Raw genomic sequence first — 56,672 nt, 5'->3', positions numbered from 1 at the left:
ACCCACGTCATCAGGGACCGCGCCCTCGCCTTCATCGACCGGTCGCGGACCGACACCCGGCCCTGGTTCGCGTACGTCGCCACCCGCAGCGCGCACGAACTCAACATCCCGGAGCGCAGGTACGCGCACGCGCGCGTGCCGGAGTGGCCCGGCCGGCCCTCCGTGTACGAGGGCGACAAGAGCGACAAGCCGCCGTTCCTGCGGACCGCGAAGCACACGTACGACCAGGGCAAGGCGCTGCGCGGGCGCCAGTTGCGCACCCTGCTGTCGGTGGACGACGCGATGCGGGACCTCCGGGACGAGCTGCGCGCGCTGGGGCAGCTGGAGAACACCCTCGTGCTGTTCACCAGCGACCACGGGCTGTGCTGGGCGGACCACGGCTGGCTGCGCAAGTCGGTGCCGTACCGGCCGAGCCTGGAGGTGCCGTTCTGGCTGTCCTGGCCCGCGCGGGGGCTGGGCGGGGGCACCGTCGACGACCGGCTCACCGGCCACGTCGACATCGCCCCGACCCTCCTGGACGCGGCCGGCATCACCCCGGACACCCCGCACGACGGCCACTCGCTCCTCGACACCCGCAACGACCGCGACCGCCTCCTCGCCGAGTGGTGGTGGAACCGGCAGGACCAGGAGCCGATCCACACCTGGGCCACCCACATCGGCAGGTCCACGCAGTACACCGAGTACTACCGCATCCGCCTCGACGGGCAGGGCCGGCCCACCCAGGGCGACGGCGCGGTCCTCTTCCGCGAGTTCTACGACCTGGCCGCCGACCCGTACCAGCTCACCAACCGCCTGCACGGCGCCACGGCCGCGCAGGAAGCGGCGCTCGGGATACCGGAGTCGGCGAAGGAGCTGGCGGCGGCGCGGCTCGGCTGAGAGCGCTCAGGGAGCGGCCGGGACGGCGGCGGGCAGGGCCTGGAGGCGCTCCCGCCGCCAGCGTCGTACCAGCGGCCAGAGCCCGGTGCCGATGCCCAGCGAGATCAGGTGGCCCCAGTTGGTCATCGGGTCCTGGAAGGCGATGAGGTCGGTGACGAGGCTGTAGCCGACCAGGGCGAGCAGCGGCCAGCGCAGCCAGGGGGCGAGGAGGCCGGAGAGCGCGCCGATGCTGGCGGCCACACCGAAGCTGATGCCGTAGTCGAGGCGGTGCAGCGAGGTGTCGGGAAGGTGGCCGGCCAGGACGGCGAGGCCGACCGGGACCTCGGTCGCGAGGGTGGCCAGGACGTGGCCCGTCAGGAAGACGAGGATCGCGCGGGCACCGCCTATCCGCCGCTCCAGCGCGGTCAGGACGAGCACGAAGGCCAGCGCGTACGGCGACAGCAGCCCGCCCGCGATCCACAGCGCGCTTGCCAGCAGGACGAAGACCGGGGTGCGCAGCAGGTGGGCGACGTCGGTGCTGGAGTCCTGGTAGAGCGCGTACCGGAGGCCGGGGCCGGCCCAGCTCGCGAAGAGCGAGGTGAGGGCCAGGATCGCCGTGTAGGCGAAGGTGACCGGGGTGCCGGTGGGGGTGGGGAGGAGCCGCCAGGGCAGCACGGGCCGGGGCAGCGGACGCGGCAGGCGCAGTTGGAGGGCGGTGCGCGAGGCGTCCGGGGCGGGTGCCGCGACCGGGCCGCGCTGGCGGGGTACGCCGTCGAGGAGGGCGGCGACGTCCCCGGCCGGAAGGGGCTCGGGCGTGGGTGTCGATGCGGCCCTCGCGGTCCGTTCCACGGTGAGGCGCTCCTTCCGTTTCACCCCACCCTTCGCCGTCCGGGGAGCCGCTGTCTATGACCGAGGCCACCCAGGGGACGATTCAAAGGATTTTCTGAAGAACCAAGAGGGGTCAGGAGGAACCATACGAGCCGCTTCCCGTCGCCCGCGGGCGCGAAGCGCCGGGCGGCCCCTCGAACGGGTGACACCCGTGCGGCTGCCCGACACCCGTAATTCGGGTGGCCGCAAAGCCCTGTTGGGGCAGGATGGCCGCCATGACGACCTCCGCCGCCGCACCCGACAGCCGCCCTGTGGTCCTGGACCGGCGCGACGGGCCGTACGGCGAGGTGGTGCTGCGCAGACACGGCGCGCTCCTCCAGATCATCGCCAACGGCTGCTTCCTGATGGACACCTCCGACGGACGCTCGGAACGGTTGCTGGTGGACGCCGCGTACCGGGCACTGGACGGACGGAGCGACCCGGCGGTGCTGATCGGCGGGTTGGGGGTCGGCTTCTCGCTCGCCCATGCCGCACAGGACGCCCGCTGGGGCCGGATCACGGTCGTGGAGCGGGAGTCGGCGGTCGTCGACTGGCACCGGGACGGTCCGCTCGCCGCGCTCTCCGCCCGCGCGTTCGCCGACCCGCGCACGGCGATCGTCCAGAGCGACCTCGTCACTTACGTCAATGAGACATCGGACACGTTCGACGCCCTGTGCCTGGACATCGACAACGGCCCCGGCTGGACCGTCGACAAGGCCAACGAGGGCCTCTACTCGGCGGCCGGACTCGCAAGCTGCGCAAGGGTGTTGAGGCCCGGCGGGGTACTTGCCGTATGGTCGGCACAGCCCTCTGCGGAATTCGAGGGAACCTTGTGGAATGCCGGTTTCCAACGGGTGCGTACCGAAGAGATCCCGGTTGCCCGGGGCGTTCCGGACGTCGTTCACCTTGCCGTCCGCCCTGGATAGCGAGTGCGCCTCCTGTCCCCGTAATGTGCATCCCTGACGCGGATCATTCAAGCGTCAATCGCAGTCATGGGATCACCCCACTGGTTCCGGAAAGCACACAGGGGCGGGCGATGGAGCAGACACACACCTCCCAGAACGGCGCGGCGACGGCGACTCAGGGCGCCCAGCGCCGGGTTCTGGTCGTCGAGGACGACCCCACGATCGTCGACGCCATCGCGGCCCGGCTGCGCGCCGAGGGGTTCCTCGTGCAAACGGCGGGCGACGGTCCGGCGGCCGTCGACACCGCCGAGGCCTGGCAGCCCGACCTGCTGATCCTCGACATCATGCTGCCCGGGTTCGACGGTCTGGAGGTCTGCCGACGCGTGCAGGCCGCCCGGCCGGTGCCGGTGCTGATGCTCACCGCGCGGGACGACGAGACCGACATGCTGGTCGGCCTCGGGGTCGGCGCCGACGACTACATGACGAAGCCGTTCTCCATGCGGGAGCTGGCGGCACGCGTGCACGTGCTGCTGCGGCGGGTGGAGCGGGCGGCGATCGCGGCCTCCACGCCCCGCTCCGGCATCCTGCGCCTCGGCGAGCTGGAGATCGACCACGCGCAGCGCCGGGTCCGGGTGCGCAGCGAGGACGTGCACCTGACGCCCACCGAGTTCGACCTCCTGGTGTGCCTGGCGAACACCCCGCGCGCGGTGCTCTCCCGTGAGCAGCTGCTCGCCGAGGTGTGGGACTGGGCGGACGCCTCCGGCACCCGCACGGTCGACAGCCACATCAAGGCGCTGCGCCGGAAGATCGGCGCCGAGCGGATCCGCACCGTGCACGGGGTCGGCTACGCGCTGGAGACACCGACGCCATGAACGCCGGGCCGGCCGGACCAAGAGGCCCCGGTGCTCCCGGGGGCCCGGGGGGCTCCGGGGAGGAGCCCTGGGGCGGGGTACGCCCGTTCTCGATCAAGACCAAGCTGGGCGGGCTGGTCGTCGTCTCGGTCCTGATCACCACCGGTCTGTCGATCGTCGCGGTGCACACCAAGACGGAGCTGCGCTTCATCACGGTCTTCTCGATGATCGCCACACTCCTGATAACGCAGTTCGTGGCGCATTCGCTCACCGCGCCGCTGGACGACATGAACGCGGTGGCCCGGTCGATATCGCAGGGCGACTACACGCGCCGGGTGCGCGAGAACCGCCGGGACGAGCTGGGCGACCTGGCCGAGACGATCAACGTCATGGCCGACGAGCTGGAGGCCCAGGACCGCCAGCGCAAGGAGCTGGTCGCGAACGTCTCGCACGAGCTGCGCACGCCCATCGCGGGACTGCGGGCCGTCCTGGAGAACGTCGTCGACGGGATCGCCGAGCCGGACACCGAGACGATGCGCACGGCCCTGAAGCAGACCGAGCGCCTCGGCCGGCTGGTGGAGACCCTCCTGGACCTGTCCCGGCTCGACAACGGCGTGGTGCCGCTGCGCCAGCGCCGGTTCGAGGTGTGGCCGTACCTCTCGGGCGTGCTCAAGGAGGCCAACATGGTCGCCGGGGCGCGCGGGAGTCTGGCCTCGGGCTCCGGGAACCACACGCGGACGGACGTCCATCTGCACCTCGACGTCTCGCCGCCCGAGCTGACCGCGCACGCCGACCCGGAGCGCATCCACCAGGTGGTGGCGAACCTCATCGACAACGCGGTCAAGCACAGCCCGGCGCACGGCCGGGTGACCGTGAAGGCGCGGCGCGGGCCACAGCCGGAGTCGCTGGAGCTGGAGGTCCTGGACGAGGGTCCCGGCATTCCGCGCTCGGAGTGGCACCGCGTCTTCGAGCGCTTCAACCGCGGCGCCGTACGACGGCCGCACGGTCCGGGCAGCGACGGCGGCACCGGGCTCGGTCTGGCGATCGCCCGGTGGGCGGTGGATCTGCACGGCGGCCGGATCGGCGTGGCCGAATCCGACCGGGGGTGCAGGATTATCGTCACTCTGCCGGGGCTTTCTTCCGTCCCAAGTTGACGTAAAGTTCGATCCGGAGCCTCAAGATCCACCTGTGGTCGGCACGGTCGTCCGCGCAGTCGGACACGTGTGATCAGGTGCGGCCCCCGCGCATGTCGCGCGGGGTGTTCGGCGTGAGGCGGTCGCCGGCGTGGCGGAGCCATGCCCGGTTGAGTCCGGTCACAGTGCAACCACGCTTGTTTCCCGCCATATCAAGCCCTGAAACACAGTTTTCGATGTGACATACGCGACGATGAACCGGCCCGACCTGACCTTCGCGGTCTTGGAGGCGTAGCCTTTATTCCCGCTGTCCATAACCTTGTGAAGCGGAAGAGGGCGGTTGCCGCCGTGTCGCCACAGTCCCCCAGTAACTCGAGCATCTCCACCGACGCAGACCAAGCGGGCAAGAACCCCGCAGCCGCGTTCGGACCGAACGAGTGGCTCGTCGACGAGATCTATCAGCAGTACCTCCAGGACCCGAATTCGGTAGACCGAGCCTGGTGGGACTTCTTCGCCGACTACAAGCCGGGGGCGCCCGCCGCCTCGGCTCCGGCGGGTACCGCGGCCGCGGGGGCCGCGGGCACCACCTCCACGACACCCGCGCCGGCCCAGCCGGCGGCTCCGGCGCCCGCCCCGGCCGCGCCCGCCGCCCAGGCGCCCGCAGCGCCCGCTCCGGTCACCCCGGCCGCGCCTGTCGCTCCGAAGGCCGCAGCGCCCGCCCCGGCGCCCGCGAAGCCCGCCGCCGCTCCGGCCCCGGCCGCCGCGAAGCCGGCCGCCGCGCCCGCCGCCGCTGCCCCGGAGGGCCCCGCGCTGGTCACGCTGCGTGGTCCGGCCGCCGCCGTCGCGAAGAACATGAGCGCCTCGCTGGAGGTGCCGACGGCCACCTCGGTCCGCGCGGTCCCGGTGAAGCTGCTGTTCGACAACCGCATCGTCATCAACAACCACCTCAAGCGCGCCCGGGGCGGGAAGATCTCCTTCACGCACCTGATCGGCTTCGCGATGGTGCAGGCCCTCAAGGCCATGCCGTCGATGAACTACTCGTTCGCGGAGAAGGACGGCAAGCCGACCCTGGTCAAGCCGCCGCACGTGAACTTCGGCCTGGCCATCGACCTGGTGAAGCCCAACGGCGACCGCCAGCTCGTCGTGGCCGGCATCAAGAAGGCCGAGACGCTGAACTTCTTCGAGTTCTGGCAGGCCTACGAGGACATCGTCCGTCGCGCCCGCGACAACAAGCTGACGATGGACGACTTCACCGGTGTCACGGTCTCCCTGACCAACCCCGGCGGCCTCGGCACCGTCCACTCGGTCCCGCGCCTGATGCCCGGCCAGTCGGTCATCATGGGCGTCGGCTCCATGGACTACCCTGCGGAGTTCCAGGGCACCAGCCAGGACACCCTGAACAAGCTCGGCATCTCGAAGGTCATGACGCTCACGTCGACCTACGACCACCGGGTCATCCAGGGCGCCGCCTCCGGCGAGTTCCTGCGCTCCGTCGCCAACCTCCTGCTCGGCGAGAACGGCTTCTACGACGACATCTTCGAGGCCCTGCGCATCCCCTACGAGCCGGTCCGCTGGCTCCGGGACATCGACGCCTCGCACGACGACGACGTCACCAAGGCCGCCCGCGTCTTCGAGCTGATCCACTCCTACCGGGTCCGCGGCCACGTCATGGCCGACACCGACCCGCTGGAGTACAAGCAGCGCAAGCACCCCGACCTGGACATCACCGAGCACGGCCTCACCCTGTGGGACCTGGAGCGCGACTTCGCGGTCGGCGGCTTCGCCGGCAAGGCGATGATGAAGCTGCGCGACATCCTCGGCGTGCTGCGCGACTCGTACTGCCGCACCACCGGCATCGAGTTCATGCACATCCAGGACCCCAAGCAGCGCAAGTGGATCCAGGACCGCGTGGAGCGCCCGCACTCCAAGATGGAGCGCGAGGAGCAGCTGCGGATCCTGCGCCGGCTGAACGCGGCGGAGGCCTTCGAGACCTTCCTTCAGACCAAGTACGTCGGCCAGAAGCGCTTCTCCCTGGAGGGCGGCGAGTCCGTCATCCCGCTGCTCGACGCGGTCCTGGACTCGGCCGCCGAGTCCCGCCTGGACGAGGTCGTCATCGGCATGGCCCACCGCGGCCGGCTGAACGTCCTCGCCAACATCGTCGGCAAGTCGTACGCGCAGATCTTCCGCGAGTTCGAGGGCAACCTCGACCCGAAGTCGATGCACGGCTCCGGCGACGTGAAGTACCACCTGGGCGCCGAGGGCACCTTCACCGGCCTGGACGGCGAGCAGATCAAGGTCTCGCTGGCCGCCAACCCGTCCCACCTGGAGACGGTCGACCCAGTCATCGAGGGCATCGCCCGCGCCAAGCAGGACATCATCAACAAGGGCGGCACGGACTTCACGGTCCTGCCGGTCGCGCTGCACGGCGACGCGGCCTTCGCGGGCCAGGGCGTGGTGGCCGAGACCCTGAACATGTCGCAGCTGCGCGGCTACCGCACCGGCGGCACGGTCCACATCGTCATCAACAACCAGGTCGGCTTCACGGCGGCGCCCGAGTCCTCGCGCTCCTCCATGTACGCCACCGACGTGGCCCGCATGATCGAGGCCCCGATCTTCCACGTGAACGGCGACGACCCGGAGGCGGTCGTGCGCGTCGCGCGCCTGGCCTTCGAGTTCCGCCAGGCGTTCAACAAGGACGTGGTGATCGACCTCATCTGCTACCGCCGCCGCGGTCACAACGAGTCGGACAACCCGGCCTTCACCCAGCCGCTGATGTACGACCTGATCGACAAGAAGCGCTCGGTGCGCAAGCTCTACACCGAGTCCCTGATCGGTCGCGGCGACATCACCCTGGAAGAGGCCGAGCAGGCCCTCCAGGACTACCAGGGCCAGCTGGAGAAGGTCTTCACGGAGGTCCGCGAGGCCACCGCGCAGCCGGCCGCCGCGCCCGCGCACGAGCCGCAGGACGGCTTCCCGGTCGCCGTGCCGACCGCGGTCTCCGCGGAGGTCGTGAAGCGCATCGCCGAGTCCCAGGTCAACATCCCGGACTACTTCACCGTCCACCCGCGTCTGCTGCCGCAGCTGCAGCGCCGGGCGGCGATGATCGAGGACGGCACGATCGACTGGGGCATGGGCGAGACCCTGGCCATCGGCTCGCTGCTGATGGAGGGCACCCCGGTGCGCCTGTCCGGCCAGGACTCGCAGCGCGGCACCTTCGGCCAGCGCCACGCGGTCCTCATCGACCGGGAGACGGGCGCGGACTACACCCCGCTCCTCTACCTGTCCGAGGAGCAGGCCCGCTACAACGTCTACAACTCGCTGCTCTCCGAATACGCGGTGATGGGCTTCGAGTACGGCTACTCGCTGGCCCGTCCGGACGCGCTGGTGATGTGGGAGGCGCAGTTCGGTGACTTCACCAACGGCGCCCAGTCGATCGTCGACGAGTACATCTCGGCGGCCGAGCAGAAGTGGGGCCAGACGTCCGGCGTCACGCTCCTGCTCCCGCACGGTTACGAGGGCCAGGGCCCGGACCACTCCTCGGCCCGTATCGAGCGCTTCCTCCAGCTCTGCGCCCAGAACAACATGACGGTCGCGATGCCGACCCTCCCGTCGAACTACTTCCACCTCCTGCGGTGGCAGGTGCACAACCCGCACCACAAGCCGCTGGTCGTCTTCACCCCGAAGTCGATGCTGCGCCTCAAGGCGGCGGCCTCGAAGGCGGAGGAGTTCACGAGCGGGCAGTTCCGCCCGGTCATCGGCGACGACTCGGTTGACCCGAACGCGGTCCGCAAGGTCGTCTTCTGCACCGGCAAGGTCTACTACGACCTGGAGGGCGAGCGGCAGAAGCGCGGCGTCACGGACACCGCGATCATCCGCCTGGAGCGCCTGTACCCGCTGCCGGGTGCGGAGCTCCAGGCCGAGGTCAACAAGTACCCGAACGCCGAGAAGTACCTCTGGACCCAGGAGGAGCCGGCGAACCAGGGTGCCTGGCCGTTCATCGCGCTCAACCTGATCGACCACCTGGACCTGGCGGTCGGCGCCGACGTCCCGGCCGGCGAGCGCCTGCGCCGCATCTCGCGCCCGCACTCCTCGTCCCCGGCGGTGGGTTCGGCCAAGCGCCACCAGGCCGAGCAGGAGCAGCTGGTGCGTGAGGTCTTCGACGCGTAGGCCTGCCGTCCCCTCGGGATCATCACGTTGATGGGCCCGGCCCCGTGAAGGGGGCCGGGCCCATCAACGTGTGCGTGGGATCAACTGGCCTGGGGCTCGAAGTCCCAGTACGGGCGGTTGCGGGCTCGGGCCGAGAAGGTGTGGACGTGCTGCTTGCCCAGCGTCGCCTCCAGGTCGGTCAGGACCTCCTGCTCGGTCTTCTCCGCCTGCTGCCGGGCCCGCAGGCCACGCAGGTCGGCCGCGTGGGCGACGCGAGCGGACAGGGTGAGCGGGTGGGTACGGCCGAGGGTCTCGGTGGCGCGGTCGATGGTCACCCTGCTCAGTTCGGCGGCGGACTCCGTCTCACCGACGAGGTTGCGCAGCGCGGAGGCGTTGATGGCGCAGCCCAGCGTGTAGGGGTGGTGCTCGCCGACGGCCTCGGCCATGTCGGCGAGCGCCTGCTCGGTCAGGACGTGGGCGTGCTCCCACTCGCCGACGTTGCGCAGGATCAGTGCCTGGTTCGACCGGGCGCCGATGATGAACGGGTGTCCCTCCGGCAACAGTTCCTCGTACCGGGCGACGACGGACTCGCTGGTCTCGCGGGCCAGGTCGAGGTCACCGTGCTCGCGGTTGAAGCAGCTGTGGCTGACGGACGCGGCGACCGTGTGGAGGTCGGTCTCGCCCAGCGTGCGTTCGTAGCCCTCCAGCACCTTGGTGAGGAGCTCCCCCGCCGAGGCGCGGTCGCCGTTCCACAACCGGCAGAGGGCCAGGTTGTGTTCGGCCCGCAGCACATCGGGGGTTCGTTTGCCGCCGACGTGGCCGTACACGCGGACGTTGTGGGCCTGGATGAACTCGGCTTCCGAATAGCGGCCCAGCAGCCTGAGGTCGATGGCGTAGGACACCTCGGAGAAGAGGGTTGTGAGGTGTCGGTCGGTCATCAGCAGGCGGCGCTGCTCAAGCGTCTTCCAGTCGATGGCCAGAGCTTCCCGGTACTCGCCGAGCAACCGGTGTGCGAAGGCCAGGTTGTTCAGAGCGCTCAGGGTCCGGGAGTCCTGCTCGCCCAGGAGGTTCCAGTACACCGGGTGGATCCACGAGTACAGCTCGAAGGCCTCCCTGTACCTGCCGAGGCCCCACAGGTCGGCGCCCAGCCCGTTGGCCACCCGGAGGTAGTCCAGGTCGCACTCGCCGCGTTCCTCGCGAAGCCGTGCCATGGCCGCCCGGTCGATCGCCTCGGTCTCTTCGAACCGCCCGGCCGACCGCAGCAGGTTGGCGTAGTGGTACGTGGCCTCCCAGACGCGCGGATGCGACTCACCGAGCAGTTCGCGCCACGCGTCGACGGTCCGTCGGGCGAGCTTCCAGCCTGAGGTGTACTCACCCGCCCACCACATGTACCGCAGGCAGTTGAGGACCAGAAGCTGGACCCGGCGATCCGTACTGTTGAGGACGTCGGCGTACTTCAGATGCGACACCAGCCCCGCGTACGCCTGCCAGTTACGGGTGTCGGTCGGGCGTCCGGGGTCCGCTTCGGCCAGTGCGCGCCGTACCACTTCGATGAACTCCCGCCGGCTCTCCTCGGGCATGTCCTTGCCGACGATCTGGTGGACCATCCGGTGCAGGTACACCGACTCACCGGGCGAGGGGGCCTCGTCCGCACCGACCTCCTGGGACTCCAGCCGGACCACGGAGTACTGCCGTAGCTGGTTGATCGCCTTGTTCCACAACAGCGGGTCGTCGAGCAGGCCGGTGAGCTGCTCGGGCAGATCGTCGTGGGACATCTCGCGCAGCATGCGGACGGGGATGAAGCCGGGTGCGAAGAACGTGCACAGCCGCAGCAGGTCGACTGACTCCGGGACAGTGTCGCGGAGCTTGTTCAGCAGTATCGACCACACGGTCTGGAAGGGCACCGGTAAGTCGGCGGAGACCCGTACGACGTCCTGGTCGACGCCGTCCTCCAGCAGGGCGATGTAGTCGTCGACGGTCAGGTCCGAGTCGTTGAGCCAGCCGGCCGTCTGGTCCAGCAGCAGCGGAAGGTCCTCCAGGGCCTCGGCGAGCTGGTCGGCCTCCTGCTCCGACAGCCGCGTCGCGCGACGCCGGATGAAGGCGACCGACTCGTCCCTGTCGTAGATCCGTACTTCGAGCAGTTTGCTGTTGTGCTCGCTCCACTCGGGGTTGCGGGAGGTGATGAGCACATGCCCGGAGCCGGACGGGACCAGGTCCCAGACCTGGTCGGGTTCATCCGCGCCGTCCAGGATCAGCAGCCAGCGCGAGAAGGGTGTGCCCCGGCGGAGGGAGTCACGGACCGCGCGAAGCCGCTCACCGTAGTCGTCACCGGTGGACAGGTGCAGCGCAGGGGCGAGTTCGGCGAGCAGGCGGCGACAGGCGCCCCGGCTTTCGGCGCCGACCCACCACACCACGTCGTAGTCGGAGGCGAATCGGTAAGCGTACTCGGCGGCCAACTGGCTCTTGCCCACTCCGGGCATGCCGTGCAGCGTGACGACGCGAGCGCCCGGTTCGCTGTCCTGGAGCAGTTGGTAGACCTCGTTCAGCACCGGCTCGAGGCCGGTGAAGCGGATGTTGCGGCGCGGCACACCGCCCCACACCTCGGGCATCGCGGCGGGGAAGCGTGGGACGCGAGAGCCGTCGGCCGACGAGCGCGCATCGGTCGGCAGGCCCAGCCGGTCCAGAAGACGGCGCTCCGCCTCGTCCGCTTCCATGCCGATGAGGTTGACCGGCGCGAGTACGGCGACGGCGGCGGGCACAGCGGTGTCGGTGACGGAGACGGCGGCGAACCGGGAGGGGTCCGGTGCGACCACCGCGCGCAAGGCAGCGTTCCACTCCTCGAAGGTACGGAAACCGAGTCGCAGGTAGTGGCCGCTGATCACGATCAGGATCCTGCCCTCCGCGAGCGCAAGACCGCGCAGAAGATCCTCCAGGCTCTCCTCGGCCGGGGAGTCCCAGCGTATGTGGACGACCCGGACGCCCCGCCGCTCCAGCCGGTCCCCGATCCACGCGGCCCAGGCCCGGTTGAATCCGGCGAAGCTGATCGTGACGGTCTGCCTCCCGGTCCCCCTCTCGGCCGACCTGACCGGCGTACGCGTCTCAGACATGCAGCGACCTCCGCACATAGCCATGAAGGAACCCAGACGACTCCTGGTCGGCCTCAGATGATCTGGGGCTCGAAGTCCCAGTAGGGCCGGGTACGGCAGCGGGCCGAGACCGTGTGCACGTGTTGCTTGCCGAGCACGGCGTAGAAGTCCGCCAGCGCCTCCCGCTCGACCTTCTCCGCCTGCTGCTGGTCTCGCAGCGCTCTGAGGTCGGCGGCATGGGCGATACGGGCGGACAGGGTGAGCGGATGCCTGGTGCCCAGGGTCTCGGCGGCCCGGTCGACGGTCACACCGCTCAGCGTGGCGGCGCTCTCCGGATCACCGACGAGGTTGCGCAGTGCGGAGGTGTTGAGGGCACATCCCAGGGTCCACGGGTGCTTGTCGCCGACCGCGGTGGTCATGTCGGCGAGGGCCTGCTCCATGAGGTCGTGCGCGGTGTCGAGTTCGCCGACGTTCCGCAGGACGAGTGCGTGGTTGGCACGGCATCCGACGACGAACGGATGGCCGGCGCCGAGCATCGACTCGTAGCGCGCGAGGACCGACTCGCCCAGCTCCCGCGCCTGTTCGATGTCGCCGTGCTCGCGGAGGAAGAAGCCGGAGCTGGCCGCGGAGCGCAGGCTCAGCGGATCGGTCTCGCCCAGTACCCGCTCGGAGCGCTCCTGCACCCGCAGCAGAAGTTCCCCTGCCCGATCATGGTCTCCGCCACGGTAGAGGCACAGCGCGAGGTTGTGTTCGGCTGCGAGGGTCTGCGGGTTGTCCGGCCCCATGACGATGCGCTGCTCGCGCACGTTCTCGGCCTGGACCGTCTCGGCCTCCGCGTATCGGCCCAGCAGCCGCAGGTCGGTCGCGCAGACGAATCCGGAGTACAGCGTCCGCGGATGGCGATCCCCCAGCAGCTCACGGCGGGCCTTCCAGGTGAGCCTGTTCATCTCGAGAGACTCCGTGTAGCGCCCCAGCAGCCGCAGTGTCTCGGCCAGGTTGTTCTGGGCGTCGAGCGTCTCCGAGTGCTCGCCGAGAAGGTCCCGGAAGTCGAGGAGGATCCACTGGGAGACCAGCAGTGCCTCGTCGTAGCGGCCCAGGCCGCCCAGGTCCGCGGCAAGGCCTTTGGCCGCGCGCAGGTGCTCCAGGTCATGAGGCCCGCGTTCGTCCCGCAGGTGATCGACGGCGATGCGGTTGATGACCTCCGCACGGGCGTACTGGCCTGCCTCGCGCAGCACGTTGGCGTAGTGATGGATGAGATCCCAGATCCTCGGATGCGTCTCGCCGAGCAGCGACCGCCAGGTGTCCATGGCACGCTCGCCGAGCTCGATGCCCGCTTCGTACTCGCCGGAGACATACATGTAGCGCAGGCAGTTGAGGACGAGCCGCTGCACCTGGGGGTCGGTGCTGCTTAGCACGTCCGCGTGCCTGAGATGCGGAACGATCTCGGCATAGGCGGGCCAAGACTGCGGGTCCATGGGGCGGCGTGGATCCGCCTCGGTCAGCGCCTGCCGTACGACCTCGGCGAATTCCTGACGGTCCTTCTCCGGCATGTCCTTGTGGACGATCTGGTGCACCATGCGGTGAAGGTAGAACGACTCCCCGGAGAGGGCCGGGTGGTGGGAGCCCGTGTCGCGGAACTCCGGGCGCACCACCGAGTACCGGCGCAACTGGTCGATCGCCCTGTTCCACAGCAGGGGATCGTTGAACAACCTCGCCACCCGTTCGGGCAGGTCGTCGTGGGACATGTCCCTGAGCAGCCAGACGGGAATGGAACCTGACGCGAAAAATGTGCACATTCTGAGCAGATCCACTGATTCGGGCAACGTCTCGCGGAGCTTGTTCAGCAGGATCGACCAGGCCGTCTGAAACGCGACGGGGAAGTCCGCCGAGACCTTGACCACGTCATGCTCGATACCGTCTTCCAGCAGCTCCATGTAGGCCTGGACCGACAGGTCCGAGTCGTTCAGCCATCCTGTCGTCTGGTCCAGCAGCAGTGGCAGATCCTCCAGGGCTTCGGCGAGTTCGGTGGCCTCCGACTCGGCCAGCCGCGTCACCCTCCGACGGATGAAGGCCACCGACTCGCCCCGCTCGTAGACCCCCACGTCCAGCAGGTTGCTGTTGTGCTCCCGCCACTCGGGGTTCTGGGAAGTGATCAGCACGTGGCCGGGGCCGGTGGGCACCAGGTCCCAGATCTGGTCCGGCTCGTCCGCACCGTCCAAGATCAGCAGCCAGCGCCGGTACGGATCGCCCCGCCGGAGCGAGTCGCGTACGGCACGCAGTCGTTCACCGTATTTCTCGTCGGTGGGCAGGTCCAGGCTCGGGGCGAGCTCCGAGAGAAGGAGGCGGCAGGTGACTCGTTTGTCCGCGTTGACCCACCACACCACGTCGTACTCGGAACCGAATCGGTGCGCGTACTCGGTGGCGAGCTGGGTCTTGCCCACTCCCGACATGCCGCACAAGGTCACCACGCCCCCGCCCGGTTCGGAAACCCTGAAGAGGCGACAGACCTCGTCCAGCAGTGGGTCACGACCTGTGAACCGGGTGTTGCGACGAGGCACTCCGCCCCATACCCCGGACATCGCGTTCGGAAAGCGCGGCCCGCGCTCTTCTCCGTCGGCCGGTTCGGGCATGGGATCGGCCGGCAGGCCGAGCCGGTCGAGCAGCCGCCGCTCCGCCTCTTCGGCATCGATGCCGGTCAGCCCGGCCGGGTCGAGTACTGCGGTCGCCTCGGGAACGGGTGCCGTGGTGACGGACACCGCCGCGAAACGCGCCGGGTCGAGGGCCACGACCTCCAGTAGAGCCGCATTCCACTCCTCGGGGGTGCGTGCACCGAGCTGGAGATACCGTTCGCTGACGACGATCAGAATGCGCCCCTGGACGAGCTGCAGTTCCCTCAGAAGCTCCCTGGGGGAGACCTCCGCCGGGGAGTCCCAGCGCCGGTGGTCGACGTGCAGGCCGCGCCGCTCCAGCAGGTGGCCGATCCAAGCCGCCCAGGCCCTCTCGGCTCCGGCGAAGCTGATCGTGACGGCACTACGCGCCGTCGCCCCGGCCGGTGTTCGAGCTTCGGACATGCAGTGATCTCCCCCTTCTCGAATCACCGAAAATCGTAGGACTCGCGCGCAGTTCTTCGGTGGGGAACGAACGCGACGGGGACCGACGAGCACATGCGCCACGCGCCTTTGGCCATCACTTTTTCGGGTGTCCGACCGTGGAGCCGTGCTGTCGTCTCCACAGGTCCCACGCGGACTTCACGTGCGTCTGGGCTCGCACCGTGTGCTCCCGGGGGGCGGGGTGCTCGGCCATTCGCTCGTGGGTGGCCACGATCTGGTCCACGAACTGCTCTCCCTGCTGCGTGAGATGGGGCGATCCCACCAACGCGGGCAACGCCGCCGTCACCTGGGCGCGGTACCGCGCATGCTGCGACCAGGCCGCCTCACGCTGCCCCCGGTCCTCGCTCCGGAGCGCACACTGCTGGAAGAAATCCGCCATGGCCAGATGTGCGTACACGCCCTGCAACAGACCGTCGTACGGTCGTGGATCCCGGCGCCAAGGCGCGAAATAGCTTTCGTCGGGCCCGGCATGGTGCAGCACCAGCATGTCGCTGAGCACGCAGAGTTTCGTGTGCTGGATCTCGTGCACGATGGTCACGGCAAACGTGGTCGCAGTGGGCGGCGTACTGCTGAGCAGGGCGCCGAAGGCCTCACGGCGTGTCCCGCTGCACGTGCCGGGGCCACGGGCGTCCGTGCCGAGCACTGCCGGCTCGGCGAGGGGGATCAGACAACGGAGCAGAGCGACGGCTTCCGCTACACGGTGCTCGCCTCCCAGCCGCAGCTTGGCAGCGGTCTCCGACCAGGCCCGCGACCACCGTCCGCGGCCGGCCTCGTCGAGCACCGTCGGGCCGCTCAGCAGCTTGTGCCGGGGACCGTCGTACGCGGTGCGGTACGGGTCCAGGTCGTCCAGTGGCATGAGCGGACCTCCCGGCAGCAAGCCGGGCAACGCATACGCGGACGTCCAGGCAGGTGCCGCGGACCAGGCTCCGATGCCGTCCTCACAGTCGACGGTGACGTCCGGCGCGCCCTTCTGCCGCAGCGTGATCCGCCCGTTCTCGCAGACGGCATCGACCGGGGCGCTCCCGGGCTCCGCCGTACGCAGGGCCCCGAGCGACGGGAGGGTGAGCACACCGTCCCGGGCGGTGAGCCGCACGGCGAAGGAGATCCCGGCCCGGGCGGCGGCCACGGCCGCAAGCGCGCCGAAATAGGCCAGGTGGCATCCGAGTTCACGGACGCGCGATGCGATCGGCGGTCCGGATTCCGGTTCCAGGCCGAGCAGGCACTGGCGGGCCCAGGGGCCGACAAGGGGGTGGAGGAGACGCGCACGCGCGGGGGTCGTGGCATGGGGCGGCCACGGACTTCCGCTGTTCCCGGCCGAGGACACCCGGTCGGCCTCCTCCAGCAGGTGCCAGTCCTCTCGCACCCGGTCGCGAGCCCTAGCCGGGAGCACCGCCGCATCCGCGTCCTCGACCGCGTCGAGCACCGCGCGCAGCGTGAGCAGCCGCCGGGTGTCCTGGTCGCGCACCAGGAGCGCCAGTGTGTCCGGATCACCTTCGGTTCGGCCGAGTGCCGCCAGAGAACGGTCCGAAAGCACGGGAAACAGCATGGACGGGGACCTCTCCTCGGACGTGGACGCCACCTGGACGGACGCGGAGGCCGTCGCGGTGGCCGCAGCCAGCCGATCCCGCACATGGCGGATGAAGCGCTGCAGGTCGTCGCAGTACACGGAGGGATTCGCGAAGCCGTGTCCGGCCCGGTAGCGATGGGCGTAGTGGCCGCCGCCGCAGACACCGAGCAGGGAACATGCCCGGCACCGCGCCGACAGGGCTGCCACTCCCGTCTGCCGGGCCACCACCCCGGGATGCCGCAACGCCTCGTCGAAATCATGCTGAAACACATCCAGGCCGGTCGCGGCGGCACCGTCGTACGCGGACTTCAGCGAGTCGACCTGCTCGATGGATCCGTCTGTCTCCACGACGATCGCGTCGAACGGGGCGAGCCCCAGCGACTCGGTGGCGGCCGGCAGGCCCGACAACAGCGCGATGCACTCCTCGAAGAGCCTTACCCGCACTTCCCGGTGGCCGGATCGCCACCAGCGGTCGAAGACCGCGCAGAGCCAGTCGCCGTAGCGCGTGCCCTCCAGATGCGGGGGCGGTGCCGACCAGTTGCCGTGCGGCAGCAGCAGGTCGAGGGCAGGCGGGTGCAGAGCGAGGAGGGACTCGTAGGTCTCCACCGGATCGAGAGTGGGATCGACGACCGTGAGGACTCCGGCGTACGCATCCGGGAAGCGCTCCGCGAGCAACCGCGCTCCGCGTGCGGCGGCAGGCCAGGAGGGGCGTCCCGAGTGGTCGACGCGGCGGGCGTTGTGTGCGGCCAGGCCGCCGTCCAGGCTGATACCGATCCGTATGCCGTGGCGGACCAGGGTGGTCATCCGTGCCTCGGTGAGAAGCGTGGCATTGGTCTGGACAATGGGGTGGACCGTGCAGCCGGCAGGAACGCGATCGCGTACCAGAGCCGTGAAACGGGCCATCGTGCCGACACCCGCCAGCAGGGGTTCACCACCGTGCAGGACGAGCGAGATCGCCGTCAACGCATGGTCGCGTGCGTGCTCGGCGATCCGGTGCGCCGTGCGATCCAGCACCACAAGCGGAGCCGCAGCAGGACGGCCCCGCCAGGTCCGGTCGGGCCCCTCGTAGAGATAGCAGTAACGGCAGGCGAGATTGCAGCGACCATGCACCTTGACGATGAACTGCCGGAACGGAGCGGGGCCGACGCCACCCCGCACACTCCCTGGCCCGACACCGGCCGCGGCCTCTCCGGGCACGCCGATCTCGCCTGCCAGACCGGTACGGTCGCCGCGCGACCGCCTAGAACGCATTGTTGAAGCCCCACAGCGTCTGGCTCGACCGGACCGCACGTGCTCTCAGCTCCGCGAGCACCTCACGCAGCACAGGATGGTCCACTCCCTTCAGATCCCCCAGATCCAGGTCCAACAGGTCCGGCAGGGGCTCAACCGCCCCCGCCGATTCGGCCTCCGGCGGAGACTGGTCCCGTGCGTCCACCCCGGGCTCCTCTCGAATCGTCCCGTTGATCAGTCCCGTTCCAGCTCTGCCAGTCGTAGCTCCGTCTGCCGTGCGGTGGGCTCCTCGGTGCCCGCGCTGTCGTCCGGAAGCCGGGACCACTCCGTCCAGGCGGCCCGGTAGGCTTCCCGAGCGGCCAGCGGGCGGGCGGCGGCCTCGTATGACGTGCCCCGCCAGTGGTGTGCCTGCGCCCCCAGCCTCACCACCTGCTCGCGCAGGCCGGGCGATCCCGCGTCCCGCTCCGCCGACCGAGCTGCCGCGGCGGCTGCGCCGAACGCCTCAACCGCTTCGTCGAGCCGGGCGGGACGCCCCAGGCCCTGATACGCCTCGAACCTGGCCTGCCCCAGTTCGAACCAGCAGTGAGCCGAGAGCAGCGGGTCGCGGGCCTGCGCACCGGCCAGCCCGAGAAGGTACTCGGCCTCCCGCAGGTCGACTCGGTCGCCCCGGGCCCGGTAGCGGAGCAACAGGGCACGGCCCAGCAGAAGGAGGCGGGCCGCGAGCTCAGGACTGTCCGAAGGCGTTTCCGCACGACATCCGCGCAGGACCCGGATCGCCTGGACCAAAAACTCGAAAGCGGATGAACCGGTCTCCGCCGCCGCCTGCCGCAGGAGGACTTCGCCCCACTCGGCGAGGGCATCCGCGTACGCGGGAACTTCCCGGGGCATCCTCTGCGCCGCCTGCGCGAAGCGCTCTGCCGCCTCACGCAGTTCCCCTGGCTCCCCGGACTCGGCGTACCGCGCCGTGCTGATCCGCCCCGCCCGCATCAGCAGATCCGCGCGCTCGCTCCCCGAACGCGCGAGGGCCAGCGCCTCGTCGATACGTGCCTGGGCCTCGGACAGGGCACCGCCCGAGCTCAGCAAGGCGTCGACCAGGTCCGACAGGGCCCCGACGCGAGAGGACACCGGCCAGGTGCCGGTACCCCCACCGTCGTCCACAGCGCTGCGCAGAGACTGCGTGCCCTGTTCCGCGTAGCGGCGGGACTGCTCGGGGTCCTCCGCGGTACCGGACAGGCGCAGCAGGATTCGGCCCCGGGCCAGCGGCAGTTCGGGGGGCAGGTGGCGGTCGGGCCAGGCGCCTGTGAGCGCCTCCAGCAGGCCGGCTGCAATGCGCAGCGGTTCGCTGTCGCCGTCCAGGCTCCACTGCGCCTCCAGCGCGCCGGCTCTCTCCAGGGTCAGCCGCAGCACCTCCCGCTGGTCCAGTTCGGGGGTGCCACAGGCCTCGGCGTACTCCTGATCGGCGCGGCGCAGCAGATCGAGGGCGCCCGCCGGGTCGCCCCGCCGCCTGCGGTCGGTGGCGGCGGCCCGCAGCACCCGGGCGAGGACGGCCCGTTCGCGCCGGGCGTGCGGGTGGGCGACGGCCCGGTCCGCCGCCGCCTCGGCCTCGCTCAACAGATCGGCGCCGCCCTGGACCTCCCACATACGCAGGACGCAACTCGCGTACTCCGACCACAATTGCGGGTCATCCTCAGCGAGCGCCTCGTGCCGGGTGGCCCCGCGCAGCAGTTGTACCGCGTCGACAAGGTCCTGCAGCATGCCCTCGGTGTCGAACCGGGCCAGCAGGCCGCGGGCCTGGTGGACGGCCTGGCGGCCGGGGCGTTCGCTCGGCCGTACGGCGGTGTCGCGGCCACCGTGCGGACGGAACCGCTCGGGCAGCGGCATGAAGCGTTCCAGGACTCGAACAGCGACCTCGGCGAAGGGCTGCGGAACCGGGTTCGCCTCGCCGTCACCGCGGGAGGGGTACGGCCGTCCGACCGACTCGCCATCGCCGATCTGGTCCAGGACCAGCGCCGGGAAGTTGACGCTGCGCCTGCCGAAACGCTGCTCGATGTACTCGGAGCAGTGCTTGAGGACACGCAGGGCCTCGCCCCTGCCGACCATGGCGAGCAGAGCCTCCTGGACCTCGGGCTCCATCTCGTACCACTGGGTGCCGCCCCCGCCCTGGTCCGCCTGGTCCTCGCCGGCGCGGGTGACCAGGCCACCGAGCAGTACCTCGGCGAGTTCGGAGGGGCCGGAGTCGGGCAGCATGGTTCGCTGTACCAATTGCATCACCGGCAGGCAGAGCGGAGCGGCGGCCAGGTATCCGGCGAGGCGTCCGGCGCCCGGCGAGGCAGTGGACAGGAACCTGCTGACCCGCTCGACCGGCGACAGCGTGCGCCGCAAAGACGGCGCCCCCACGGCCGGTGGGTCCGCGCGCACCCAGCCCACCGCACCCGCCACCGGTCCGGCGCCGATCCTGGACAGCAGCCTGGCCCACGCCCCGAGCGCCACGGGCTCGGGCGGCAGCACGGGTACCGGTACGGCGCCCCGTGGACCGCCGGACGCGACCCCGGCCGGGGTGTGCACACGGAGTGCGGTGGCGCCGCCCAGGGTCTCGCCACGGCTCAGTTCGCCGTACGTCACCGGCAGCCGGGTGCGACTCCACATCCGCTGCGGCAGCGGCTGGAGCACGGCGACCGGGGCTTGCCGGGCCAGGTGGTGGAGCAGTCGGTGGATGCGGCCGCTGCGCCACAGTGGCCCTGCGCAGTCGCTGACCAGGACGGTGATACTGCGCCCGGTCGGGTCGCTGAGGTGGTCGGCGGTGTGCAGTGGCGCCGCGTGCATGTCCGCACTTCGGCTCATCGCGATCCCGCCGTCGGGTCCGGTGTGCAGATGACTCACCCGGATGCTTCGGAAGGCTCCCAACTGGCCGAACACTTGGATCAGTTCGCCGAACATCCGGTCCCAGACCCGCATCGACGGGGAGACCTCCATGACCAGTTGCAGCCGGGCGTCTCCGCGGGACACCGGGCGGTGGACGGGCAGGATCAGGCCGCCCGCCCGCGCACTCCGCTCGGCGGTCGCCGTCTCGTCCAGCTCCGCGCGCAGCGGCGGAGCGGCACTCCGGTAGGCCTGCAACGGTCGTAAAGCGCGCTGGAGTTCGCGTGGCGCGGGCAAGGTGGGAGCGGCAGGCGCCCCGACCGGCAACCCGGCGGTCCGGCCGCGACCGGTACCGCGCCGCTGCGGCGATACAGGGTAGAGGTGTGCACGGCGGTCGGGTCCGATGGCCTCGAAGGTCTCCACCGGCGCCCGGCTTCCGCCGCCCGGTGGCGGAGCCGGTGCCCCCGGTTCCCGCGCCGGTACGCCGGTCCCCTGTTCCTCCCCCGGCGCCCCGTGCGTCTCCGCGTTCGGCAGTTCCGGATGCGGGCCGGAACCCGGCCCCTGCGCCCCGCCCGTCCCAGCGCCGCCCGTCCCGGCGCCGCCCGGTGGGCGCGCCCACCGGGCCAGCCAGAGGGCATCGCTGAGCCCTTTGATGTCCGGGTCGAGCCCGGCCATCCGCAGCCGGCGGATGAGTTCGGCCAGCGGGCCGACCTCGGCGCCGGGCAGATCCGGGTCGGGCGGAAGCGGGCCGTGTCGGGGCGCTGCGTCCGGCATCAGCGGCTCACCTCGGACGGTCAAGGCGCTGGATAAGCAGGTCGGCGAGGCGGTCCCGGCTGGGCGGGGAGGCCGCGTCGGTGAGGTAGATGGCGTTCAGCAGCTGGTCGGCGGCGAGGAGTTCGCTGCGCGAACGCTCCAGGAACCGGTTGATCAGGTCGTCGCCGGCACGGGCCGCCTCGTCGCCAAGGTGGGCGCGGACGAAGGTGGCCAGGCGGTTGTGGTCGGGGAGGTCCAGCTCCAGGTGGATACAGCGGCGCATCAGCGGGGCCGGGAAGTCCCGCTCCCCGTTGCTGGTCAGCACGACGAACGGGAAGGCCCGGCAGCGGACCCGGCCGTCGCGGACCCGGACCTTGGTGCCGTCGGCGGTGAGCACCTCGGCCTCGCCGTCCGGCAACCGGTCGGCGATCCGCTGCAACTCGGGGATGTCGAACTCGCCTTCCTCCAGCACGTTCAGAAGGTCGTTGGGCAGGTCGATGTCGCTCTTGTCGAGCTCGTCGATCAACAGCACACGCGGGGAGTCGGAGGGCACGAGCGCGGTGCCGAGCGGGCCGAGCCGGATGTAACTGCCGATCGCCTCGACGGCCCCCGGGCCGCCGCCCTCCGCGCCGTCCCCGCCTTGGGCCGCGATCTGCACGTCCTGGAGCCGGGCGATGGCGTCGTAGTCGTACAGGCCGTCCTGGAGCCTGGAACGGCTGACGACGGACCAGCGCAGCACGTCGCCAAGACCCAGTTCGTACGCCACCGAGTGCGCGAGGGTGCTCTTGCCCGCGCCCGGACTCCCGGTGACAAGCAACGGGCGGCGCAGGTACAGCGCCGCATTGATCATCTCCAGTTCCTCGGCGCCGGGCCGGTGCAGTTCGGCGAGATGCCGGTGCGCACCGAGCCTGCGGTCCCGGGAGCCGTCACCTCTGTCCGTCGCAGGCGTGAGGCCGTCGCCCTCGTCCGCCGTCTCCCGCGTTTCCCGGCCGGAGAAGTCCCGCCAGGGAGGAGCCGGAGGCAACCTGTTCATGCCGTCGTGGGGCTCCCCAGCACCGCGGTAGATGAGCCACTCACTGGATTCGGTCATATCCGGTCCTTGTCGTCACTCGTCCGTTCCGTCCCCACGGCAGCCGTCGAACGCACTCCAGCGCGTTTCACGTTAACGACCCGCAAGAACCCGTGTAAGGGCCGCACACCAGGCGCGCGAGTTCACAGTGCCTCCAGCAAGTCCTCGGCACCGGGCAGGGATTGATGCGGATCGTCGTACAGGAGAGCGATGCCCTTGGCCCAGAACGCCTCGGGAAGTCCTTCGCACATCCGTCTGCGCAAGCGGTGCACCAGCCGGGGCAGCTCCCAAGCGCCGCCCGCATCATCGACGGTCATCCGGGCACCTCGGTGGAACTCCCCGCACAGCGAGTCAGCCGGACGCGTCCAGCGGCGCCACAGCACCACTCCGTACCCCGCCCCGACGATCCGGCCGAGTGCGGTGTCGTCGTCGGGATAGTGCCGGTCGCCCTGGCGGCACAGCACCGGGATCGCGCCGGACGCAAGGCCGCGCAGCACCGCCGCATCCGACACGGGCCGACGCACCGCGTCGTCGCAGTCCAGTATCTCGGCCCGGACCTGTTGCTTGATCCCGCCCCCGCCGTGCGTGTCATGCACCCGACGCCAACGGTCACGGCGGTCGTACTCCAAGCCTCCGCCAGGGAATTCCCCACGCGGAAGGTCCTCACCGGGATATTCACGACCATAACCTTTATTTTCTGCGGATAGTTGGTCACGGTCCGTACAGCGAACCAGAACCGGCCGTTCCGCGCCCAAGAGGTCGGCGCCGGGCCGCAGCCGCCACGCGTCCACCGGCAGGTCGAGCAGCGGGTGCGGCAGAGCGGCGTACAGCGGAACGGGCCGGTCGGGCTCGTCGCAGCGCCGGAACGCCTCGGCGAGCGGCTCGCCGAGGCAGGCGACGAGGTCAGCGAGCGGGGCAGCCTGCCCGTCGTCCAGCCGGATCGCCTCGCCGTCCGGCCGCACCACCGCGACCGACCAGTCGCAGCGGCTGCGATTCCAAGCCAGCTGCTCCACTTCGAGCAGGACGGAGAGCTGGGTAGCGGGCTGGGCCTCGGTCCGAGTGCTGGGGCGGTGCTCGGCGCCGTCGGCGCCGGCCCGCTCGCGTCGACGGTCACCGAGGTGCCGGGCGCGCCTGCGGGCGAGATCGCTGCGGTGGTCGCTGTCCAATCGGGGCGCCGTCCGCTTGATCCACTCCCACAGGGATTGTTCGGCGTCGAACACGAAGGACGTCACCGGACGATCGGCGGTCATGACCCGCATCGCGTACTCGACGACGAGCGGGAGCGCGCCGTCCTGCCGAACGTACTCGTACAACGCACCGAGACCGTCGCGCCAGCCGCGCGGTGCGGGCGACAGGGTGGGAAGCCGGAGGTTCGGCAGCGAGTGGAGGATGTCGAGCAGGTCGTGGATGCTGTCCGGGGGCGGCAGGTCGGCGAGCCTGCCGAGCAGTTCGAGCCGCTCGTGCGGGCTCAGGGTACGGCCCGGGCGGGCGCCCAGATCGGCCTGAAGGTCGGTCCAGGTGGGACGTCCGGAATCGTTGAGCTGCTGGCGGTCTCGGTGGTACCGGTCGTGCGCGTGGCAGACGGCCTGGTACAGGTCGTGCTGGTAGGCGTCGTGATGGCGCAGCTCGTGCCGGTACAGGTCGTGCGGCCGGGCGGTCCGCGCGACCGGGAGGGTGCGCAGCCGCTCGATGCCGATCGACGTGCCGCCCGCCGCGCGGTCCGCGCGTGACTTCAGGACGCCGACGACCTCACCACGCACCGGGTCGATCACGGGCCCGCCGGAGACGCCGAGCGGGAGTTCGTTCTCGCCAAGGCGCATCTGGGCGCCCGCAGACCAGCCACCGATGGTGCCGTGCACGGTCAGGAAGCCGTCCAGCGGCTCCGGCCGCCCCTGGAAGGGGGCCCAGCCGGCGTAGAACACCCGCCCCTCGGTGTAGTGCGGCATCGGCCGCTCGGAGACATAGACACACTCATGGTCCACCGGCTCGCACAGCCGGACAAGGGCCAGGTCAGGGGCAGGCCAGCCGCCCTGGACAGGCTCGTCGACCTGCTCCGGAAGAGTCGCCGCGACCTTGCCGGGTACGGCGCACGGATCATCGTGGGGACCGGACTGGTAGATCACGGTGACCTCGTCCCCTTCCCCGCCGTGGATCACATGTGCACAGGTCAGCACCCAGTTCGGTGCGACGAAGAAGCCGCTGCCGAGGAACGCCCCGACCTCTTCCGGGGCATTCCCGACACCTGTGCGATGGATGCGCACGGTGGCCGCCATCACGAGTTCGCGCAGCGCATGGTGGGCCGGATCCCAGCCCCCCGATGCGCCCCCGTCGTGCCAGCCCGTCACTCCGTGCCCCCAGCCCCCGCCCCCTGGACGCCTCTGTGCACCGGAGCGCCGCCGGATGCGCCCGCGCGCGTGGCCCTGGCCGGTTCCGAAGCGGGTTCCGGCGCCGGGGAGCCGCCACGGCCGGCACGTCCCCCGTGACCGACGCGGCGGCCGTCGTCCGGATCGGGAGGGCCACCCTCTTTCCAGGTCAGCGTCACCGTGAGCGCGGCCTTCGCCTCCCCGTCCGCGAGCAGTCCGACCACCTTCCCGGCCTTCGCGGTCAGCTCGATCCCGAACTCGACGCTCACCTCGTCGGGCCGCACGGCGTGCAGCGGTTCCGCGAGCGACCGCGCAACTCCGGCGACCAGCGAGTGCAGACTCTCGACACTGGCCTCCACCCGCTCCGCCAGACCGGTGTCCGTGAACGACAACTCGCCAGACGGCACGGCCAGTTCCCCGGCCCCTGAGATACGCGCCCACACAGGCGTACCGTCGGGCAGCCGCACCCGCACTATCCGCGTGGCGTCCTGATCCATCTCCACTCCCCCGTTCCCCGTCGCCGCCCCAGCCCCGGGGCCCATGCTCTCCCTGCGCCGCGCCCTTTGTACTCCCCCGCCCCTTCCATGCGGGAAGACGTCGCCGTTTCCCGTCCACGGGGAAAGAGTCCTTCCCTCGCCGAGCGAGCCCTACCCATCACCGACGGCGCGCCTTCGTCCTCCGCGTGGACATCTCAGGGGGGCAGGAGGTCAAGCCGTCCTCTTGATCTGCTTTGAAGGTGGCCGGGACAGTGCTCGAAGATGGGTTCATGACAGGTGAAGCGAGCGAGATCGTTCTGAGCAGGCAGGACCTTCGTGAGGTCACCGCGTTCGCCGCGGCATGTGCGGAGGCAGCGCTCGAGATCTTCAAGGCCGATCAGCCAGACGACTCGCGGCCTCGAGAAGCGGTCGGCGCCGCGTGGGAATTCGCTCGGGGTGGCGAGCGCGGGAAGTCTCTGCGCGACACAGCGTCGGCGGCCCTCAAAGCAGCCAAGAGTACGGACACCGTGGCTGCGCACGAGGCAGCGTGGGCAGCGATGTCCGCAGCGGGTGCCGCCTATCTGCATCCTCTGGCCAAGGCCACCCAGGTCAAACACATCCTCGGAGCCGCCGCCCACGCGGCCAGAGCGGCCGAACTCGTCGCCGGTGACGACCGAAGCGTTGCTGCCGTGCACCTTGAGCGAGCGGTGCATCACGCGACTCCGGTCGTCGTTGACGTACTCAGACGTTTCCCAGTGGCGCCAGGCGGGGGCGGACGAGTTGGTGAGCTGATTCGCCTGCTGGACGCTGATCTTCGTTCACTCACCCTCGTTGAGCGGCTCTCCGTGTCCAGTTGTGGTCGACGCTCGGACGAGGCGGAGGGGTGAAGCCGTAGGGCGAAGGCGCACTGTTCGTCGAACGGCTGCCGCGCCTGAAGGCAGTGGCGGAGCTGGCCCATGAAGCGGCTCAGCAGGTCGCGTCGGACAGCGAAGACCCACAGGAAGCCGGCGTCCGCGACAGCAGCGCACCCCAGACGCTCGGTCTGTCCGCAGAGCCCGCCGGCTCGCGGAATGAAACAAAGGGTCGACCCTGGAGCGGGCTCGCGCCGTGACGATCAACGCCCGGCCGGCCACCGGAAGTTTCGCGGGGCCCACGACACCGCCATTGATCCCACCAGTGGACAGCAGTGCCGGTCTCAGAACGGGTCTCCAGAGCCATGAGGGCCGAAGGCGTTCCATCGCCGGTTGTCGACCGCTCGCCCATCCCTTACGAAGACCGAACCGAGCCGCTTGCACCCGGGATTAGGCTTGGTAGACATCCATCACCGGGCATCCACACGTGCAGGCAGCAGGAGAGCACCCCATGTACTTCACCGACCGTGGCATCGAGGAACTGGAGAAGCGGCGCGGCGAGGAAGAGGTCACCTTCGAGTGGCTCGCGGAACAACTCCGCACCTTCGTCGACCTCAACCCCGACTTCGAGGTCCCGGTGGAGCGCCTGGCCACGTGGCTGGCCCGCCTGGACGACGAGGACGAGGAGTAGGGCTCCTGGGAACGCGCCCCGTCAGGGGCGCGAGAAACTGTGCGACCAGCCCCCACCGGGCCGCAGCCGAGTACGACCCCGCCGGCCCCGGTCGGCCCGCCGGTCAGTCCCGCGGAAACACCGTCTCGTACGACAGCTCCAGCGCCCCGTGCGCCATCAGCACCGCCCCCACCGCGGCCCATCCCACGCTGCGCCGCCGCATCCCCCACGCGGCGGCCGGCAGCCCCACCGCCACCTCGGCCAGGGCCAGCCGACGGGCCCTCGGCACGCCTTCCGCGCCCTGCGCCCCCGACAGCCGGAGACCGGCCCTGGATTCGTCCGTCGACATGACCACACGGTAAGCAATTCATCCACTTACCGCCCGATATGCGCCCCATTCGGACCCCGTCGACGTCAACGTGACCCCCAACCGGCCACCCCCACGGGTGTCTTGACTTCCGACGTCCGCGATATATCGTGTTTCATGGAAGACGCGATATGGCGCGAGCCGTAGCATCGCGTTCGCGTCCGGCCCGAGGAGGTCCGCACCATGCCCAAGTCCGAGTGGTCCGTCGCCGAGCCCGAGAAGCTCGACTTCGACACCCCCGTCAGCGACCTGCACGTCCGCATCGTCAACGGAACAGTCAACGTCGTGGGCACCGACGAGGGTTCCACCCGCCTGGAGGTCTCCCGGATCGAGGGCCCGCCCCTGGTCGTCACCCACGAGGGCGGCACCCTCACCGTGGCCTACGAGGACCTGCCCTGGAAGGGCTTCCTCAAGTGGCTCGACCGCAAGGGCTGGCGGCGCAGCGCGGTGGTCTCCCTCGCCGTCCCGGCGGACACCCGCGTGGAGGTGGGCGTCGTGGGCGCGGCGGCCGTCGTCTCCGGGATCACCGGCACCTCGGTGGTCAAGGGCGTCACCGGCGACACCACCCTGGTCGGCCTCTCCGGCGAGGTCCGCGCGGACACGGTGTCCGGGAACCTGGAGGCCCAGGCGGTCACCGGCAACCTGCGCTTCAACTCCGTCTCCGGCGACCTGACCGTCGTCGACGGCTCGGGCTCCGCCGTGCGCGCGGACTCGGTCAGCGGCTCCATGATCATCGACCTGGACCCGGACGGCCCGACCGACGTCCGGCTGACCAGCGTCTCCGGCGAGATCGCCATCCGGCTGCCGCACCCGGCCGACGCCGAGGTCGAGGCCAACACCGCGAGCGGCACGATCTCCAACGCCTTCGACGGACTGCGGGTGCACGGCCAGTGGGGCGCCCACAAGATCACCGGCCGCCTCGGCGCGGGCACCGGCAAGCTCCGCGCCACCACGGTCTCCGGCTCCATCGCCCTGCTGCGCCGCCCGCCCAAGGAGGACGACGACGAGCGGGCGGCCTGGGCAGCCGAGTCACCCACGGACGCAGCAGAACCGGCCGCCGGCACAACGGACGACACGACCGCCGACACGACGGCCGACACGACCGCGGACTCGACTGACCGCACGACCGACGGCACGACCGACAAGAAGGTGCTCTGACATGCCTCCCGTCTTCGCCCACGGCCGTCTCCGCCTCTACCTCCTCAAGCTGCTGGACGAGGCCCCGCGCCACGGGTACGAGGTGATCAGGCTGCTGGAGGAGCGCTTCCAGGGCCTCTACGCCCCGTCGGCGGGCACCGTCTATCCCCGCCTCTCGAAGCTGGAGGCCGAGGGCCTGGTCACGCACACCACCGAGGGCGGTCGCAAGGTCTATGCCATCACCGACGCCGGCCGCGCCGAACTGGCCGACCGCAGCGGCGAGTTGGCCGACCTGGAGCTGGAGATCCGGGAGTCGGTGGCGGAACTGGCCGCCGAGATAAGGGCGGACGTGCGCGGCGCGGCCGGTGACCTGCGCCGCGAGGTGCGCGAGGCCGCCTCCGAGGCCCGGCACGGCGCGGGCGCCGGGACCGGGGAGTACGGCGACCTCGGCGACAAGGAGTCGTGGCGGGCCGCCAAGGAGGAGATGCGCCGGGTCAAGCAGGAGTGGAAGGAGCAGGCCCGCCGCGCCAAGGACGAGAGCCGCCGGGCCCGTGACGAGGCCCAGCGGGCCCGCCGGCAGGCCCAGGAGGCCCAGGCCCAGGCGCGGGCCCAGGCGCAGGAGGAGATGCAGCGCATCGCCCGCCGGGTGCAGGACCACGTCCAGGACCACTTCGCGCGCGGCGACTGGCCGACAGGGGTCCGTGAGGGCCTCACCGAACTCGCCAAGGAGTTCGGCGACTTCGGCAAGGACTACGGCAAGAACTTCGGCAAGGGCTTCACCACCCGCACCGAGCCGGATCCCGGCACCCGCTCCGAGCCCGGCACCGGCACCGGCACCGGCACCGGCCCGAACCTGCGGAAGCCGGCGCAGGCCCCGGAGTACACACAGACCCCGGAGGACTTCCCGGCGCAGTACGTCCCGGTGTGGGCGCACGGCGACGAGACCGAGACCGGCGACGCGGCCCGCGACCTCGACCGGCTCCTGGACCGCTTCCGCGACGACATCCGCGACGCGGCCCGCGACCACGGAGTCACCACGGACCAGCTCCGGGAGGCCCGCCGCCACCTCTCGACGGCGGCGGCCCACATAGGAGCGCTGCTACGCACCCCGAAGCCCTGAGACCCGGCCCCGCGGATCGGGGCCCCGCCCTCAGGAACCGGTCAGCACGATCTTCCCGAACTGGTCGCCGGACTCCAGCCGTTCGAAGCCCTCACGGGCGCGGTCGAGCGGGAGCAGCTCGTCGATGACGGGACGTACACCGGTGGCGGCGCAGAAGGCGAGCAGGTCCTCCAGCTCGTCCTTGGTGCCCATGGTCGAGCCCACGACCTTCAGCTCCAGGAAGAAGATCCGGGTCAGCTCGGCGTGCGAGGGGCGGTCGCCGCTGGTGGCGCCGGAGATGACGATGGTGCCGCCGGGCCGCAGCGACTTGACCGAGTGGGACCAGGTCGCGGCGCCGACGGTCTCGATGACGGCGTCCACGCGCTGCGGCAGGCGGGCTCCCGGCTCCACGGCCTCGACGGCACCGAGTTCCAGGGCCCGCTTCCGCTTGGCCTCGTCGCGGCTGGTGGCGAAGACGCGCAGCCCCGCGGCCTTGCCGAGCACGATCGCGGCCGTGGCGACACCGCCGCCCGCGCCCTGCACGAGGACCGAGTCACCGGGTCGTACGCCCGCGTTGGTGAAGAGCATCCGGTAGGCCGTCAGCCAGGCGGTCGGCAGGCAGGCGGCCTCGGCGAACGACAGTTCCCTGGGCTTGGGCAGGATGTTCCAGGTGGGCACGGCGACCTGCTCGGCGAAGGTGCCCTGGTAGCGCTCGGTGAGGATGGACCGGGGCTCGTCCGGACCGACCCCGTGCCCGCTCTGCCCGATCACGGAGTGCAGGACGACCTCGTTGCCGTCCTCGTCGACCCCGGCGGCGTCACACCCGAGGATCATCGGAAGCCGGCCCTCGGGAAGACCGACGCCGCGCAGCGACCAGAGATCGTGATGGTTGAGGGAGGCGGCCCGCACCTCGACGGTACTCCAGCCGGCCCGGGCCTCGGGGGCGGGACGTTCCCCCAACTCAAGTCCGGAGAGCGGCTGGTCGCGGTCGATTCGGGCGGCGTAGACGGCGAACATGAAGCCGACGATAGGTTCCCGGGGCCGAGGGCGAAACCGGGGACCGCTGTGACACATACCCTCTTGCGCACAGCGCCCCGCACAAGTGCCCCGCGCACATCGCCCCGTAAGGGGCGCGGGGAACTGCGCGCTCAGCCCCCACGCACCAGCACCCCACGACGCACCCGACGGGCCCTCTGCGGGGGTCTGGGGGCGGCAGCCCCCAGCACACCGGTCACCTCGCAGGCACCCGATCGGGTGGGTGGGTGGGCAAAAAGTGGCCCCGCCCCAAGAGGGCGGGGCCACGAGGGGTCACCGTCGGGCAACCCCCTCGGCCCGCGCAGCCGCGGCCACCGCCGCGGTCACCGCAGGCGCAACCCGCTCGTCGAAGGGAGACGGAATGACATAGTCGGCGGCAAGATCATCGCCGACGACCGCCGCCAGCGCCTCCGCCGCCGCGATCTTCATCCCCTCGGTGATCCGGGAGGCCCGCACCTGGAGCGCGCCCGCGAAGATGCCCGGGAACGCCAGCACGTTGTTGATCTGGTTCGGGAAGTCCGACCGCCCGGTGGCCACGACCGCCGCGTACTTGTGGGCGACGTCGGGGTGCACCTCGGGGTTCGGGTTGGCCATGGCGAACACGAACGCGCCCTCGGCCATCGAGGCGACGGCCTCCTCCGCGACCGTACCGCCGGAGACGCCGATGAAGACGTCGGCGCCGGCCAGCGCGTCCTCCAGGGTGCCCTTGAGCCCGGCCTTGTTGGTGAACCCGGCGACCTGCCGCTTGACCTCGGTGAGGTCGTCGCGGTCGGCGGAGATGATGCCCTTGCGGTCGGCGAGGGCGACGTCTCCGATACCGGCCTCGACCAGCATCTTCGCGATGGCGACCCCGGCCGCGCCGGCGCCCGAGATGACCGCCCGGAGCTGCCCGATCTCGCGCCGGCTGAGCCGCGCGGCGTTCCGCAGGGCCGCCAGGGTGACGACGGCCGTACCGTGCTGGTCGTCGTGGAAGACCGGGATGTCGACGCGCTCCTGGAGCTTGCGCTCGATCTCGAAGCACCGCGGTGCCGAGATGTCCTCCAGGTTGATTCCGCCGAAGGAGGGAGCCAGCCGGACGACGGTCTCCACGATCTCGTCGACGTCGGTGCAGGCGAGGGCGAGGGGAACCGCGTCCACGCCGCCGAACTGCTTGAAGAGGATGGCCTTGCCCTCCATCACGGGGAGGGATGCCTCGGGACCGATGTCCCCGAGGCCGAGCACGGCCGTACCGTCGGTGACGACGGCGACGACGGACGACTTCCACGTGTAGTCGTTGACCAGCTCGGGCTGTTCCGCGATCGCGGTGCACACGCGCGCGACTCCGGGCGTGTACGCGAGGGAAAGGTCGTCCTTGTCACGGAGCGGCACGGTGGCCTGCACGGCCATCTTGCCGCCGCGGTGCAGCGCGAACGCCGGATCGAAGGAATCGAGGGGCTCGGCCCCGCCGTCCTGGTCCGTACTGCCCGACGCGCTGTCGCTGCGAGGATTGACGATCTCCGCTGCCACTTGTCTTACCCCTTAGGTATGCATGGTTTGAGGGTCGGCCACTCCCGGTGAGGGAGTGGGCGGGCACCGCGCAGGGCCCGATCACTGATACGTACGAGTGGCACGTACGAGCACCTGCGCGACGGGCGCGCCGCACACGCGCCCTGAGCCCCGGATGAGGGGTGTAAAGAACCTTCTTACCGGACGGACCGCGCTCACGACGAGTCGAATAGGCGCAAGGTCACATCACGGATGTCGTTGAGAGCCGACAGATGAGCGGCTGGATGACCGGCGGAAGATCACGGGGTGCAGCCCGAGGTGAACCGGCGGTGAACCGAAGATCTTCCGGCCAGAAGGTCGGATTCCCGCAGATGTGCGGGGTGGCGGGTCGGCGAGGGACCGGCCTGACGCGTCACGGGGGTCACCCGTTATCCGATTTTGACATGGTGACACGTCTGCTTGGAGCAATCCCAATGGCAGGATGCCGTAAACCCACGAGGTCGCGACACCCGAAGGTGTGTGTTTCCGTCGACCCATCGGCATATCGACATATCAGACACATCGGTATATCGGCTTGTCCTACCCACTGCCGGAGGAACCCACCATGACCGCAGGCTCCACCCGTCGTACCACCACCTCGCGCTCCCAGATTGCCGCGTTCGGTGCGATCGCGGTCGCAGGCGCCCTGATCCTCACCGGCTGCGGTGACCAGACGGACAAGGGCGGCGACAGCGGCTCCTCCTCGACGTCCTCGGCCCCGCTGGCGAGCAAGCTGCCCGCCGACATCCGCAAGGCCGGTGTGATCAAGGTCGGCTCCGACATCGCCTACCCGCCGGTCGAGTACATGGACAACGGCAAGGCCGTCGGCGTGGACCCGGACATCGCGGACGCGCTGGGCAAGCAGCTGGGCGTGAAGTTCGAGTTCCAGAACGGCAAGTTCGACAACCTGATCGTCGGCCTCCAGGCCAACCGCTTCAACGCGATCATGTCGGCGATGAACGACACCAAGGACCGCCAGGACGGCATCGACTCCGACACCGGCAAGAAGGTCGGCAGCGGCGTCGACTTCGTCGACTACTTCACCGCCGGCACCTCGATCCTGGTCCAGAAGGGCAACCCGAAGGGCATCAAGTCCCTGGACGACCTGTGCGGCAAGGTCGTGGCCCTGCAGAAGGGCACCACGTCCGAGGGCATCGCCAAGGCGCAGAGCGAGAAGTGTACGAAGGACGGCGGCAAGGCCATCGACCTGCAGACCTTCGACACCGACCCCGAGGCGCTGCTCCGGCTGAAGCAGGGCGCCTCCGTCGCCGACCTGAACGACTTCCCGGTGGCCGCGTACAACGCCAAGACGTCGAACAGCGGCAAGGACTTCGAGGTGGTCGGCGAGCAGATCGAGGCCGGCCCGTACGGCATCGCGGTCAGCAAGGAGAACACCCAGCTGCGCGACGCGATCCAGGCCGCCATGGCCGCCATCATCAAGAACGGCGACTACCAGAAGATCCTGGAGAAGTGGAACGTCACGCAGGGCGCCGTGACCGAGTCGAAGATCAACGGCGGCTCCTGAAGCCCGGGCACGACTGAAGGGCCGTCACAGTGACTGACACGGTCGACACACCTCCGGCGCCCTCCGTGCCGCCGGAGCAGATCAAGGCCATCCCGGTGCGCCATTACGGGCGCTGGGTGTCCGGCGTCGTGGTCATCGCGCTCCTGGTGCTGATCGGGATCGCCTTCTCCAACGCGAAGATCAACTACAGCGTCATCCCCGACTACCTCTTCGACCAGGGCATCGTCTCCGGCGCCTGGACCACGCTCTACATCTCGGTCCTCGCCATGGTGCTCGGCGTCGGGCTCGGTGTGATCCTCGCGGTGATGCGGCTGTCGTCGAACCCGGTCACCAGCACGGTGTCCTGGTTCTACATCTGGTTCTTCCGGGGCACCCCGGTCCTGGTCCAGCTGCTGCTCTGGTACAACATCGCGCTCGTCTTCCCCATCCTGAACCTGGGGTTCTACAAGGACGAGATGAACCAGGTGATGACCCCGGTCCTCACCGCCCTGCTGGGGCTCGGCCTGAACGAGGCCGCGTACATGTCGGAGATCGTCCGCGCCGGCATCCAGTCGGTCGACGAGGGGCAGACCGAGGCCTCGCACGCGCTGGGCATGACCCAGGGCCAGACGCTGCGCCGGGTGATCCTGCCGCAGGCCATGCGGGTCATCATCCCGCCGACCGGCAACGAGTTCATCAACATGCTGAAGACCTCGTCGCTGGCCTACGCGGTCCAGCTCCCCGAGCTGATCAAGAAGGCCACGGACATCTCCAGCACTTCGCTGGCGGTCGTCGAGATGTACTTCGTCGCCTGCATCTGGTACCTGTTCCTGACCACGATCTTCAGCATCGTCCAGTACTACATCGAGCGCCGTTACGCCCGCGGCTCCTCGCGCAACCTCCCGCCCACCCCGCTGCAGCGGCTGCGGAGGAATCTGTCCCAGTGGGGTTCGTTCCGTCGCCCGGAGGTGGCCCGATGACCTCTCTCGCCAAGGACATCACCCCGCCGAGCAGCGGCGCCCCGATGGTCAAGGCCGAGGGCGTGCACAAGTCGTTCGGGCTGTCGCACATCCTCAAGGGCATCGACCTGGAGGTGCTGCCGCGCGAGGTGTTCTGCCTGATCGGCCCGTCCGGTTCCGGCAAGTCCACCTTCCTGCGGTGCATCAACCACCTCGAGAAGATCAGCGCCGGCCGTCTCTACGTGGACGGCCACCTGGTCGGCTACCGCCAGCACGGCGACAAGCTCTACGAGCTGAAGGAGAAGGAGGTGGCGGCGCAGCGGCGGGACATCGGCATGGTGTTCCAGCGCTTCAACCTCTTCCCGCACATGACGGCCCTGGAGAACGTCATGGAGGCGCCGGTCCAGGTCAAGCGCGAGTCGAAGGCGTCGGCCCGGGAGCGGGCGCAGCGCCTGCTCGACCGGGTGGGCCTCGGCGACCGTACCGGCCACTACCCGGCGCAGCTCTCCGGCGGCCAGCAGCAGCGCGTCGCGATCGCCCGCGCGCTCGCCATGCAGCCGAAGCTGATGCTCTTCGACGAGCCGACCTCCGCGCTCGACCCGGAGCTGGTCGGCGAGGTCCTGGACGTGATGCGGGACCTGGCCGAGGACGGCATGACGATGATCGTCGTCACGCACGAGATGGGCTTCGCCCGCGAGGTCGGCGACAGCCTGGTCTTCATGGACGACGGCGTGGTGGTCGAGTCCGGCCACCCGCGCGACGTCCTGGGCAACCCCCAGCACGACCGGACGAAGTCGTTCCTGTCGAAGGTGCTGTAGCGGTACGGCGCGAAGGGGGCGGTACGGGGATGCCCGTACCGCCCCCTTCGGTCTGTCCGGCCCTACTTCACGGCGAGCAGCAGTGTGTCCGACGGCGAGCACCACACGGGCCGGGCCTCCCCGAACCCCTTCTCCCGCAGCACGCGCGCGTGCCACTGCGCCGACGGCATGTCGCCGTCCGCGTGCTCCCCGTAGATCTCGAAGCGGCGGGCGGTGGGCCCGGCGAGCACCGGGTCCTGGGCGGCCAGCTGCCACCACTCGGCCCAGTCCAGGGCCCCCGCCGCCTTGGCCTGATCCATACCCCGGTGGCGCCGCGCCCGTTCCGCGGCATTGATCCGGGGCGTGCTGTCGTCGATCATGTGGTCCGCGTTCATGAAGACACCGCCGTCGCGGACGAGTTCCGCGACCTGACCGTAGAGGGCCGCGAGGGGTTCGCTGTGCAGCCAGTGCAGGGCCGTGGCAGTCAGGACGGCGTCGTACGAGTCGTACGGCAGCCGCGCGGTCCACTCCGGGTCCTTGAGGTCGGCGGTGACGAGCGTGACCCGGTCGTCGGCCGCGAAGGTGCCCCCCGCGATGGCGAGGAGGGCCGGGTCGAGGTCGACCCCGGTGCTCACCGCGTCCGGGAAGCGGGCGAGCAGCCGGGCGGTGATGCTGCCGGTGCCGCACGCGAGGTCGAGGACCCGGGGTGCCGTACCGACCAGCGCCTCCACCATGTCGAGCATGATCCGGAACCGCTCCTCGCGGTCCGGCATGTACCACTCCTGCTGCCGGTCCCAGCTCTCCTGCCAGGCGCCCCAGTCGGCCCCGGTCGTGGATGTCGTGGTCATCGGCGCGTCCGTCATGGCAACCCTCCACCGCACAAGTCCCGTAATACCCTGGAAGCACGACCGGCTGTTACCCGACCGCACGACCGACCATAGAGTGCCAGCGTAAGGACTACAAGTGGAACTGGCCTATTACTCGGATTACGCCGTCCGCCTCGTCAACAGCGAGGAACCGGCCCGGGGCAAGGACTCCCTGACCTCGGTCGAGGCCGTCCGTGATCTGTTCGGCGGCAACCAGCAGGCCGCCCGGCGCGCCACCGAGGCCGACCTCACCCGGTTCCGCTCGGTCCGGGCCCGGCTGCGCGCGGTCTTCGAGGCGGCCGACAAGGGCGAGGAGACCCTCGCGGTCGACCTGCTGAACTCACTCCTCCTGGAGTTCCCGGTGAGCCCGCAGATCTCCGGGCACGACTTCCGGGACGAGGACGGCCGCCCGCTGTGGCACATGCACCTGGCCGACCACCCCTCCAACGCCACCGCCGGCTACACGGCGATCGCGGCGATGGGCCTGGCCTTCCACCTCACCGAGTACGGCGTCGACCGGCTCGGCCTGTGCGAGGCAGCGCCGTGCCGCAACGCCTACCTCGACACCTCGACCAACCGCTCCCGGCGCTACTGCTCGGACCGCTGCGCAACCCGCGCCAACGTGGCCGCCTACCGGGCCCGCAAACGCCTGGAGGCGGACCGCCCCGACCGGCCCGAGCGCTCGGCCAGCACCGGCCTGGCGGCCGAGAGCGCCCAGCGGACCACCGCCAGCGGCGAGCGCTGACCGGCCCGCAACGGCCGCCAGCGGAACAGGGCCCGGCCGAGGATCAGCTCCTGCGGCACGGTCCCGTAGTCCGTGCTGTCCCCGCCCGCGTACGCGTTGTCCCCGAGCACCCACCAGCCGCCCTCGCGCGGCTCCACGGCCCGCTTGACGACCAGCAGGTCCTGCTGGAACGGATGACGCAGGACGACGACGTCACCGGCCCGTACCCGGGCCCCGTACCGCACCAGGAGCTGATCCCCCTGGTACAGCGTGGGCACCATGGACGGGCCGGTCACCTCCGCCAGCCCGAAGAGCGCGACGCCCCTCCCCCGCTCGGTCTCCTGCGACAGCTCCGGCATCCCCGGCACCTCCCCGGTCCGTTCCTCCACCAGTCTCAGTCTGACCCTGGACTTTTGTCCTAAGCCCATGGGGGCACTCGCGAAATCGCGCTTCCCAGGGAGTAATGTCCCACCTGAGAAGACGATCACGAGGAAGGAATGCTCCATGCTTTCCCGCCTGTTTGCCCCCAAGGTCAAGGTCAGCGCGCACTGCGACCTGCCCTGCGGTGTGTACGACCCGGCCCAGGCCCGCATCGAGGCGGAGTCGGTGAAGGCCGTGCAGGAGAAGATGGCCGCCAACGACGACCCGCACTTCCAGGCGCGCGCCACCGTCATCAAGGAGCAGCGTGCCGAGCTCGCCAAGCACCACGTCTCGGTGCTCTGGAGTGACTACTTCAAGCCCCCGCACTTCGAGAAGTACCCCCAGCTGCACCAACTGGTGAACGACACCCTGAAGGCCCTGTCCGCCGCCAAGGCGTCCACGGACCCGAAGACCGGCGAGAAGGCCCTTGAGCTCATCGCCGAGATCGACACGATCTTCTGGGAGACCAAGAAGGCCTGACCCCGCGCCTGCTCAGGTTGCGAAGGTCTTCGGCGGGCCGTACCCGGCCCGGCGGAACGCCGCTCACGGCGTTCCGCCGGGATTCGGGTGCGGCCTTGCCGTTCCCTGGGCCGCGAGGTCCCTGAGCGGCTCACCGGTCAGGCGGCACACCCGCCACTCGTCGAGGAAGTCGGCGCCGAGGGACTTGTAGAGGCCGATCGCGGGCTCGTTCCAGTCCAGGACCCACCACTCGAAGCGCTCGAAGCCGCTGCGCACGCAGTGCGCGGCGAGGGCGGCGAGCAGGGCGCGGCCATGGCCGCCGCCGCGGGCCTGCGGCCGCACGTAGAGGTCCTCCAGGTGCATGCTGCGGGTTCCGGTCCAGGTGGAGAAGAGCGGGAACCAGAGGGCGTAGCCGACGACCTCGCCCGTGGTGTCGTCCTCGGCCGTCAGCGCATAGGCCGCGGGGCGGTCGCCGAACAGTGCCTCGCGGAGCTGCTCCTCGGTGGCCCGGGCCTGCTCCACGGCCCGTTCGTACGCGGCGAGTTCGCGGATCATGGCGCGGATCTCGGGGACGTCGTTCTCGGTGGCGGCGCGGATCATGCAAGGGATCATCGGACACCGGGGCGGACCGTGTCCATCCGGCCACGCCCGCTCCCTCGGCGTGCCGCCGGCCGCTTACGGGCGTTCACGAGAGCAACGCACGGGTTGCGGGGCCGGGGTATGACGAAGGGCCGGCCGGATGTCCGGCCGGCCCCTGTCGGGTGACGGGTGCTAGTGCCCGCCGTGGTCGTCCTCGCCGGCCTCCAGCAGGCCGGCCGCCGCGCCCACGACCCGCGGGTCCGGGCTGCCGACGACCTCCTCGTCCTTGTCGGCGTAGTCGAAGCGGGCCAGCACGCTGCGCATGGCCTCGACCCGGGCCCGCTTCTTGTCGTTGCTCTTCACCACGGTCCAGGGCGCGTACTCGGTGTCCGTCTCGCGGAACATCGCGACCTTGGCGGCCGTGTAGTTGTCCCAGAGGTCCAGCGAGGCCAGATCCATCGGGCTGAGCTTCCACTGCCGTACCGGGTCGACCTGGCGGATGGTGAAGCGGGTCCGCTGCTCGCCCTGCGAGACCGAGAACCAGAACTTCACCAGGTCCACCCCGTCGTCCACCAGCATCCGCTCGAACAACGGGGCCTGGCGCATGAAGCGCCGGTACTCGTCGTCCGAGCAGAAGCCCATGACCCGCTCGACGCCGGCCCGGTTGTACCAGGAGCGGTCGAACATCACGATCTCGCCGGCGGTCGGCAGGTGCTCGACGTAGCGCTGGAAGTACCACTGACCGCTCTCGCGCTCCGTGGGCTTCTCCAGCGCCACCACGCGCGCGCCACGGGGGTTCAGGTGCTCCGTGAAGCGCTTGATGGTGCCGCCCTTGCCTGCCGCGTCCCGGCCCTCGAAGACGATGACGATCCGGCGTCCCGTCTCCTTGATCCAGGTCTGCAGCTTCAGCAGCTCGATCTGCTGGAGCCGCTTGTGCCACTCGTACTCCTTGCGCTCCATGCGCTGGGCGTACGGGTAGTTCTCCCGCCACGTGTCGATCGGGGATCCGTCCGGGCGGATGAGTACGGGGTCGTCCGGGTCGCTGTAGTCGACCTTCAGGTCGGCCAGGTCGGACAGCAGGTCCGGCGTCGTCATCCAGTCCTCCTCAGCGGCTTGGTGGGTGTCTGCGGGTCAGTGGAACTGCGGCACGATCAGGTAGATGCCGTACGCCACCACCGCCACGCAGGCGAGGAAGCAGAGCCCCGCCTGGGCGGCGCCGACGGCGCTGGTGCCGCCCTGCTCCTTGGCACCCTCGTAGCGGGCGAGCCCGAGGACGCCGAAGGAGAAGACAACCACCACTGCGAATGTAACTCCGATGCTCACCGCGGTGACCTCACCGAGTGCGGTCCAGTCGATGTTCATGGGAACTCCCTCACTCAGGCAGCACTCAGGCGGCGGTGCCGACGTTGGACGGGGGCGTGGTGCGGACGGCGACCTCGTGGCCGTCGTTGACGTTCTTCGCGTCGATCGGGTTGCGCCGCGACAGCACGACGATGCCGGCCGCGAGCGCGGCGCCGACCAGCGCGACCACGACCGTGCCGAAGTTGCCGCCGTGCTTGACCGCGAACGCGGAGATGCCGCCGACCAGCGCGGCAGAGGGCAGCGTGATCACCCAGGCGGCCACCATGCGGCCGGCGACGCCCCAGCGGACCTCCGCGAGCCGACGACCGACACCCGCGCCGAGGATGGACCCGGAGGCGACCTGCGTGGTGGACAGGGCGAAGCCCATGTGGGCGGAGGTCAGGATGACGGCCGTGGAGGCGGTCTCCGCCGCGAAGCCCTGCGGGGACTGAATCTCGGTCAGGCCCTTGCCCATGGTGCGGATGATCCGCCAGCCGCCGATGTAGGTGCCGAGGGCGATGGCGAGACCGGCGGTGAAGATCACCCAGACCGGCGGTCCTGCGTCGCCCGGGAGCGCGCCGACGGAGATCAGGGTCAGGGTGATGATGCCCATGGTCTTCTGGGCGTCGTTGGTGCCGTGCGCGAGCGAGACCAGCGAGGCCGAGCCGATCTGCCCGAGCCGGAAGCCCCTTGTCACGGAGCCCTCACGGCCGCGGGCGGTGAGCTTGTAGGCGCAGTACGTCGCGATCAGCGCGGCGATGCCCGCCACCACCGGCGAGGCGAACGCCGGGATGATGATCTTCTCGACGACCTTGTCGAAGTTGACCGCGCTGGAGCCCGCGCCGACCCACACGGCCCCGATCAGCCCGCCGAACAGGGCGTGCGAGGAACTGGACGGCAGCCCGACCAGCCAGGTCATCAGATTCCACAGGATCGCCCCGATGAGGCCGGCGAAGATCATCGCCGGGGTCACCTTGGCGTCGTTCACGATGCCGCCGGAGATCGTCTTGGCGACCTCCGTGGAGAGGAAGGCGCCGACCAGGTTGAGTACGCCGCTGATCAGAACCGCTGTCTTCGGTTTGAGCGCGCCGGTCGCGATGGACGTGGCCATCGCGTTCGCCGTGTCGTGAAACCCGTTGGTGAAGTCAAAGGCAAGTGCAGTGACGATCACGACCGCCACGAGGAACGTGATGTGGTCCATTCCTATATGCAAACAAGGACTGGCCAATTGCGCGAGAACCCGAGGCAAACGCACGTCCAAAAACAAACCCCCGTCGTGTGCATGATGTGCGTGCCATGCTGGGCGGGTGACCCCCCTGGAGGACCTGCGGCGGCTGCGCCGGGCGCGCGACCGCATGGACCGCGAGTACGCCGAGCCGCTCGACATGACCGAACTCGCCCGTAGCGCCCTCATGTCCTCCGGTCACTTCCAGCGCAGCTTCCGCAAGGCCTTCGGGGAGACGCCGTACAGCTATCTCATGACCCGGCGGGTCGAGCGGGCCAAGGCGCTGCTGCGCCGCGGCGACCTCACGGTGACCGAGGTGTGCATGGCGGTCGGCTGTACGTCGCTGGGGTCCTTCAGCTCGCGGTTCACCGAGCTGGTCGGGGAGACCCCGAGCGCGTACCGGGCGCGGGACCACGGGGAGAGCACGGTCATCCCGTCCTGCGTGGCCCGGACGTTCACGCGGCCTCGCCGCCGGCCGTACTGACCGCACCGCCAAGCGGACCGGACGACCGCGCCGGACGACCGCGCCGGACGACCGCGGCGTACGACCGCACGCGGCTGCGCGCGTTTCCTCCTAGCCTGGCCCCATGGACGCACAGCTGGACGTACAACTCGCGCAGTGTTTCATCGCCGTCGACGACCACGACAAGGCGCTCGCCTTCTACCGTGACGTCCTCGGCCTGGAGGTCCACAACGACGTGGAGTTCGAGGGGATGCGCTGGGTGACCGTCGGGTCGCCGCGGCAGCCGGGCGTGGAGATCGTGCTGGAGCCGCCGGGCGCCAACCCGGACGCCTCCCCCGCCGACCGGCAGGCCATGGCCGAACTCCTCGCCAAGGGCATGCTGCGCGGGGTGATCTTCTCCACCGCCGACTGCGACGCGCTGTACGAGCGGGTGCGGGAGCACGGCGGCGACGTGATCCAGGAGCCCATGGACCAGCACTGGGGCGTGCGGGACTGCGCGTTCCGGGATCCGGCGGGGAACCTGCTGCGCTTCACGGAACGCCGGGCGACCGAATAGCACACTTACGATCACCGTATGACCATCCGCTGGACGTACGCCTTCGCCGACCGGCCCGCCGCGCACCTCGCCACCGCCCAGGCGTTCTGGACCGCGGTCACCGGCACCTTCCTGTCCGCGCCCCGTGGCGAGGACGACGAGTTCGTGACGCTGCTGCCGGCCTCCGGCGTCGACGCCTGCGTCAAGCTCCAGGGCGTCGGGGCGGGCCCCGGCGGAGCCCACCTGGACCTGTGCGTCGAGGACGTGCCGGGCCTGGTGAAGCGGGCCCGGGATCTCGGTGCGGGGACGGTCGCCGAGCACGACGGGTGGACCGTTCTGCGGTCGCCGGCCGGGCAGTTGTGGTGTGCCGTGTCCTGGCAGGGCGAGTCGGTACGGCCGCCGGTCGTGGCGGGCAGCCGGCTGGACCAGGTCAGCATCGACATCCCGCCGTCCTCCTACGAGGCGGAGACCGCGTTCTGGGCGCAGCTGACCGGCTGGGAGCTGCTGACCGGCGCGCTGCCGGAGTTCCGGGTGCTCAGGCAGCCGGCCGGCCTGCCCGTGCGGATCCTGCTCCAGCGGCTGGCCGGCGAACAGCCCGCCGCCGCCCACCTCGACCTGGCGTGCGCGGACATCCCGGCGACCCGCGCCCGGCACGAGGAACTCGGCGCCGTGCACGTGGCCGACGGCCGCCACTGGACGGTGATGCGCGACCCGGCGGGCGGCGTCTACTGCCTCACCGGCCGCGACCCCGAGACCGGAGGCCTGCCGAGCCGGACAGGCGACCAGGGGCGGGGAACCCAGACCCAAGCCCAGGCCCAGACCCAGACCCAAGCCCAGGCCCAGACCCAGGAACGGGGAGCCCGGGGCTAGGAACGGGGGGCCCGGCTCCAGGGCTCCACGTCCACCACGGCCGTGACCGGTATCGGTCCGTAGACGTGCGGGAACTCCTCACCGCCGGGATCCGGCGCCTCCCACTTCACCGGGGCGCCGACCCGGGCCGGGTCCACGACCAGCACCACCAGTTCGTCCGGGCCGTCGTAGGCGCCGTACAGGAAGGCCGCGATGCGCGGGAGCTGGTCGCGGGTGGAGCAGTGGATGAAACCCTCCTCCTGGAGGGTGCGGCCCCGGGTGGACAGCTCGTAGCGGCCCCGCGCGCGGGCTTCCTCCCACAGGGAGCGCTCGGTGATGTGCAGGATGTTCGGGAGTGCGGTCATGCGCTCACGCTACGGTCCCCGCTCGGCGGGCCCGGGCGGCGGGGGCCTCGGCGGTGCCGCCTCCTGCGGGCCCGGCGGTCCGGTGCGCTCGCCGCAGTGAGGGTTGCGGCAGGGGCCGGGACCCCAGACCGGAACCCAGGCTCCCAGCGTCTTGTGCCGCCGCACCACTCGTTCGACGGGCTGTCCGCAGACCGGACAGACCTGGTCCTGGCTGTCCATTCCCCCAGCGTAGGCCGGGTCCGGCGGCCGTGCCCGCCGCCGGCCGCAAGGCGGCGGGCCCCGCGCACCGTGGGGATGCGCGGGACCCGTCGAGCCGGAGCCCCCGGACAGCCGCGCGGGGTCAGGAGCCGCGCGGTCCCGGGGGCTCCGGGGTCTTCACCTGCTGCGCCGGGTCACGAACTCGGCGAGCGCGAGCAGGCCGCCGGCCGACTCCGGGCCGGGCACGGCACGGGCGAGTTCCTGCATCGCCCGGGCCATCCGGTCGGCCGCCTCGGACTGCGCCCAGTCCCGGCCGCCCGCCCGCTCCACCGCCAGTGCGGTCCGCGCGATGTCGTCGGCGTCGGTCGACGCGTCCGCCGGCAGATGCGGCTCGGCGTACAGCTCGGCGAGGTCGGCGGCGGCCGGGGTGCCGGAGGTGAGGGCCGCGACGACCGGCAGGGACTTCTTGCGGGCCGCCAGGTCCGCACCGGCCGGCTTGCCGGTGCGCCGGGGGTCACCCCATATGCCGATGACGTCGTCGATCAGCTGGAAGGCCAGCCCGGCCTGGCGGCCGAAGCCGTCGAGCGCCGCCACCTCCGCCGCTCCCGCCCCCGCGTACAGCCCGCCCAGGGCGCAGGCGCAGCCGAGCAGCGCCCCGGTCTTGGCCTCGGCCATGGCGAGCACCTCGTCGAGGGTGACCTCGTCGGGCGCCCGGTGCTCCATGGCCGTGTCCGTGTGTTGTCCCGCGCACAGTTCGAGGACGCAGTCCGCGAGCCGGACGGCAGCCGCCGCGGACGCCGGGTGCGGGTCCTCGGCGAGCAGCCTGAGGGCCAGCGCCTGGAGGGCGTCCCCGGCGAGGATCGCGTCCGCGTCGCCGAACACGGTCCAGGCGGTGGGCCGGTGCCTGCGGGAGGTGTCCCGGTCCATGACGTCGTCGTGGAGCAGGGTGAAGTTGTGCACCAGCTCCACGGCCGCCGCGGCCCGTACGGCCGCCGAGCGGGCCGCCGGGCCGCCGAGCGCGTCGGCGGCGGCGAGGACCAGCGCGGGCCGGATGGCCTTGCCCGCGTTGCCGTCCGCCGGGGTGCCGTCCGCGTGCTCCCAGCCGAAGTGGTAGCGCGCGATCCGCCGCATCGGACCGGGCAACGAGGCGACGGCGGTGCGCAGTTCGGGGTCGACGGACGCCCGCACCCGCTCCAGTATCACCGCCGCCTCGGACCCGTCGGGCGACTCCGGCCTCCCCTGCGGCGGCTGCGTGGCACGCTGCTGCCGCTCCGTCACGAACTCGGCCATGGCCTCCCCTTCGCGGAGTGCGCGTACGGTGGCGTCTCCGCCACGGCTCGGCACGTACCCCGAGGGTGTACCCGCCCCGGAGGGCGGGGACACGGCCGCCAAGTGCGGAAACGTCACCTCCAGCGGCCGATCTCGACGTTCTCCAGCACTCCGAGGGCGTCGGGGACCAGTACGGCGGCCGAGTAGTACGCCGTGACCAGGTAACTGATGATGGCCTGCTCGTTGATGCCCATGAAGCGGACCGAGAGGCTCGGCTCGATCTCGTCGGGGAGACCGGACTGCCGCAGTCCGACCACGCCCTGGTTGTCCTCGCCGGTACGCATGGCGATGATCGAGGTGGTCCTGGCCTCGGTGACCGGGATCTTGTTGCAGGGGTAGATCGGGACACCGCGCCAGGTCGGGATGCGGTTGCCGCCGATCTCGACGGTCTCCGGGACCAGTCCGCGCTTGTTGAGCTCGCGGCCGAAGGCGGCGATCGCGCGCGGGTGGGCGAGGAAGAGCTTGGTGCCGCGCCGGCGGCTGAGCAGCTCGTCCATGTCGTCCGGGCTGGGCACGCCGTCGTGCGGCTGCAGCCGCTGGTCGTACTGGCAGTTGCTGAGCAGTCCGAACTCCCGGTTGTTGATGAGCTCGTGCTCCTGGCGCTCCTTCAACGCCTCGACGGTGAGCCGCAGCTGGTGCTCGGTCTGGTTCATCGGCTGGTTGTAGAGGTCGGCCACGCGGGTGTGGATGCGCAGCACGGTCTGGGCGATGCTCAGCTCGTACTCACGCGGCCGGGCCTCGTAGTCGACGAAGGTGTGCGGGATGTCGGGCTCGCCGCTGTGGCCGGCCGCGAGGGCGACCTCCTTCTCGCCGTACTTGTTGGTGCGCTGCTCGGGGATCGCGCGCAGCTGCTGGAGGTGCTCGCGCAGCGAGTCGGCGCGCTCGGCGACCTGCTCGAAGTCCTGCCGGGACAGGGTCAGAACGGTGCAGGCCGTGTCCGCGCGGGCGGTGTACTCCCAGATGGCGTCCGGGTCGATCAGGCCCTGCTCGCCGAAGTACGAGCCGTCGGCGAGGACACCGAGCACCGCGTCGTCGCCGTAGGGGCCGGTGCCGATCTTCTCGACGCGGCCGTGGGCCAGCAGGTGGACCTCGTCCGTGCCGTTGCCGAACGAGGCGATGACCTCGCCCGGGGCGAAGTCGCGCTGCCGGCAGCGCTGGGCCAGCTCGGCCAGCACCTCCTCGTCCTCGAACGACCGCAGGATGGGCAGCTCGCCCAGCTCCGCGGGGATGACCTCGACACGGTCGCCGGTCTTCAGGAACGTGATACGGCCGTCGCCGACCGTGTAGGTGAGCCGCCGGTTCACCCGGTACGTACCGCCCTGGACATCGACCCAGGGCAGCGTCCGCAGCAGCCAGCGGGAGCTGATCTCCTGCATCTGGGGCGCGGACTTGGTCGTGGTGGCCAGGTTCCGCGCTGCCGCCGTGTCCAGAGACTGCTGCGGCTTGCCCTGATCCGTGCGGACCTCTTCGCCTACCGACATAAGGAAATGCCCTCCCATACCTGCGCGGGTGCCGAACTGCCCACGCATCGGTCTCACGGGCCACCCTGTCATCACGGAGCGTGCCGGACCATTACCCGAAAGAGCGGGAATAGATCATCGCACTACTGGGCATGCCGACATATCACCTCATCGCTCACCCCTTGATATGCCGACTTGTCTGGATTGACTCGCACGGGATCCGAACATCCCTGAACAGGGCTGGCCCGGTAGGCCCGACTTCTGTAGAAAGCGAAGAAGATCTGGAAGATTCGGATAGTTCGGACGCGAAGGAGGCAGTCATGGCCCCACCCATGTCCGCGGACGCTTTCCTCGACGCGCTGCGGGACGAGGGCGTCACGGTCGTCGAGGTCGGCGACTGGAGGGACCACAACCGGAACCACAAGGGCCCCTGGGGCCCCGTCCACGGTGTGATGATCCACCACACGGTGACGCACGGCACCGAACCCACGGTCCGGATCTGCCGCGACGGCCACCCCGGTCTCCCCGGCCCGCTCTGCCACGGCGTCATCACCAAGGACGGCACGGTCCATCTCGTCGGCTACGGCCGCGCCAACCACGCGGGGCTGGGCGACGACGACGTGCTGCGCGCGGTGATCGCGGAGAAGAGGCTGCCCCCGGACAACGAGGCGAACACCGACGGCAACCGGCACTTCTACGGCTTCGAGTGCGAGAACCTGGGCGACGGCGTGGACCCCTGGCCCGAGGCCCAGCTGGAGGCGGTCGAGAAGGTGGCCGCGGCGGTGTGCCGGCGGCACGGCTGGTCGGAGCGGTCGGTGATCGGGCACCTGGAGTGGCAGCCGGGAAAGGTGGACCCGCGCGGCTTCTCCATGTCCTGGCTGCGCGACCGCGTCGGGGAGCGGCTGAAGTGAGCCCGCACCGGCGCCCCGGGCGACAATGACCACGTGACCAGCGCCGACATACCCGCCCCCCCGGCTCCCCTCCCCGCTGGAGGCGGTGGCCGACGACCGTTTCACCCGGCACGGCGTCCGCCTCCTCCTCAAGCGGGACGACCTGATCCACCCGGAGCTGATCGGCAACAAGTGGCGCAAGCTGGTCCCGAACATCGAGGCGGCGGCCGGCCGGCCCGTCCTCACCTTCGGCGGGGCGTACTCCAACCACCTGCGCGCGACGGCCGCCGCGGGCCGTCTCCTGGGCTTTGCGACGGTGGGCGTGGTGCGGGGCGAGGAACTGGCCGCCCGGCCGCTCAATCCGTCGCTGGCGCGGTGCGCCGCCGACGGGATGCGGCTGCACTTCGTCGACAGGTCGACGTATCGGCGCAAGGCCGAGCCGGAGGTGCTGGCCGGTCTGCTGCGGGCGGCGGGGGCCGAGGACGCCTACGTGGTGCCGGAGGGCGGCAGCAACGCGGACGCGGTACGCGGCTGCCGCGCCCTCGGCGCGGAGCTGCGGGGACGCGCCGACGTGGTGGCGATCGCCTGCGGGACCGGAGGCACGCTGGCCGGACTGGCCGCCGGGCTGGGGGCGGAGCAGCGGGCGCTGGGGGTACCGGTGCTCCGGGGCGGGTTCCTGGCCGGCGAGATACGGCGGTTGCAGACGGAGGCGTTCGGGGAGCGGCGCGGGCGGTGGTCGCTCGACGAGCGGTTCCACTTCGGCGGGTACGGGCGTACGACACCCGAACTCGAGACCTTCGCCGAGGATTTCGAGGAGCGGCACGGGGTGCGGGTGGAGCGGCTGTATGTCGCCAAGTTGCTGTACGGACTTGTCGAGCTGGCGCGGGAAGGCGCCCTGGGGCGGGAAGTGGCCGTCGCGGCGGTGCTGACGGCCTGACCTGCGTGCGGCCTCGGGACCGCGCGCCGGACGTCACTCGGCCTCCCGGTACGCGGCGGCCTCCTCCAGGTCCAGCCGACGCAGCAGGGTGCGCAGCATCTCGTCGTCGATGTAGCGGTGGTCGCGGAGCCGGACGAAGACCGTGCGCTCGGCGCTGATCATCTCCCGGGAGAGGCGGCGGTAGGTGTCGTCGACCGATTCGCCGGTGACCGGGTTGGTCTGGCCGAGGCGCTCCCAGACGGCGTTGCGGCGGCGCTCCAGGACCGTGCGCAGGCGGTCGGCGAGCGGCGGGGGGAGGTCGTTGCGGTCGTCCGAGAGGAGTTCGTCGAGGCGGGTCTCGGCCGCGCGGGAGGCCTGGGCCTGGGCGTTCGCCTCGGCGAGCGTCTCGGCCTGGGAGTCCCGGGCCGGGAACTTCATCAGGCGGATCAGCGGGGCCAGGGTGAAGCCCTGCACCACGAGGGTGCCGATGACCGTCGTGAAGGTCAGGAACAGGATCAGGTTGCGCTGCGGGAAGGGGTCGCCGCCGTGCACGGTGAGCGGGATCGAGAAGGCGATGGCCAGCGAGACCACGCCCCGCATGGCCGCCCAGGCGGTGACCGCCGGACTCCTCCAGGTGGGGTTGTCCTCCCGCTCGCGGATCCGCCGGAACAGCAGCCGCGGCAGGAAGGCAGCCGGGTACATCCAGACGAACCGGGCCGCCACCACGACCAGGAAGAGGGCGAACGCGTACCAGGCGGCGTCGATGCCCTCGTAGGCGCCGAGGCCCTTGAGGACGACCGGCAGCTGCAGGCCGATCAGCGCGAAGACCGCCGACTCCAGCACGAACGCCACCATGCGCCACACCGCCTCCTCCTGGAGGCGGGTGGCGAAGTCGACCTCCCAGGCACGGTGGCCGAGGTAGAGGGCGACCACGACGACCGCCAGCACGCCGGAGGCGTGGAACTGTTCGGCGACGCTGTAGGCGACGAACGGGATCAGCAGCGACAGCGTGTTCTGGAGCAGCGGCTCCTTCAGGTGCGTGCGCAGCCAGTGGATCGGCACCATCAGCACCACGCCGACGATCACGCCGCCGATCGCGGCCAGCAGGAACTCCCCGATCCCGGCGGCCCAGGAGGCGCCCTCGCCGACGGCCGCCGCGACGGCCACGCGGTAGGCGGTGATCGCCGTGGCGTCGTTCAGCAGGGACTCGCCCTGCAGGATCGTGGTGAGCCGGGACGGCAGCCCGACCCGGCGGGCGATCGCGGCGGCGGCGACCGCGTCCGTGGGCGCCACGACCGCGCCCAGCGCGAGCGCCGCGGGCAGCGGCAGCCCGGGCACGATCAGGTAGGCCGCCCAGCCGACGACGAAGGTCGCGAAGAGCACGTACCCCACCGACAGCAGCGCCACCGGCCGCATGTTCGCCCGCAGGTCGAGGTACGAGCTCTCGGTGCCCTCCTTGTACAGCAGCGGGGGCAGCACCAGCGGCAGCACGATCTCCGGGTCGAGGGTGTAGTCGGGGACCCCGGGGACGTAGGACACCAACAGGCCGACCGCGACCAGCAGCAGCGGCGCCGGCACCGGAGTGCGCCGGGCCGCGCCCGCGATCGCGGCGCTCCCCGCCACCAGCAACAGCAGTGGCATCACGTCCATGGTCCTCGCCCGCCCTCGTTTTTCGCGCGGCCACCCGCACACCCGTCGTAATCTGGCAATCATGAAACAGTGCACGCACCGCGACGCGCTGCCGCTCCCGGAACCCGAGCCACAGAACGAGACCTGCCCGGAGTGTCTCGTCAAGGGCTGGCATCCGGTGCAGCTGCGGATCTGTCTGACCTGTGGCCATGTCGCCTGCTGCGACTCGTCGCCCGGAAGACATGCGACAGGCCACCACGAATCGTCCGGTCACCCGATAATGCGGACCTACGAGCCCGGCGAGGACTGGCGCTGGTGCTTCGTCGACCACGTGCTCGTGTGACACTGCACTACGGCTGCTGAAGACCACAGCACCGACGGTTCGACGGTTCGACGCCGGGGTACGTCAACCCGGCGCGCGCTCTTCCCAATTGGGCAAGGCAGACCTCTAGACACGGAGCGTATCCACAGGTTTACTGTGAGTGACGCCAGGGGGTTGGGGTCCCGGGGACAGAAAAGTTCGGAGCGCGGTAGCGTCACCGCTGAACCACGTAGTGCGTTACCCCGGGGGGCGACCCTCGGCCCCGAAAAGCTTGTACCACCATGGAGGTGAGGGTGTCCCAGATCGCAGGCGAGCCCGCGACCCAGGACTTCGTGGAAGTCCGGCTGCCGGCTGCGGGTGCCTACCTGTCGGTGCTGCGCACGGCCACGGCCGGTCTCGCCGCCCGCTTGGACTTCACCCTGGACGAGATCGAGGATCTGCGCATCGCTGTCGACGAGGCGTGCGCGATCCTGCTCCAGCAGGCCGTTCCCGGCTCGGTGCTCAGCTGTGTCTTCCGCCTCGTCGACGACTCGCTGGAGGTCACGGTCTCCGCTCCGACCACGGACGGCCACGCCCCCTCGCGCGACACTTTCGCCTGGACCGTGCTCTCGGCCCTGGCGGGCAAGGTCTCGTCGGCCGTCGACGAGGACAAGACCGTGTCGATCAGCCTCTACAAACAGCGCGGCGCGGGACCCGGGCCGGCGTGAGGAACGGGGACGGGCCGGTGCGGGACGAAGAACGCGGCACACGGGAGCTGCCGACCGGGGGCGAAGGCCCCGGGGCCGGCTCCCGCCGCATGGCTGACGGCATCGACGGCATCCCGGAACAGGCCAGGCCGCACCCGGAGGACCCCTCCGCGCAGGCCGGTCTGGAGGGTGCCGCGCAGAGCGCTCCCCCGGAAGGGCGGAACGGGGTCGCGGCCCCGCACCGAGCCGGGGCGAAGGCTCGCGGAAGGGCGACGGGCGGGACGATGAGCGAGCACGAGCGATACGCCGAGGACGAGGCGCTGGCCGCGGAGGTGGTGCAGGCGACCCAGCACGAACCTCAGGACCGCGGCGCCCAGGACCGCAGCGGCGCTCGCGCCCTGTTCGTCGAGCTGCGCGCGCTCAAGGAGGGCAGCGCCGAGTACGCGGAGCTGCGCAATCGGCTGGTCCGGATGCATCTGCCGCTCGTGGAGCACCTCGCGCGCCGGTTCCGCAACCGCGGCGAGCCGCTGGACGACCTCACCCAGGTCGCCACGATCGGCCTGATCAAGTCGGTCGACCGGTTCGACCCGGACCGGGGCGTGGAGTTCTCGACGTACGCCACCCCGACCGTGGTCGGCGAGATCAAGCGCCACTTCCGCGACAAGGGCTGGGCCGTCCGCGTCCCGCGCCGTCTCCAGGAGCTGCGGCTCGCGCTCACCACCGCCACGGCGGAGCTGTCCCAGCAGCACGGCCGCTCCCCCACGGTGCACGAGCTGGCCGAGAAGCTGGCGATCTCGGAGGAGGAGGTCCTGGAGGGCCTGGAGTCGGCCAACGCGTACTCCACGCTGTCCCTGGACGTCCCCGACACCGACGACGAGTCGCCCGCGGTCGCCGACACCCTCGGTGCGGAGGACGAGGCCCTGGAGGGCGTCGAGTACCGCGAGTCCCTCAAGCCCCTCCTGGAAGACCTCCCGCCCCGCGAGAAGCGGATCCTTCTCCTCCGCTTCTTCGGCAACATGACCCAGTCCCAGATCGCCCAGGAGGTCGGCATCTCCCAGATGCACGTCTCCCGCCTGCTGGCGAGGACCTTGGCACAGCTACGGGAGAAGCTGCTGGTGGAGGAGTAGTTCTCAGCGCCCCGCAGATCAGCTACTACGCCCGGGCCCCTTGATCCCGAGGGCCTGGGTGGTAGCCGAGTTCACCAGCAGCACCAGCGAAGCCACAGCCACCACCGCCAATACGATCCCCACCGGAATCGCCACGCTGTCGGCCTGCAGCAGGTTGTAGGCCACCGGCAACGCCATGATCTGCGTGATCACCGCGGGCCCCCGGCTCCAGCTCTTCCGCCGCAGCAGCCCCCGCGCAGCGACCAGCGGCAGCAGTGCCAGCACGACGACGGTGACGCCCCCGGTGATCGCCTGCCCCCGGTCGTCCGGATCCCCGGTGACCCCGAGCACGGCCAGCCACACCCCGCCGACCAACAGGGCGAGCCCTTCCAGCCCGACCAGCGCGGCGGCATACGTCAGCCGCGGCGGACGGGGCGCCTCGATTCCGTCGGTCTTCTCAGCCGCAGGTGCTTCACTCACCCCAGCAGGGTAGCCCTCGGCCGGCACCCGTAAGTGTCGAGGCTCACGCCCCTCTCTCTTACCGGATCCCTAACTCGGTCTGGGATCGGTACTTTCCAGTAGGTACGCTGCAATCCATGCGTGCACTTCTCGTGGTCAATCCGGCGGCAACCACCACAAGCGCACGTAGGCGCGACGTCCTCATCCACGCGCTCGCGAGCGAGGTGAAGCTGGAGGCGGTCACCACCGAGTACCGCGGCCACGCCCGCGACCTGGCGCGACAGGCGGCGGAGAGCGACGACATCGACCTCGTCGTGGCGCTCGGCGGCGACGGCACGGTCAACGAGGTGGTCAACGGTCTGCTCCACGACGGACCCGACCCGGACCGGCTGCCCGGCCTCGCCGTGGTCCCCGGCGGCTCCACCAACGTCTTCGCCCGGGCCCTCGGCCTGCCGAACGACCCGGTCGAGGCCACCGGCGACCTGCTGGACGCACTGCGCGAGAAACGCGAGCGATTCGTCGGCCTCGGCCTGACCGCCGGCACGCCCGGCACCGAGGACGAGGCAGTCCCGGCCCGCTGGTTCACCTTCAACGCGGGGCTCGGTTTCGACGCGGGTGTGGTCGGCCGGGTCGAGCAGCAGCGCGAGCTCGGTAAGAAATCCACGCACGCGCTGTACGTTCGTCAGGTCGTCCGGCAATTCCTCGGCGAGCAGCACCGCCGGCACGGGACGATCACCCTGGATCGGGCCGGCGCCGACCCGATCACGGATCTTGTCGTGGCGATAGTCTGCAACACCTCGCCCTGGACGTATCTCGGCAATCGTCCGATGTACACGTCACCTAAGGCCTCGTTCGATAAGGGCATCGACGTACTCGGTCTCAGCCGCCTGTCGACGGCCGCGGCTGCCCGGTATGGCACGCAGTTGCTCACTTCGTCCCCCGAGAAGGGACCCCACGGCAAGCACGCGGTGTCCCTGCACGATCTGGACCAGTTCACCTTGCATTCGAAGGTGCCCCTACCCCTCCAGATGGACGGCGACCACCTAGGACTGCGTACGAGCGTGACGTTCACAGGCGTACGCCGCGCACTGCGTGTGATTGTGTGAGCGGAACGGGCTAAAGTCCTTTCACTCGAACGTTTAGGCCAGGATCCACCCCATGGAAGTACGGCTGTGACCCAGTCGACACCGAGGAATCAAAAAAAACTTTCCGGAAGGGGTTGTATCCGTCGCTGAGGTTTGCGAGGCTCTACGTGGCGGTCGGGACAGCCCGCAACACCGGCGTCCACTGATCACCGGAATCCCCCTTCAACTCACAGGACCCCTGCCAGGGAACCTGGCGGTCGGCCCTTCACTTGTTGAGGGATTCGTGAAAGCGTTCACATTCACAAGCAACGTGCATGTAATACCAAGGAGAGGTAGCAGCCATGGACTGGCGTCACAACGCCGTTTGCCGCGAGGAAGACCCCGAGCTCTTCTTCCCCATCGGCAACACTGGTCCTGCGCTGCTGCAGATCGAGGAAGCCAAGGCCGTCTGTCGGCGCTGCCCCGTTATGGATCAGTGTCTGCAGTGGGCGCTCGAGTCCGGCCAGGACTCCGGTGTCTGGGGTGGTCTCAGCGAGGACGAGCGTCGCGCGATGAAGCGCCGTGCCGCCCGCAACCGGGCCCGTCAGGCCACCGCCTGACAGTCCCACCCCTGGTGACAGCCTGAGCTTGGCGGCGCGCACAGCGAGTGCGCATCTCCCGCCCCCGAGCCGCAGCGCGCAGTACCCCCGATGCGCTTAGCAGTTGAGCAGCAACGAGCGATCAGCCCCGGACCCACCAGGTCCGGGGCTCTTTGCTGTCCGGAAGGTTCACTTCTGCGGGCGCACCGGCAGGTCCAGGATCACCCGGGTGCCCCGCTCCGGCGCCGGCACCATGTCGAACGTGCCGCCCAACTCGCCCTCCACCAGCGTCCGTACGATCTGCAGACCGAGGTTGCCGGAGCGGTGCGGGTCGAAGCCCTCGGGCAGGCCGACGCCGTCGTCCTGGACGGTGACGAGCAGCCGGGCCTCCTTGGTGGTGCCGCCGCGGACCGCCGCGACCTCCACGGTGCCGGTCTCGCCCTCGCGGAAGCCGTGTTCCAGTGCGTTCTGCAGGACTTCGGTGAGCACCATCGACAGCGGGGTGGCCACCTCGGCGTCGAGTATCCCGAAGCGGCCGGTGCGCCGGCCCGTGACCTTGCCCGGCGAGATCTCGGCGACCATCGCCAGGACCCGGTCGGCGATCTCGTCGAACTCGACGCGCTCGTCCAGGTTCTGAGACAGCGTCTCATGCACGATCGCGATCGAGCCGACCCGCCGTACGGCCTCCTCCAGGGCCTCCCGGCCGCGCTCCGACTCGATGCGCCGGGCCTGGAGGCGCAGCAGCGCGGCGACCGTCTGGAGGTTGTTCTTCACCCGGTGGTGGATCTCCCGGATGGTCGCGTCCTTGGTGATCAACTCCCGCTCGCGCCGCCGCAGTTCGGTGACGTCCCGGAGGAGCACCAGGGAGCCGATGCGGGTGCCCTTGGGCTTGAGCGGGATCGCCCGGAACTGGATGACGCCGTCCTCGGACTCGATCTCGAACTCGCGCGGCGCCCAGCCGCTGGCGAGCTTGGCGAGCGCCTCGTCCACGGGCCCCTTGGTCGGGGCGAGTTCGGCTGTGGTCTGGCCGAGGTGGTGGCCGAGCAGGTCGGCGGCGAGGCCGAGCCGGTGGTAGGCGGAGAGGGCGTTCGGGGAGGCGTACTGGACGATGCCGTCGCCGTCCACCCGGATCAGGCCGTCGCCGACGCGCGGGGAGGCGTCCATGTCGACCTGCTGGTTCGGGAAGGGAAACGATCCGGCAGCGATCATCTGCGCGAGGTCCGAGGCGCTCTGCAGGTAGGTGAGCTCCAGGCGGCTCGGGGTGCGCACGGTCAGCAGGTTGGTGTTGCGGGCGATGACCCCGAGGACCCGGCCCTCGCGCCGTACCGGGATGGACTCGACCCGGACGGGGACCTCTTCGCGCCACTCCGGGTCGCCCTCACGGACGATCCGGCCCTCGTCCAGGGCGATGTCCAGCATGGGCCGTCGGCCGCGCGGGACCAGGTGGCCGACCATGTCGTCCTGGTAGGAGGTCGGGCCGGTGTTGGGCCGCATCTGCGCCACGGAGACGTACCGGGTGCCGTCCCGGGTGGGGACCCACAGGACCAGGTCGGCGAAGGAGAGGTCGGAGAGCAGCTGCCACTCCGAGACCAGCAGATGGAGCCACTCGAGGTCGGAGTCGTCGAGGGCGGTGTGCTGGCGGACCAGTTCGTTCATGGAGGGCACGTCTGTGAGCGTACCTGGCGGTATGTGGATGGCCGAAAACCGGCGGGGACGCGAGGCGGGGCGGGCCCGGAGACACCCGCGGGCCGCGGCGCCTGGGAGGGACCCTCAACCCTCCCGGCACCGCAGCCCGGAGCAGCAACGGCCGCGGGGTGTGCGGTCCCGGTCGGCCGAAGGTGAGGATCCGGGGCAGTCAGGGCAGAGAGCTCCGGTTCCTCGGTCCGCCTTCCTGTGCGGGGAAGACGGAAGAGTGCGACTGTGCCGTGCGGCTGATGCCGTACGCGTTCAGCCCTCGTACGCAATTGTGGACTAGACCACGGTGTGTGTCCATGCGTTGGAGACTGTTCACAGTTGATGCGATCGCAGCGTAGCCCGCCGGGGACGGCCGTGGGGCCGGATGTCCGGGGCAATTTCCCGCGACCCGGCAGGGATGCGACCCCCGCCGTGGAAATTTTCCTCAATTCACCCTATCTGACGCATTCACGTAACCTCGCACTTATCCCCTTTTCCTGCACCCGGCCCGGGGCGACGGGGGTCGGTTCTGTTAGATTGGTCCCATCAGATTGGTCTAAACCACATAGACCTTCCAGACCCTCCAGCCCTCTTCAGAACGGCAGGCCCAGCGTGGAAGTTGTGATCGTTCCGGACGGCGCCGCGGGTGGCGAGCTGATCGCCGAGGCCATGGCCCGGCTGCTCCGGCACAAGCCGGCCGCGCTGCTCGGGGTGGCCACGGGCTCGACCCCGCTCCCCGTCTACCAGGCGCTCACCGCCAAGGTCCGCGCCGGCGCGGTGGACGCCTCGCGGGCACGGATAGCCCAGCTCGACGAGTACGTGGGGCTGCCGGCCGACCATCCGGAGTCGTACCGGTCGGTGCTGCGGCGCGAGGTGCTGGAGCCGCTCGGGATCGGGATGGACGCGTTCCTCGGCCCGGACGGCGCGGCCGAGGACGTGCAGGCGGCCTGCGAGGCGTACGACGCGGAGCTGGCGATGGCGGGCGGCGTGGACCTGCAGCTGCTCGGGATCGGGACCGACGGGCACATCGGGTTCAACGAGCCGTGCTCGTCGCTGGCCTCGCGGACCCGGATCAAGACGCTGACCGAGCAGACCCGGGTCGACAACGCGCGGTTCTTCGACGGGGACATCACGCAGGTGCCGCACCACGTCATCACCCAGGGGATCGGGACGATCCTGGAGGCCCGGCACCTGGTGCTGCTGGCCACGGGTGAGGGGAAGGCGGACGCGGTCGCGGCGACGGTGGAGGGGCCGGTCGCCGCGGTGTGCCCCGCGTCGGCGCTGCAGTTGCACCGGCATGC

The 56,672-nt window shown here is 70.5% G+C and carries 50 protein-coding genes and 1 pseudogene (1 of these 51 running past the window's edge); 25 read left to right on the top strand and 26 right to left on the bottom strand.

Translation table 11 applies throughout. The annotated features are described in order from the left end of the window. Positions 1–876, top strand: the 3' portion of a protein-coding gene (locus tag AB0D74_RS37005) for a sulfatase (protein WP_362596681.1). 624 nt of this gene lie to the left of the window's left edge; the window shows 876 of its 1,500 coding nt (coding positions 625–1,500); its start codon lies beyond the left edge, outside the window; its stop codon occupies positions 874–876. 6 nt (positions 877–882) lie between these two features. Here the strand turns inward: AB0D74_RS37005 and AB0D74_RS37000 are convergent, their stop codons facing one another. Beyond that, positions 883–1,704, bottom strand: coding sequence for a rhomboid-like protein (locus AB0D74_RS37000; RefSeq protein WP_362596679.1), 822 nt, complete (start codon positions 1,702–1,704; stop codon positions 883–885). 254 nt (positions 1,705–1,958) lie between these two features. On the opposite strand from AB0D74_RS37000, the gene AB0D74_RS36995 reads away from it, so the two are divergent. The 4 genes from AB0D74_RS36995 (at position 1,959) to AB0D74_RS36980 (ending at position 8,778) form a co-directional block, all read left to right on the top strand. Next, a complete protein-coding gene (locus AB0D74_RS36995; protein ID WP_362596677.1) occupies positions 1,959–2,648 on the top strand; it encodes a spermidine synthase in 690 nt (229 codons plus the stop codon). 110 nt (positions 2,649–2,758) lie between these two features. Continuing rightward, entirely contained in the window at positions 2,759–3,499 is a 741-nt protein-coding gene (locus AB0D74_RS36990; protein WP_362596675.1) for a response regulator transcription factor, read from the top strand. Further along, positions 3,496–4,632, top strand: a complete 1,137-nt coding sequence (locus tag AB0D74_RS36985; protein ID WP_362596673.1) for a HAMP domain-containing sensor histidine kinase — start codon at positions 3,496–3,498, stop codon at positions 4,630–4,632. Before AB0D74_RS36990 ends, AB0D74_RS36985 begins: the two co-directional genes overlap by 4 nt. Before the next feature lie 327 nt (positions 4,633–4,959). Further along, positions 4,960–8,778, top strand: a complete 3,819-nt coding sequence (locus tag AB0D74_RS36980) for a multifunctional oxoglutarate decarboxylase/oxoglutarate dehydrogenase thiamine pyrophosphate-binding subunit/dihydrolipoyllysine-residue succinyltransferase subunit (RefSeq protein ID WP_362596671.1) — start codon at positions 4,960–4,962, stop codon at positions 8,776–8,778. 80 nt (positions 8,779–8,858) lie between these two features. Here AB0D74_RS36980 and fxsT (AB0D74_RS36975) read toward each other — a convergent pair whose 3' ends face one another. The 9 genes and pseudogenes from fxsT (AB0D74_RS36975) to AB0D74_RS36935 all read right to left on the bottom strand — a co-directional run bounded on the left by fxsT (AB0D74_RS36975) (position 8,859) and on the right by AB0D74_RS36935 (position 25,291). Continuing rightward, the gene (fxsT, locus tag AB0D74_RS36975) at positions 8,859–11,864 is read right to left on the bottom strand and encodes an FxSxx-COOH system tetratricopeptide repeat protein (RefSeq protein ID WP_362596669.1); all 3,006 of its coding nucleotides are present in this window, start codon (positions 11,862–11,864) and stop codon (positions 8,859–8,861) included. Between the two features lie 53 nt (positions 11,865–11,917). Continuing rightward, positions 11,918–14,914, bottom strand: a complete 2,997-nt coding sequence (fxsT, locus tag AB0D74_RS36970) for an FxSxx-COOH system tetratricopeptide repeat protein (protein ID WP_362596666.1) — start codon at positions 14,912–14,914, stop codon at positions 11,918–11,920. A gap of 115 nt (positions 14,915–15,029) precedes the next feature. Continuing rightward, positions 15,030–15,809: an HEXXH motif-containing putative peptide modification protein gene (locus AB0D74_RS36965; RefSeq protein WP_362596870.1), complete on the bottom strand. Its 780-nt coding sequence runs from the start codon at positions 15,807–15,809 to the stop codon at positions 15,030–15,032. A 744-nt stretch (positions 15,810–16,553) separates the two neighbouring features. Further along, positions 16,554–17,678: pseudogene (locus AB0D74_RS36960) on the bottom strand (FxsB family cyclophane-forming radical SAM/SPASM peptide maturase); the annotation flags it as partial. An 82-nt stretch (positions 17,679–17,760) separates the two neighbouring features. Next, positions 17,761–17,955: an FxSxx-COOH cyclophane-containing RiPP peptide gene (fxsA, locus tag AB0D74_RS36955; RefSeq protein ID WP_362596664.1), complete on the bottom strand. Its 195-nt coding sequence runs from the start codon at positions 17,953–17,955 to the stop codon at positions 17,761–17,763. Positions 17,956–17,984: 29 nt separating this feature from the next. After that, positions 17,985–21,383, bottom strand: a complete 3,399-nt coding sequence (locus tag AB0D74_RS36950) for an SAV_2336 N-terminal domain-related protein (RefSeq protein ID WP_362596662.1) — start codon at positions 21,381–21,383, stop codon at positions 17,985–17,987. A gap of 7 nt (positions 21,384–21,390) precedes the next feature. Further along, the gene (locus AB0D74_RS36945; protein ID WP_362596660.1) at positions 21,391–22,452 is read right to left on the bottom strand and encodes a MoxR family ATPase; all 1,062 of its coding nucleotides are present in this window, start codon (positions 22,450–22,452) and stop codon (positions 21,391–21,393) included. A gap of 122 nt (positions 22,453–22,574) precedes the next feature. Beyond that, positions 22,575–24,776 (bottom strand): trypsin-like peptidase domain-containing protein, encoded by a 2,202-nt coding sequence (locus tag AB0D74_RS36940; protein ID WP_362596658.1) that lies wholly within the window; start codon positions 24,774–24,776, stop codon positions 22,575–22,577. Then, on the bottom strand, positions 24,773–25,291 hold the full coding sequence (locus AB0D74_RS36935; RefSeq protein ID WP_362596656.1) for a CU044_2847 family protein: 519 nt from the start codon (positions 25,289–25,291) through the stop codon (positions 24,773–24,775). The genes AB0D74_RS36940 and AB0D74_RS36935 overlap by 4 nt, the downstream gene beginning before the upstream one ends. Before the next feature lie 269 nt (positions 25,292–25,560). Between AB0D74_RS36935 and AB0D74_RS36930 the strand changes: the two genes are divergently transcribed. Further along, positions 25,561–26,157, top strand: a complete 597-nt coding sequence (locus tag AB0D74_RS36930) for a putative immunity protein (protein ID WP_362596654.1) — start codon at positions 25,561–25,563, stop codon at positions 26,155–26,157. Between the two features lie 475 nt (positions 26,158–26,632). Beyond that, a complete protein-coding gene (locus AB0D74_RS36925) occupies positions 26,633–26,812 on the top strand; it encodes a DUF6104 family protein (protein ID WP_023586593.1) in 180 nt (59 codons plus the stop codon). A gap of 103 nt (positions 26,813–26,915) precedes the next feature. Here the strand turns inward: AB0D74_RS36925 and AB0D74_RS36920 are convergent, their stop codons facing one another. Then, positions 26,916–27,140, bottom strand: a complete 225-nt coding sequence (locus tag AB0D74_RS36920; RefSeq protein WP_362596651.1) for a hypothetical protein — start codon at positions 27,138–27,140, stop codon at positions 26,916–26,918. A 201-nt stretch (positions 27,141–27,341) separates the two neighbouring features. On the opposite strand from AB0D74_RS36920, the gene AB0D74_RS36915 reads away from it, so the two are divergent. Beyond that, a complete protein-coding gene (locus AB0D74_RS36915; protein ID WP_362596649.1) occupies positions 27,342–28,316 on the top strand; it encodes a DUF4097 family beta strand repeat-containing protein in 975 nt (324 codons plus the stop codon). A gap of 1 nt (position 28,317) precedes the next feature. Continuing rightward, the gene (locus AB0D74_RS36910) at positions 28,318–29,415 is read left to right on the top strand and encodes a PadR family transcriptional regulator (protein WP_362596647.1); all 1,098 of its coding nucleotides are present in this window, start codon (positions 28,318–28,320) and stop codon (positions 29,413–29,415) included. A 30-nt stretch (positions 29,416–29,445) separates the two neighbouring features. Here AB0D74_RS36910 and AB0D74_RS36905 read toward each other — a convergent pair whose 3' ends face one another. Together AB0D74_RS36905 and AB0D74_RS36900 are read right to left on the bottom strand one after the other, a co-directional pair. Then, positions 29,446–30,411: a zinc-binding dehydrogenase gene (locus AB0D74_RS36905; RefSeq protein WP_362596645.1), complete on the bottom strand. Its 966-nt coding sequence runs from the start codon at positions 30,409–30,411 to the stop codon at positions 29,446–29,448. A gap of 291 nt (positions 30,412–30,702) precedes the next feature. After that, positions 30,703–31,935, bottom strand: a complete 1,233-nt coding sequence (locus AB0D74_RS36900) for an NADP-dependent malic enzyme (protein ID WP_362596643.1) — start codon at positions 31,933–31,935, stop codon at positions 30,703–30,705. 583 nt (positions 31,936–32,518) lie between these two features. Here AB0D74_RS36900 and AB0D74_RS36895 point away from each other — a divergent pair. From AB0D74_RS36895 to AB0D74_RS36885, 3 genes are read left to right on the top strand one after another with little or no spacing between them, the layout of a single operon-like run. Beyond that, entirely contained in the window at positions 32,519–33,478 is a 960-nt protein-coding gene (locus tag AB0D74_RS36895) for an ABC transporter substrate-binding protein (RefSeq protein WP_362596641.1), read from the top strand. 29 nt (positions 33,479–33,507) lie between these two features. Further along, a complete protein-coding gene (locus tag AB0D74_RS36890) occupies positions 33,508–34,437 on the top strand; it encodes an amino acid ABC transporter permease (RefSeq protein WP_362596639.1) in 930 nt (309 codons plus the stop codon). Then, positions 34,434–35,234, top strand: coding sequence for an amino acid ABC transporter ATP-binding protein (locus AB0D74_RS36885; protein ID WP_362596637.1), 801 nt, complete (start codon positions 34,434–34,436; stop codon positions 35,232–35,234). Before AB0D74_RS36890 ends, AB0D74_RS36885 begins: the two co-directional genes overlap by 4 nt. A gap of 62 nt (positions 35,235–35,296) precedes the next feature. On the opposite strand, the gene AB0D74_RS36880 is transcribed toward AB0D74_RS36885, so the two are convergent. Next, entirely contained in the window at positions 35,297–36,076 is a 780-nt protein-coding gene (locus AB0D74_RS36880; protein WP_362596635.1) for a class I SAM-dependent methyltransferase, read from the bottom strand. 100 nt (positions 36,077–36,176) lie between these two features. Between AB0D74_RS36880 and AB0D74_RS36875 the strand changes: the two genes are divergently transcribed. Continuing rightward, the gene (locus tag AB0D74_RS36875) at positions 36,177–36,824 is read left to right on the top strand and encodes a CGNR zinc finger domain-containing protein (protein ID WP_362596633.1); all 648 of its coding nucleotides are present in this window, start codon (positions 36,177–36,179) and stop codon (positions 36,822–36,824) included. On the opposite strand, the gene sodX is transcribed toward AB0D74_RS36875, so the two are convergent. Next, the gene (gene sodX, locus AB0D74_RS36870; protein WP_362596867.1) at positions 36,710–37,162 is read right to left on the bottom strand and encodes a nickel-type superoxide dismutase maturation protease; all 453 of its coding nucleotides are present in this window, start codon (positions 37,160–37,162) and stop codon (positions 36,710–36,712) included. The genes AB0D74_RS36875 and sodX overlap by 115 nt on opposite strands. Positions 37,163–37,307: 145 nt before the next feature. On the opposite strand from sodX, the gene sodN reads away from it, so the two are divergent. After that, the gene (gene sodN, locus AB0D74_RS36865; protein WP_351719271.1) at positions 37,308–37,703 is read left to right on the top strand and encodes a superoxide dismutase, Ni; all 396 of its coding nucleotides are present in this window, start codon (positions 37,308–37,310) and stop codon (positions 37,701–37,703) included. Between the two features lie 63 nt (positions 37,704–37,766). On the opposite strand, the gene AB0D74_RS36860 is transcribed toward sodN, so the two are convergent. From AB0D74_RS36860 to AB0D74_RS36845, 4 genes are all read right to left on the bottom strand, one after another. After that, positions 37,767–38,282, bottom strand: a complete 516-nt coding sequence (locus tag AB0D74_RS36860) for a GNAT family N-acetyltransferase (RefSeq protein WP_362596630.1) — start codon at positions 38,280–38,282, stop codon at positions 37,767–37,769. Between the two features lie 171 nt (positions 38,283–38,453). Next, entirely contained in the window at positions 38,454–39,356 is a 903-nt protein-coding gene (ppk2, locus tag AB0D74_RS36855; RefSeq protein WP_362596628.1) for a polyphosphate kinase 2, read from the bottom strand. Between the two features lie 36 nt (positions 39,357–39,392). After that, a complete protein-coding gene (locus AB0D74_RS36850) occupies positions 39,393–39,623 on the bottom strand; it encodes a hypothetical protein (protein ID WP_362596626.1) in 231 nt (76 codons plus the stop codon). Between the two features lie 25 nt (positions 39,624–39,648). After that, entirely contained in the window at positions 39,649–40,803 is a 1,155-nt protein-coding gene (locus AB0D74_RS36845; RefSeq protein ID WP_362596624.1) for an inorganic phosphate transporter, read from the bottom strand. A 154-nt stretch (positions 40,804–40,957) separates the two neighbouring features. On the opposite strand from AB0D74_RS36845, the gene AB0D74_RS36840 reads away from it, so the two are divergent. From AB0D74_RS36840 to AB0D74_RS36830, 3 genes are all read left to right on the top strand, one after another. Beyond that, the gene (locus AB0D74_RS36840) at positions 40,958–41,311 is read left to right on the top strand and encodes a helix-turn-helix transcriptional regulator (protein WP_362596864.1); all 354 of its coding nucleotides are present in this window, start codon (positions 40,958–40,960) and stop codon (positions 41,309–41,311) included. A gap of 115 nt (positions 41,312–41,426) precedes the next feature. After that, positions 41,427–41,846, top strand: coding sequence for a VOC family protein (locus tag AB0D74_RS36835; RefSeq protein ID WP_362596861.1), 420 nt, complete (start codon positions 41,427–41,429; stop codon positions 41,844–41,846). 18 nt (positions 41,847–41,864) lie between these two features. Further along, positions 41,865–42,695, top strand: coding sequence for a VOC family protein (locus AB0D74_RS36830; protein ID WP_362596622.1), 831 nt, complete (start codon positions 41,865–41,867; stop codon positions 42,693–42,695). Here AB0D74_RS36830 and AB0D74_RS36825 read toward each other — a convergent pair. From AB0D74_RS36825 to AB0D74_RS36810, 4 genes are all read right to left on the bottom strand, one after another. Next, positions 42,692–43,039 carry a DUF952 domain-containing protein gene (locus AB0D74_RS36825; protein WP_362596620.1) on the bottom strand — a complete coding sequence of 116 codons (348 nt, stop codon included), beginning with the start codon at positions 43,037–43,039 and terminating at the stop codon, positions 42,692–42,694. The genes AB0D74_RS36830 and AB0D74_RS36825 overlap by 4 nt on opposite strands. A 9-nt stretch (positions 43,040–43,048) precedes the next feature. After that, positions 43,049–43,258 carry a hypothetical protein gene (locus AB0D74_RS36820; protein WP_362596618.1) on the bottom strand — a complete coding sequence of 70 codons (210 nt, stop codon included), beginning with the start codon at positions 43,256–43,258 and terminating at the stop codon, positions 43,049–43,051. A 156-nt stretch (positions 43,259–43,414) separates the two neighbouring features. After that, positions 43,415–44,527 (bottom strand): family 2 encapsulin nanocompartment cargo protein polyprenyl transferase, encoded by a 1,113-nt coding sequence (locus AB0D74_RS36815; RefSeq protein ID WP_362596616.1) that lies wholly within the window; start codon positions 44,525–44,527, stop codon positions 43,415–43,417. A 113-nt stretch (positions 44,528–44,640) separates the two neighbouring features. Then, the gene (locus tag AB0D74_RS36810) at positions 44,641–46,047 is read right to left on the bottom strand and encodes a family 2B encapsulin nanocompartment shell protein (RefSeq protein ID WP_362596613.1); all 1,407 of its coding nucleotides are present in this window, start codon (positions 46,045–46,047) and stop codon (positions 44,641–44,643) included. Positions 46,048–46,346: 299 nt separating this feature from the next. On the opposite strand from AB0D74_RS36810, the gene AB0D74_RS36805 reads away from it, so the two are divergent. Both AB0D74_RS36805 and AB0D74_RS36800 read left to right on the top strand, forming a co-directional pair. Continuing rightward, complete coding sequence (locus tag AB0D74_RS36805; RefSeq protein ID WP_362596611.1) at positions 46,347–46,937, top strand: N-acetylmuramoyl-L-alanine amidase; 591 nt, start codon at positions 46,347–46,349, stop codon at positions 46,935–46,937. 85 nt (positions 46,938–47,022) lie between these two features. Then, entirely contained in the window at positions 47,023–47,853 is an 831-nt protein-coding gene (locus tag AB0D74_RS36800; RefSeq protein WP_362596609.1) for a pyridoxal-phosphate dependent enzyme, read from the top strand. A gap of 33 nt (positions 47,854–47,886) precedes the next feature. On the opposite strand, the gene AB0D74_RS36795 is transcribed toward AB0D74_RS36800, so the two are convergent. Then, positions 47,887–49,482, bottom strand: a complete 1,596-nt coding sequence (locus AB0D74_RS36795) for a Na+/H+ antiporter (protein ID WP_362596607.1) — start codon at positions 49,480–49,482, stop codon at positions 47,887–47,889. Positions 49,483–49,543: 61 nt separating this feature from the next. Here AB0D74_RS36795 and AB0D74_RS36790 point away from each other — a divergent pair, with 61 nt between their 5' ends. The 3 genes from AB0D74_RS36790 to AB0D74_RS36780 all read left to right on the top strand — a co-directional run bounded on the left by AB0D74_RS36790 (position 49,544) and on the right by AB0D74_RS36780 (position 51,596). After that, entirely contained in the window at positions 49,544–49,804 is a 261-nt protein-coding gene (locus AB0D74_RS36790; RefSeq protein WP_362596605.1) for a UBP-type zinc finger domain-containing protein, read from the top strand. Between the two features lie 272 nt (positions 49,805–50,076). Next, positions 50,077–50,490: an anti-sigma regulatory factor gene (locus tag AB0D74_RS36785; protein WP_004925829.1), complete on the top strand. Its 414-nt coding sequence runs from the start codon at positions 50,077–50,079 to the stop codon at positions 50,488–50,490. Continuing rightward, positions 50,487–51,596 (top strand): RNA polymerase sigma factor SigF, encoded by a 1,110-nt coding sequence (locus AB0D74_RS36780; RefSeq protein WP_362596603.1) that lies wholly within the window; start codon positions 50,487–50,489, stop codon positions 51,594–51,596. Before AB0D74_RS36785 ends, AB0D74_RS36780 begins: the two co-directional genes overlap by 4 nt. 18 nt (positions 51,597–51,614) lie before the next feature. On the opposite strand, the gene AB0D74_RS36775 is transcribed toward AB0D74_RS36780, so the two are convergent. Then, complete coding sequence (locus AB0D74_RS36775) at positions 51,615–52,055, bottom strand: hypothetical protein (protein ID WP_362596601.1); 441 nt, start codon at positions 52,053–52,055, stop codon at positions 51,615–51,617. Between the two features lie 116 nt (positions 52,056–52,171). Here AB0D74_RS36775 and AB0D74_RS36770 point away from each other — a divergent pair, with 116 nt between their 5' ends. Then, positions 52,172–53,140, top strand: coding sequence for a diacylglycerol kinase family protein (locus tag AB0D74_RS36770; protein WP_362596599.1), 969 nt, complete (start codon positions 52,172–52,174; stop codon positions 53,138–53,140). A gap of 320 nt (positions 53,141–53,460) precedes the next feature. Further along, entirely contained in the window at positions 53,461–53,718 is a 258-nt protein-coding gene (locus AB0D74_RS36765) for a WhiB family transcriptional regulator (protein WP_010353616.1), read from the top strand. A 168-nt stretch (positions 53,719–53,886) separates the two neighbouring features. Here AB0D74_RS36765 and AB0D74_RS36760 read toward each other — a convergent pair whose 3' ends face one another. Then, positions 53,887–55,353: a PAS domain-containing sensor histidine kinase gene (locus AB0D74_RS36760; RefSeq protein ID WP_362596858.1), complete on the bottom strand. Its 1,467-nt coding sequence runs from the start codon at positions 55,351–55,353 to the stop codon at positions 53,887–53,889. Positions 55,354–55,983: 630 nt separating this feature from the next. On the opposite strand from AB0D74_RS36760, the gene AB0D74_RS36755 reads away from it, so the two are divergent. Then, the coding region (locus AB0D74_RS36755; RefSeq protein ID WP_362596597.1) for a glucosamine-6-phosphate deaminase at positions 55,984–56,672 on the top strand (689 nt) is incomplete at its 3' end.

Source organism: Streptomyces sp. NPDC048278, from assembly GCF_040652195.1.
Lineage (GTDB): Bacteria > Actinomycetota > Actinomycetes > Streptomycetales > Streptomycetaceae > Streptomyces.
This window is presented reverse-complemented; position numbering and strand designations above follow the sequence as displayed.

Excerpts from the sequence above, each read along its gene's own strand:
- AB0D74_RS36995 (WP_362596677.1), top strand. The coding sequence starts at position 1,959 with ATGACGACCTCCGCCGCCGCACCCGACAGCCGCCCTGTGGTCCTGGAC.
- AB0D74_RS36990 (WP_362596675.1), top strand. The coding sequence starts at position 2,759 with ATGGAGCAGACACACACCTCCCAGAACGGCGCGGCGACGGCGACTCAG.
- AB0D74_RS36985 (WP_362596673.1), top strand. The coding sequence starts at position 3,496 with ATGAACGCCGGGCCGGCCGGACCAAGAGGCCCCGGTGCTCCCGGGGGC.
- fxsT (WP_362596669.1), bottom strand. The coding sequence starts at position 11,864 with ATGTCTGAGACGCGTACGCCGGTCAGGTCGGCCGAGAGGGGGACCGGG.
- fxsT (WP_362596666.1), bottom strand. The coding sequence starts at position 14,914 with ATGTCCGAAGCTCGAACACCGGCCGGGGCGACGGCGCGTAGTGCCGTC.
- AB0D74_RS36965 (WP_362596870.1), bottom strand. The coding sequence starts at position 15,809 with ATGCCACTGGACGACCTGGACCCGTACCGCACCGCGTACGACGGTCCC.
- AB0D74_RS36950 (WP_362596662.1), bottom strand. The coding sequence starts at position 21,383 with ATGCCGGACGCAGCGCCCCGACACGGCCCGCTTCCGCCCGACCCGGAT.
- AB0D74_RS36945 (WP_362596660.1), bottom strand. The coding sequence starts at position 22,452 with ATGACCGAATCCAGTGAGTGGCTCATCTACCGCGGTGCTGGGGAGCCC.
- AB0D74_RS36935 (WP_362596656.1), bottom strand. The coding sequence starts at position 25,291 with ATGGATCAGGACGCCACGCGGATAGTGCGGGTGCGGCTGCCCGACGGT.
- AB0D74_RS36930 (WP_362596654.1), top strand. The coding sequence starts at position 25,561 with ATGACAGGTGAAGCGAGCGAGATCGTTCTGAGCAGGCAGGACCTTCGT.
- AB0D74_RS36925 (WP_023586593.1), top strand. The coding sequence starts at position 26,633 with ATGTACTTCACCGACCGTGGCATCGAGGAACTGGAGAAGCGGCGCGGC.
- AB0D74_RS36920 (WP_362596651.1), bottom strand. The coding sequence starts at position 27,140 with ATGTCGACGGACGAATCCAGGGCCGGTCTCCGGCTGTCGGGGGCGCAG.
- AB0D74_RS36915 (WP_362596649.1), top strand. The coding sequence starts at position 27,342 with ATGCCCAAGTCCGAGTGGTCCGTCGCCGAGCCCGAGAAGCTCGACTTC.
- AB0D74_RS36910 (WP_362596647.1), top strand. The coding sequence starts at position 28,318 with ATGCCTCCCGTCTTCGCCCACGGCCGTCTCCGCCTCTACCTCCTCAAG.
- AB0D74_RS36905 (WP_362596645.1), bottom strand. The coding sequence starts at position 30,411 with ATGTTCGCCGTCTACGCCGCCCGAATCGACCGCGACCAGCCGCTCTCC.
- AB0D74_RS36895 (WP_362596641.1), top strand. The coding sequence starts at position 32,519 with ATGACCGCAGGCTCCACCCGTCGTACCACCACCTCGCGCTCCCAGATT.
- AB0D74_RS36885 (WP_362596637.1), top strand. The coding sequence starts at position 34,434 with ATGACCTCTCTCGCCAAGGACATCACCCCGCCGAGCAGCGGCGCCCCG.
- AB0D74_RS36880 (WP_362596635.1), bottom strand. The coding sequence starts at position 36,076 with ATGACGGACGCGCCGATGACCACGACATCCACGACCGGGGCCGACTGG.
- sodX (WP_362596867.1), bottom strand. The coding sequence starts at position 37,162 with ATGCCGGAGCTGTCGCAGGAGACCGAGCGGGGGAGGGGCGTCGCGCTC.
- sodN (WP_351719271.1), top strand. The coding sequence starts at position 37,308 with ATGCTTTCCCGCCTGTTTGCCCCCAAGGTCAAGGTCAGCGCGCACTGC.
- AB0D74_RS36860 (WP_362596630.1), bottom strand. The coding sequence starts at position 38,282 with ATGATCCGCGCCGCCACCGAGAACGACGTCCCCGAGATCCGCGCCATG.
- ppk2 (WP_362596628.1), bottom strand. The coding sequence starts at position 39,356 with ATGACGACGCCGGACCTGCTGTCCGACCTGGCCGACCTGAAGGTCGAC.
- AB0D74_RS36850 (WP_362596626.1), bottom strand. The coding sequence starts at position 39,623 with ATGAACATCGACTGGACCGCACTCGGTGAGGTCACCGCGGTGAGCATC.
- AB0D74_RS36845 (WP_362596624.1), bottom strand. The coding sequence starts at position 40,803 with ATGGACCACATCACGTTCCTCGTGGCGGTCGTGATCGTCACTGCACTT.
- AB0D74_RS36840 (WP_362596864.1), top strand. The coding sequence starts at position 40,958 with ATGGACCGCGAGTACGCCGAGCCGCTCGACATGACCGAACTCGCCCGT.
- AB0D74_RS36830 (WP_362596622.1), top strand. The coding sequence starts at position 41,865 with ATGACCATCCGCTGGACGTACGCCTTCGCCGACCGGCCCGCCGCGCAC.
- AB0D74_RS36825 (WP_362596620.1), bottom strand. The coding sequence starts at position 43,039 with ATGACCGCACTCCCGAACATCCTGCACATCACCGAGCGCTCCCTGTGG.
- AB0D74_RS36820 (WP_362596618.1), bottom strand. The coding sequence starts at position 43,258 with ATGGACAGCCAGGACCAGGTCTGTCCGGTCTGCGGACAGCCCGTCGAA.
- AB0D74_RS36815 (WP_362596616.1), bottom strand. The coding sequence starts at position 44,527 with ATGGCCGAGTTCGTGACGGAGCGGCAGCAGCGTGCCACGCAGCCGCCG.
- AB0D74_RS36810 (WP_362596613.1), bottom strand. The coding sequence starts at position 46,047 with ATGTCGGTAGGCGAAGAGGTCCGCACGGATCAGGGCAAGCCGCAGCAG.
- AB0D74_RS36805 (WP_362596611.1), top strand. The coding sequence starts at position 46,347 with ATGGCCCCACCCATGTCCGCGGACGCTTTCCTCGACGCGCTGCGGGAC.
- AB0D74_RS36795 (WP_362596607.1), bottom strand. The coding sequence starts at position 49,482 with ATGGACGTGATGCCACTGCTGTTGCTGGTGGCGGGGAGCGCCGCGATC.
- AB0D74_RS36790 (WP_362596605.1), top strand. The coding sequence starts at position 49,544 with ATGAAACAGTGCACGCACCGCGACGCGCTGCCGCTCCCGGAACCCGAG.
- AB0D74_RS36770 (WP_362596599.1), top strand. The coding sequence starts at position 52,172 with ATGCGTGCACTTCTCGTGGTCAATCCGGCGGCAACCACCACAAGCGCA.
- AB0D74_RS36765 (WP_010353616.1), top strand. The coding sequence starts at position 53,461 with ATGGACTGGCGTCACAACGCCGTTTGCCGCGAGGAAGACCCCGAGCTC.
- AB0D74_RS36760 (WP_362596858.1), bottom strand. The coding sequence starts at position 55,353 with ATGAACGAACTGGTCCGCCAGCACACCGCCCTCGACGACTCCGACCTC.